The organism is Nocardiopsis sp. MG754419, from assembly GCF_018207095.1.
Classification (GTDB): domain Bacteria; phylum Actinomycetota; class Actinomycetes; order Streptosporangiales; family Streptosporangiaceae; genus Nocardiopsis.
The window spans coordinates 57,084-105,980 of the sequence record NZ_QOCZ01000001.1; the positions used below are offsets into that span (position 1 = coordinate 57,084).

Annotated in this window: 48 protein-coding genes, 1 CRISPR repeat array and 1 riboswitch (1 of these 50 cut by a window edge); of the genes, 31 read left to right on the top strand and 17 right to left on the bottom strand. The window is 71.2% G+C overall.

Annotation, left to right across the window (positions count from 1 at the left end):
• From casA to cas2e, 7 genes are all read left to right on the top strand, one after another.
• Window positions 1-1,087: the 3' portion of a type I-E CRISPR-associated protein Cse1/CasA gene (casA, locus tag DSY14_RS00255; protein ID WP_211714341.1), read on the top strand. The gene continues 671 nt to the left of window position 1, outside the view; 1,087 of the gene's 1,758 nt are visible here — the last part of the coding sequence; the start codon falls outside the window, past its left edge; its stop codon occupies window positions 1,085-1,087.
• A complete protein-coding gene (gene casB, locus DSY14_RS00260; protein WP_211714342.1) occupies window positions 1,084-1,698 on the top strand; it encodes a type I-E CRISPR-associated protein Cse2/CasB in 615 nt (204 codons plus the stop codon). The genes casA and casB overlap by 4 nt, the downstream gene beginning before the upstream one ends.
• Before the next feature lie 155 nt (window positions 1,699-1,853).
• Window positions 1,854-3,038, top strand: coding sequence for a type I-E CRISPR-associated protein Cas7/Cse4/CasC (cas7e, locus tag DSY14_RS00265; RefSeq protein WP_211714343.1), 1,185 nt, complete (start codon window positions 1,854-1,856; stop codon window positions 3,036-3,038).
• Window positions 3,035-3,790, top strand: coding sequence for a type I-E CRISPR-associated protein Cas5/CasD (gene cas5e / locus DSY14_RS00270; protein ID WP_307851085.1), 756 nt, complete (start codon window positions 3,035-3,037; stop codon window positions 3,788-3,790). The genes cas7e and cas5e overlap by 4 nt, the downstream gene beginning before the upstream one ends.
• Window positions 3,790-4,539, top strand: coding sequence for a type I-E CRISPR-associated protein Cas6/Cse3/CasE (gene cas6e / locus DSY14_RS00275; RefSeq protein ID WP_211714344.1), 750 nt, complete (start codon window positions 3,790-3,792; stop codon window positions 4,537-4,539). The genes cas5e and cas6e overlap by 1 nt, the downstream gene beginning before the upstream one ends.
• Window positions 4,539-5,474, top strand: coding sequence for a type I-E CRISPR-associated endonuclease Cas1e (gene cas1e, locus DSY14_RS00280; RefSeq protein WP_211714345.1), 936 nt, complete (start codon window positions 4,539-4,541; stop codon window positions 5,472-5,474). The genes cas6e and cas1e overlap by 1 nt, the downstream gene beginning before the upstream one ends.
• A complete protein-coding gene (cas2e, locus tag DSY14_RS00285) occupies window positions 5,471-5,815 on the top strand; it encodes a type I-E CRISPR-associated endoribonuclease Cas2e (RefSeq protein ID WP_211714346.1) in 345 nt (114 codons plus the stop codon). The genes cas1e and cas2e overlap by 4 nt, the downstream gene beginning before the upstream one ends.
• 90 nt (window positions 5,816-5,905) lie before the next feature.
• Window positions 5,906-6,544: direct repeats of the CRISPR family, unit length 29 nt; unit sequence CTGCTCCCCGCGCACGCGGGGATGGACCC.
• Window positions 6,545-6,566: 22 nt separating this feature from the next.
• On the opposite strand, the gene DSY14_RS00290 is transcribed toward cas2e, so the two are convergent.
• Window positions 6,567-7,262 (bottom strand): GPR1/FUN34/YaaH family transporter, encoded by a 696-nt coding sequence (locus DSY14_RS00290; RefSeq protein WP_211714347.1) that lies wholly within the window; start codon window positions 7,260-7,262, stop codon window positions 6,567-6,569.
• A gap of 208 nt (window positions 7,263-7,470) precedes the next feature.
• Here DSY14_RS00290 and DSY14_RS00295 point away from each other — a divergent pair, with 208 nt between their 5' ends.
• Together DSY14_RS00295 and DSY14_RS00300 are read left to right on the top strand one after the other, a co-directional pair.
• A complete protein-coding gene (locus tag DSY14_RS00295; protein ID WP_307851086.1) occupies window positions 7,471-8,298 on the top strand; it encodes an endo alpha-1,4 polygalactosaminidase in 828 nt (275 codons plus the stop codon).
• A gap of 87 nt (window positions 8,299-8,385) precedes the next feature.
• Window positions 8,386-8,847, top strand: a complete 462-nt coding sequence (locus DSY14_RS00300) for a PPOX class F420-dependent oxidoreductase (protein ID WP_211714349.1) — start codon at window positions 8,386-8,388, stop codon at window positions 8,845-8,847.
• A gap of 112 nt (window positions 8,848-8,959) precedes the next feature.
• On the opposite strand, the gene DSY14_RS00305 is transcribed toward DSY14_RS00300, so the two are convergent.
• The gene (locus tag DSY14_RS00305) at window positions 8,960-9,268 is read right to left on the bottom strand and encodes a DUF6506 family protein (RefSeq protein ID WP_211714350.1); all 309 of its coding nucleotides are present in this window, start codon (window positions 9,266-9,268) and stop codon (window positions 8,960-8,962) included.
• A 416-nt stretch (window positions 9,269-9,684) separates the two neighbouring features.
• Window positions 9,685-9,798, top strand: a riboswitch (SAM riboswitch).
• A gap of 76 nt (window positions 9,799-9,874) precedes the next feature.
• Here DSY14_RS00305 and DSY14_RS28595 point away from each other — a divergent pair.
• From DSY14_RS28595 to DSY14_RS00345, 8 genes are all read left to right on the top strand, one after another.
• Window positions 9,875-10,444, top strand: a complete 570-nt coding sequence (locus tag DSY14_RS28595) for a hypothetical protein (protein WP_249187093.1) — start codon at window positions 9,875-9,877, stop codon at window positions 10,442-10,444.
• Between the two features lie 31 nt (window positions 10,445-10,475).
• Window positions 10,476-11,492 (top strand): putative FMN-dependent luciferase-like monooxygenase, encoded by a 1,017-nt coding sequence (locus DSY14_RS00315; protein WP_307851087.1) that lies wholly within the window; start codon window positions 10,476-10,478, stop codon window positions 11,490-11,492.
• Window positions 11,493-11,837: 345 nt separating this feature from the next.
• Window positions 11,838-11,960 (top strand): hypothetical protein, encoded by a 123-nt coding sequence (locus DSY14_RS29145; protein WP_283091564.1) that lies wholly within the window; start codon window positions 11,838-11,840, stop codon window positions 11,958-11,960.
• A complete protein-coding gene (locus DSY14_RS00325) occupies window positions 11,957-12,595 on the top strand; it encodes a peroxidase-related enzyme (protein WP_211714351.1) in 639 nt (212 codons plus the stop codon). Before DSY14_RS29145 ends, DSY14_RS00325 begins: the two co-directional genes overlap by 4 nt.
• Window positions 12,592-13,233 (top strand): VOC family protein, encoded by a 642-nt coding sequence (locus tag DSY14_RS00330; RefSeq protein ID WP_211714352.1) that lies wholly within the window; start codon window positions 12,592-12,594, stop codon window positions 13,231-13,233. Before DSY14_RS00325 ends, DSY14_RS00330 begins: the two co-directional genes overlap by 4 nt.
• A gap of 338 nt (window positions 13,234-13,571) precedes the next feature.
• Window positions 13,572-14,822 (top strand): SDR family oxidoreductase, encoded by a 1,251-nt coding sequence (locus DSY14_RS00335; RefSeq protein ID WP_211714353.1) that lies wholly within the window; start codon window positions 13,572-13,574, stop codon window positions 14,820-14,822.
• Between the two features lie 104 nt (window positions 14,823-14,926).
• Window positions 14,927-15,115 carry a hypothetical protein gene (locus DSY14_RS00340; RefSeq protein WP_211714354.1) on the top strand — a complete coding sequence of 63 codons (189 nt, stop codon included), beginning with the start codon at window positions 14,927-14,929 and terminating at the stop codon, window positions 15,113-15,115.
• 201 nt (window positions 15,116-15,316) lie between these two features.
• On the top strand, window positions 15,317-16,396 hold the full coding sequence (locus DSY14_RS00345) for a glycoside hydrolase family 5 protein (RefSeq protein WP_211714355.1): 1,080 nt from the start codon (window positions 15,317-15,319) through the stop codon (window positions 16,394-16,396).
• Between the two features lie 81 nt (window positions 16,397-16,477).
• Here DSY14_RS00345 and DSY14_RS00350 read toward each other — a convergent pair whose 3' ends face one another.
• Window positions 16,478-18,961 carry an ATP-dependent Clp protease ATP-binding subunit gene (locus tag DSY14_RS00350; RefSeq protein ID WP_211714356.1) on the bottom strand — a complete coding sequence of 828 codons (2,484 nt, stop codon included), beginning with the start codon at window positions 18,959-18,961 and terminating at the stop codon, window positions 16,478-16,480.
• 577 nt (window positions 18,962-19,538) lie between these two features.
• Complete coding sequence (xylB, locus tag DSY14_RS00355) at window positions 19,539-20,930, bottom strand: xylulokinase (RefSeq protein WP_211714357.1); 1,392 nt, start codon at window positions 20,928-20,930, stop codon at window positions 19,539-19,541.
• Between the two features lie 168 nt (window positions 20,931-21,098).
• On the opposite strand from xylB, the gene DSY14_RS00360 reads away from it, so the two are divergent.
• Window positions 21,099-21,506 (top strand): hypothetical protein, encoded by a 408-nt coding sequence (locus DSY14_RS00360; protein ID WP_211714358.1) that lies wholly within the window; start codon window positions 21,099-21,101, stop codon window positions 21,504-21,506.
• Between the two features lie 180 nt (window positions 21,507-21,686).
• On the opposite strand, the gene DSY14_RS00365 is transcribed toward DSY14_RS00360, so the two are convergent.
• The 4 genes from DSY14_RS00365 to DSY14_RS00380 are packed head-to-tail and all read right to left on the bottom strand — an operon-like array spanning window position 21,687 to window position 25,276.
• Window positions 21,687-22,208: a flavin reductase family protein gene (locus DSY14_RS00365; protein WP_249187094.1), complete on the bottom strand. Its 522-nt coding sequence runs from the start codon at window positions 22,206-22,208 to the stop codon at window positions 21,687-21,689.
• Between the two features lie 29 nt (window positions 22,209-22,237).
• Window positions 22,238-22,783, bottom strand: coding sequence for an NAD(P)H-dependent oxidoreductase (locus DSY14_RS00370; protein WP_211714359.1), 546 nt, complete (start codon window positions 22,781-22,783; stop codon window positions 22,238-22,240).
• Window positions 22,784-22,799: 16 nt separating this feature from the next.
• Window positions 22,800-23,987, bottom strand: coding sequence for an LLM class flavin-dependent oxidoreductase (locus tag DSY14_RS00375; RefSeq protein ID WP_211714360.1), 1,188 nt, complete (start codon window positions 23,985-23,987; stop codon window positions 22,800-22,802).
• 20 nt (window positions 23,988-24,007) lie between these two features.
• Complete coding sequence (locus DSY14_RS00380) at window positions 24,008-25,276, bottom strand: SfnB family sulfur acquisition oxidoreductase (RefSeq protein WP_211714361.1); 1,269 nt, start codon at window positions 25,274-25,276, stop codon at window positions 24,008-24,010.
• An 825-nt stretch (window positions 25,277-26,101) separates the two neighbouring features.
• Between DSY14_RS00380 and DSY14_RS00385 the strand changes: the two genes are divergently transcribed.
• The 4 genes from DSY14_RS00385 (at window position 26,102) to DSY14_RS00400 (ending at window position 28,639) form a co-directional block, all read left to right on the top strand.
• Window positions 26,102-26,686, top strand: coding sequence for a cysteine dioxygenase family protein (locus DSY14_RS00385; protein WP_211714362.1), 585 nt, complete (start codon window positions 26,102-26,104; stop codon window positions 26,684-26,686).
• Window positions 26,683-27,084, top strand: coding sequence for a rhodanese-like domain-containing protein (locus tag DSY14_RS00390; protein ID WP_211714363.1), 402 nt, complete (start codon window positions 26,683-26,685; stop codon window positions 27,082-27,084). The genes DSY14_RS00385 and DSY14_RS00390 overlap by 4 nt, the downstream gene beginning before the upstream one ends.
• A 194-nt stretch (window positions 27,085-27,278) precedes the next feature.
• Window positions 27,279-27,428, top strand: coding sequence for a hypothetical protein (locus DSY14_RS00395; protein WP_211714364.1), 150 nt, complete (start codon window positions 27,279-27,281; stop codon window positions 27,426-27,428).
• The gene (locus DSY14_RS00400) at window positions 27,425-28,639 is read left to right on the top strand and encodes a YeiH family protein (protein ID WP_211714365.1); all 1,215 of its coding nucleotides are present in this window, start codon (window positions 27,425-27,427) and stop codon (window positions 28,637-28,639) included. The genes DSY14_RS00395 and DSY14_RS00400 overlap by 4 nt, the downstream gene beginning before the upstream one ends.
• A 468-nt stretch (window positions 28,640-29,107) precedes the next feature.
• On the opposite strand, the gene DSY14_RS00405 is transcribed toward DSY14_RS00400, so the two are convergent.
• The gene (locus tag DSY14_RS00405) at window positions 29,108-29,671 is read right to left on the bottom strand and encodes a winged helix-turn-helix domain-containing protein (protein ID WP_211714366.1); all 564 of its coding nucleotides are present in this window, start codon (window positions 29,669-29,671) and stop codon (window positions 29,108-29,110) included.
• Window positions 29,672-29,911: 240 nt separating this feature from the next.
• Between DSY14_RS00405 and DSY14_RS00410 the strand changes: the two genes are divergently transcribed.
• From DSY14_RS00410 to DSY14_RS00430, 5 genes are all read left to right on the top strand, one after another.
• Complete coding sequence (locus DSY14_RS00410; protein WP_211714367.1) at window positions 29,912-30,772, top strand: MetQ/NlpA family ABC transporter substrate-binding protein; 861 nt, start codon at window positions 29,912-29,914, stop codon at window positions 30,770-30,772.
• A 193-nt stretch (window positions 30,773-30,965) separates the two neighbouring features.
• Window positions 30,966-32,012 carry an ABC transporter substrate-binding protein gene (locus DSY14_RS00415; protein ID WP_211714368.1) on the top strand — a complete coding sequence of 349 codons (1,047 nt, stop codon included), beginning with the start codon at window positions 30,966-30,968 and terminating at the stop codon, window positions 32,010-32,012.
• Between the two features lie 447 nt (window positions 32,013-32,459).
• Complete coding sequence (locus DSY14_RS00420) at window positions 32,460-33,527, top strand: ABC transporter substrate-binding protein (RefSeq protein ID WP_211714369.1); 1,068 nt, start codon at window positions 32,460-32,462, stop codon at window positions 33,525-33,527.
• Window positions 33,524-34,294, top strand: coding sequence for an ABC transporter ATP-binding protein (locus DSY14_RS00425; RefSeq protein ID WP_211714370.1), 771 nt, complete (start codon window positions 33,524-33,526; stop codon window positions 34,292-34,294). Before DSY14_RS00420 ends, DSY14_RS00425 begins: the two co-directional genes overlap by 4 nt.
• A complete protein-coding gene (locus DSY14_RS00430) occupies window positions 34,287-35,159 on the top strand; it encodes an ABC transporter permease (protein WP_211714371.1) in 873 nt (290 codons plus the stop codon). The genes DSY14_RS00425 and DSY14_RS00430 overlap by 8 nt, the downstream gene beginning before the upstream one ends.
• Before the next feature lie 234 nt (window positions 35,160-35,393).
• Here the strand turns inward: DSY14_RS00430 and DSY14_RS00435 are convergent, their stop codons facing one another.
• The 4 genes from DSY14_RS00435 to DSY14_RS00450 all read right to left on the bottom strand — a co-directional run bounded on the left by DSY14_RS00435 (window position 35,394) and on the right by DSY14_RS00450 (window position 39,957).
• Entirely contained in the window at window positions 35,394-36,554 is a 1,161-nt protein-coding gene (locus DSY14_RS00435; protein ID WP_211714372.1) for an iron-containing alcohol dehydrogenase, read from the bottom strand.
• Window positions 36,555-36,779: 225 nt separating this feature from the next.
• The gene (locus DSY14_RS00440) at window positions 36,780-37,373 is read right to left on the bottom strand and encodes a Dps family protein (RefSeq protein WP_211714373.1); all 594 of its coding nucleotides are present in this window, start codon (window positions 37,371-37,373) and stop codon (window positions 36,780-36,782) included.
• A gap of 136 nt (window positions 37,374-37,509) precedes the next feature.
• The gene (locus DSY14_RS00445) at window positions 37,510-38,727 is read right to left on the bottom strand and encodes a cytochrome P450 (protein WP_211714374.1); all 1,218 of its coding nucleotides are present in this window, start codon (window positions 38,725-38,727) and stop codon (window positions 37,510-37,512) included.
• A gap of 72 nt (window positions 38,728-38,799) precedes the next feature.
• On the bottom strand, window positions 38,800-39,957 hold the full coding sequence (locus DSY14_RS00450) for a CdaR family transcriptional regulator (protein ID WP_211714375.1): 1,158 nt from the start codon (window positions 39,955-39,957) through the stop codon (window positions 38,800-38,802).
• A gap of 222 nt (window positions 39,958-40,179) precedes the next feature.
• On the opposite strand from DSY14_RS00450, the gene DSY14_RS00455 reads away from it, so the two are divergent.
• Window positions 40,180-41,004, top strand: a complete 825-nt coding sequence (locus DSY14_RS00455) for an aldo/keto reductase (RefSeq protein WP_211714376.1) — start codon at window positions 40,180-40,182, stop codon at window positions 41,002-41,004.
• A 33-nt stretch (window positions 41,005-41,037) separates the two neighbouring features.
• Here DSY14_RS00455 and DSY14_RS00460 read toward each other — a convergent pair whose 3' ends face one another.
• Entirely contained in the window at window positions 41,038-41,193 is a 156-nt protein-coding gene (locus DSY14_RS00460; RefSeq protein WP_211714377.1) for a hypothetical protein, read from the bottom strand.
• 80 nt (window positions 41,194-41,273) lie between these two features.
• On the opposite strand from DSY14_RS00460, the gene DSY14_RS00465 reads away from it, so the two are divergent.
• The gene (locus DSY14_RS00465) at window positions 41,274-41,810 is read left to right on the top strand and encodes a RidA family protein (protein ID WP_211714378.1); all 537 of its coding nucleotides are present in this window, start codon (window positions 41,274-41,276) and stop codon (window positions 41,808-41,810) included.
• A 6-nt stretch (window positions 41,811-41,816) separates the two neighbouring features.
• On the opposite strand, the gene DSY14_RS00470 is transcribed toward DSY14_RS00465, so the two are convergent.
• Window positions 41,817-42,728, bottom strand: coding sequence for a DMT family transporter (locus tag DSY14_RS00470; RefSeq protein ID WP_211714379.1), 912 nt, complete (start codon window positions 42,726-42,728; stop codon window positions 41,817-41,819).
• A gap of 67 nt (window positions 42,729-42,795) precedes the next feature.
• On the opposite strand from DSY14_RS00470, the gene DSY14_RS00475 reads away from it, so the two are divergent.
• Window positions 42,796-43,461, top strand: coding sequence for a TetR/AcrR family transcriptional regulator (locus DSY14_RS00475; protein WP_211714380.1), 666 nt, complete (start codon window positions 42,796-42,798; stop codon window positions 43,459-43,461).
• Between the two features lie 133 nt (window positions 43,462-43,594).
• On the opposite strand, the gene DSY14_RS00480 is transcribed toward DSY14_RS00475, so the two are convergent.
• Window positions 43,595-44,476: a sulfotransferase gene (locus DSY14_RS00480; RefSeq protein ID WP_211714388.1), complete on the bottom strand. Its 882-nt coding sequence runs from the start codon at window positions 44,474-44,476 to the stop codon at window positions 43,595-43,597.
• A 165-nt stretch (window positions 44,477-44,641) separates the two neighbouring features.
• On the opposite strand from DSY14_RS00480, the gene DSY14_RS00485 reads away from it, so the two are divergent.
• The gene (locus DSY14_RS00485) at window positions 44,642-45,439 is read left to right on the top strand and encodes a Sir2 family NAD-dependent protein deacetylase (RefSeq protein ID WP_211714381.1); all 798 of its coding nucleotides are present in this window, start codon (window positions 44,642-44,644) and stop codon (window positions 45,437-45,439) included.
• Between the two features lie 194 nt (window positions 45,440-45,633).
• Here the strand turns inward: DSY14_RS00485 and DSY14_RS00490 are convergent, their stop codons facing one another.
• Entirely contained in the window at window positions 45,634-48,825 is a 3,192-nt protein-coding gene (locus DSY14_RS00490; RefSeq protein WP_249187095.1) for an NACHT domain-containing NTPase, read from the bottom strand.
• Between the last annotated feature and the right edge of the window lie 72 nt (window positions 48,826-48,897).

Here is a 48,897-nt window from a genome sequence, read left to right on the forward strand (position 1 = left end):
CAACCTCATCGCTTTCGACACCAAGAACTTCGACACCGACGCCGGCCCCGAACCGGACCGCCCCGCCTGGGTTCACCCGCCCGCCACCGCCGCGCCGCTGTCGGGGGCCGCAGCCGGGTCCCGTCCCTACGGCGTGCGCGACCTGTACACCTGGCAGACGCGCCGTGTGCGTCTGCAGCACGACGCGGAAGGCGTCCACGGTGTTCTGCTCGCCTACGGTGACCCGTTGTCTCCGCGCAACATGCAGCTGCGCGAACCCATGTCCGCCTGGCGGCGCAGCCCCGCCCAGGAGAAGAAGCTGCGCGAGGCCACGGTCTACCTGCCCCGAGACCACGACCCGGCCCGGGCGGCGTGGCGGGGGTTGGGGGCCCTGGTCACCGGTCGGGTCCGGGGAGGCGACCAGCGTCAGGAGGCGGCCGAGTACGTGCGCCCCCGCATCGTGGACTGGATCGCCCGCCTGACCGTCCATCGCTACCTGCCGCGCGGTCACCTCCTGCGGGTACGGCTGGCCGGGGCCGTCTACGGCACACAGCAGTCGGTCGTCGACGAGATCGTGGACGACTCCGTGGCGATGCCCATGATCCTGCTGCACCAGGAGCACGAGGAACTCGCTCGGGAAGCCGTCGACGCGGTCACCGACGCCGAGGACGCCGTGACCGCCCTGGGAGACCTGGCCACCGGTCTGGCACAGGCGGCGGGCGCCGACGGCGACGGGCCCAGAGGCACCGCTCGTGACCGCGGATTCGGTGAACTGGATGAGCCCTTCCGCGACTGGCTGCGCCGCCTGGCCCAGGGTGGGGGAGAGGACACCGGCACCGGTCTCCCCCTGGACGACCCGCGTTACCCGCGGGAGCAACGTCGCACCTGGCAGTTCACCGTTCGCTCCATCGTCTCCCGGCTCGCCGACGAGCTCATCGCGTCCGCGAGCGAGGCCTCCTGGGAAGGGCGGGTCCTGGAGACCAAGAGCGGTGCGTTCTGGCTCAACACCTCCAGCGTCGACCTGCGTTTCCGTCGGGCACTGCGCACAGCCCTGCCCCTGACCATCCCCGACACCGACTCCGACAACGGCACGGAGGAACAACAGTGACCACAGCGAGCAGCACCGCCTACGTGCACGAACTCAGGGAGGTCGGTCAGGCGGTCGACGAGCGCATCCGTCGACTCCAGGCCGGGTACCTCCAGGACCATCCCGACGCGGTCGCCACCCTGGCCAAACTGCGTCGCGGCGCGGGCAAGGTCATCGAGGACGCGCCGGAACTGGTCGGAATCACCATCGACCACCGTTTCTACGAGACCTTCGACGTCAACGATCGGCGCACACCGGACGCCGAGGCCGCCGTGCACGAGGCCCTCACGCTCTACGCCCTGCACCAGCAGTCCAAGCGGGACACGGGCATGCACCGGCGGGGAAGGGACTTCGGTGGAGCCGTTCGCCGGCTCATGCCGTCCGGGGACATCGACGAACCCCTGCGCAAGCGGTTCGTCCAGGCCCAGACGGCGAGCGGTCCCGTGGTGCGGATCGACCGATTGCGGGGCATCGTCCAGCTCCTGCGCGGTCAGGACATCCCCCTCGACTACGGGCTGCTCGCCGACCAACTCCACGACACCCGCACCCGAGCGGGCGCCGAGAGGGTGCGCCGTGCCTGGGGACGCGGTTTCCAGGCCTACCGGCCCACCAGGCCCGGAGCGGCGGAGTAACCCGACCAGACCGGAACCGCTCCCACCGAGTGACCCGTGCCGGTCTTGGACACCGGACCCGCCGCACCACCCGGGGCCGCGTCACACGGCCCCGCACCTGCCCGCTTCAGCTCCACATCACGCACGCATCGCTTCGACCAGACGAGGACACCCCCATGAGCCGCACCATTCTCGACGTGCACGTGTTGCAGACCGTGCCGCCCAGCAACCTCAACCGTGACGACACCGGCGCCCCCAAGACCGCCCTCTTCGGCGGCGCGCGCCGTTCCCGTGTCTCCAGCCAGGCGTGGAAGCGCGCCACCCGGCTGGCCTTCGACGCCCTGCTCGCCCCCCAGGAACTGGGGACCCGTACCAAGCGCGTGGCCGAACTGATCGCCACACGCATCCGGGAAATCGACACCTCTATCGAGGAGCCGGAGGCGCTCACCCTCGCGGCCGAGACCGTCCAGGTCGCCACCGGCTCCAGGGTCGAGCCGCCCAAGCGCAAGGTCGACGCCGCCAAGAAGAACGGCGAGCCCTCGCCCGCACCCGAGTCGGCCTACCTCATGTTCCTCAGCGCCCGACAGCGCGACGCGCTCGCCCGGATCGCCGTCGACGGCAAGGACGACATCAAGGCCTTCCTCAAGGACAAGGACAACAAGGCGCGCGCCAAGTCCGCCGCCGACACCCTGCACTCGGTGGACATCGCTCTGTTCGGGCGGATGGTCGCCGACGGGGCCGACGTCAACGTGGACGCCGCGGCCCAGGTCGCGCACGCCATCAGTGTCCACACGGTGGAGAACGAGTCGGACTACTTCACCGCGGTCGACGACAGGAACCCGGAGGAGGAGACCGGTGCCGGGATGATCGGCACCGTCGAGTTCAACTCCGCCACCCTCTACCGGTACGCGGCGGTCGACGTCGACCTGCTCCGCAAGAACCTGGGGGAGGGGCTGCGCGAGGACGAGCCCGTCACCGAGCCGCTCCGCCGAGCGGTCGAGGCCTTCGTTCGTGGTTTCGTCGAATCGCTGCCCACCGGAAAGATCAACACCTTCGGCAACCACACCCTGCCCGACGCGGTCATCGTCAAGCTGCGCGGCGCACGACCGATCAGCTTCGTGGGGGCCTTCGAGGAGCCGGTCGACGCCCGGGACGGTCACGTCGCCCAGGCGAGTGCGCGCCTGGCCGAGTACGTTCCGCAGATCGAACGGGCCTTCGGGGCCGCCGATGACGTCGACACCTGGGTGGTGCGGGTGGGGGAGCGCACCGCCAAGTTGTCCGGGTTGGGCGCCGACGTGACCCTCCCCGAACTCGTCGAGCAGGTCGGTGCCGCCGTCGCGCAGCGTCAGGACCCCCGGTGAGCGGCTCCGTCCCCGCGACGACCGCAACGCTCACCCTGCCCTTGGTGTTCGCCGGCCCGCTCCAGTCCTGGGGTTCGGCCTCGCGCTTCTCCCGACGCGGCACGGAGAACGCGCCCACCAAGAGCGGGGTGATCGGGCTGCTCGCCGCCGCTCTCGGTCGCGATCGTACGGCCGACCTGGCCGATCTGGCCGCGCTGCGGTTCGGGGTGCGTGTGGACCAGCCCGGAACCCGGGTGCGGGACTACCAGACCGCCCACCACCTGGTCACCGACGTGTCCATGCCGGTGTCCGAGCGCTTCTACCTGTCCGACGCGGTGTTCGTGGCGGCGGTGGAAGGCGACCCCGAGCTGGTCGGTGAGTTGTACGGCGCGGTGCGTGCACCGGTCTACCTGCCCTACCTCGGTCGACGCTCCTGCCCGCCCTCGCGCCCGGTCGACCTGGGCGCACCGGTGGCCGGTTCCGTGGAGGACACGCTGCGGGACCAGCCGTGGCAGGCCTCGCCCTGGTACCGGCGGCGGCGTGGTCGGACAGCGTCGCCTCGGGTCGAGCTGACCACGCTCGTGGACGCCGCGCCCGGCGACGGCGGAGCCGATGCCGCGCGCGACCTGCCGCTCAGCTTCGACCCTCGTCACCGGCGTTACGGCATGCGCACGGTACGGCCGGACTCGGTGACGGTCATCGACCCCGGCGCGCACGCGCACCGCGCGGCGGCACCCGCCCACGACCCCCTGTCCGCGCTGGGAGACGACTGATGTACCTCACCCGATTCCGTGTCAACACCCACCGGTCCGGTGCGCGCAAACTCCTGTCCTCACCCCAGGCCATGCACGCCGCCGTGTTGGGCGGCTTCCCCGACCTGCTGCCCAGCGCCGCCGAGAGCGACACCGGGGCCGGTGGATCCGGCGGACCCCGGGTGCTCTGGCGGGTGGACCGCAACGCCACGGCGGAGGTGTTCCTCTACGTCGTGAGCCCTGAACGGCCCGAACTCACGCACCTCGTCGAACAGGCGGGGTGGCCCCACGCGGACGAGGGGTCGGGGTGGCGTAGCCACGACTACGCCGGCTTCCTCGATCGGATCGAAGCGGGACAGAACTGGTCGTTCCGATTGACGGCCAACCCCGTGCACAGCATCCGACGCAAGGACGGGGAGCCGACCAAGCCGACCGCACACGTCACCCCACGCCACCAGGTGGGATGGCTGCTCAAGAAACAGGAGCGGTGCGGTTTCGAGGTGCTGCGCGCCACGGACCCGGACCCGGCCATGCCCGAGGTGGACGGCTACGACGTCCTGGTGCGCGAGCGCGACAGTGCGGGTTTCGACAAGGCCGATCCTCGTCCGGAGCGCAAGGGCCGACGCATGAGGGTGCCCGTGGTCACCGCCACGTTCGACGGCAGGCTGACCGTCACCGATCCCGAAGCGCTGCGCCGTGCGTTGACGTCCGGTATCGGCCGCGCCAAGGCCTACGGCTGTGGACTGCTGACCTTGGCGCCGGTGACCTGATGGCCACGGCGGGGAAACGGGGTGCCCTGACTCCGAGTCAGCTCACCAGGGTCGGTGATCGGAGCTCGTTCGTCTATCTCGAACGGTGCGTGATCCATCGCGAGGACAACGCCATCACCGCCGAGGACGGGGAGGGCGTTCGGCACATCCCGTCCGCGACGATCGGAGTTCTGCTTCTCGGGCCGGGCACCAGGGTCACCCATCAGGCGATGTCCCTCTTGGGCGACAGCGGAACCGGCGTGGTGTGGGTCGGCGAACACGGGGTGCGCTACTACTCGGGCGGGCGCGCCCTGACCCGATCCTCGACGTTGGTCGAAGCCCAGGCCAAGGCCTGGGCCAACATGAGGACCCGGCTCAACGTGGCTCGGGAGATGTACCTCACGCGCTTTCCCGGTGAAGACGTCGAGGGGCGCAACCGGAGGGAGCTGCTCGGTCTGGAGGGCGACCGGGTCAAGGAGTGTTACCGGAAACAGGCCGCCCGCACCGGCGTGGAATGGCGGGGGCGGAAGTTCACCCCGGGCGACTTCGCGGCGGGCGACCCGCCCAATCAGGCCGTCACCGCGGCCGCGCAATGCTTCTACGGCATCGCGCAATCCGTGGTCGCCGCACTCGGGTGTACCCCGGGTTTGGGGTTCGTCCACTCGGGTCACGAGCAGTCCTTCGTGCTGGACGTGGCCGATCTGTACAAGGTCGAGGTGGCGATTCCGGTGGCCTTCGACGTGGTCGCGGAGAGCGATGAGGACGTGGGTGCCAGGACCCGCAGGGCACTCCGTGATCGCGTCCATGAACGCGGTCTCCTCGACAGGTGCGTGGCCGACATCAAGCGTCTGCTGCTTCCCCGCGGGGCGGACGTGGAGGAGACGGACCGTGTCGGTCTTCAGACCGACCGCGGGCCGGACATCGAGTCCGGCCGGAACCTCGGGGTGATCTGGTGACCGTCATCATCCTCACGAACTGCCCCTCGGGCTTGCGCGGTCTGCTCACGAGGTGGTTGTTGCAGATCGCGCCGACGGTGTTCATCGGCAAGCCCTCCGCTCGGGTGCGCCAGGTTCTGTGGGACGAGGTGCACGAGTACGCGGGCAATGGCAGGGCGCTTCTCGTGTACACGACCAATAGTGAACAGGGGTTCGCCTTCGAGACGTTTGAGCACACGTGGAGACCGGTGGACCACGAGGGGATGACGCTCATCGAGCGCCCCAAGAATCAGGAGAAGGCGATCGCCACCCCCAAGAAGGGGTGGAGCAAGGCCTCGAAACGCCGCCGTTTCGCCAAGTAGGAAGCTCTGGGAAGTTTGTAACTTATGTCCAATTCGCAACAATGTGCAGATTCGGCCCTGTTCCGCGGATAACGTCGCAGGTCAGCGAGACTGCTCCCCGCGCACGCGGGGATGGACCCAGGTCCAGGTCCTGTGGGGACAGGTGCCAGGTCTGCTCCCCGCGCACGCGGGGATGGACCCACCACCAGCTACGACGAGGCGGCGGCGCTGATCTGCTCCCCGCGCACGCGGGGATGGACCCTCGCGGAGCGCAGGAATGCGGTTGAGCGATTCCTGCTCCCCGCGCACGCGGGGATGGACCCGAAGAACGCCCCCGGACGGTGTTGCACCACCGCTGCTCCCCGCGCACGCGGGGATGGACCCAGCACCGCCCGCACGTTCGCCGGGTACTACCGCTGCTCCCCGCGCACGCGGGGATGGACCCACCGACGACGCCCCCGACCTGGACGGCGTCATCTGCTCCCCGCGCACGCGGGGATGGACCCGCCGCCAAGGTCGCCATCACCAGACGGCCACCCTGCTCCCCGCGCACGCGGGGATGGACCCGAAGCCACCGAAGGGCCGCTGCACATCGAGGTCTGCTCCCCGCGCACGCGGGGATGGACCCCGGGACTTGATCAGGTTCCAGAGCGTCTGCCCCTGCTCCCCGCGCACGCGGGGATGGACCCTCCTCGGTGTCTTCGGCGTTCGCGATCTCGTTCTGCTCCCCGCGCACGCGGGGTTGAGGCCACAATCGTCACCGCCCAGAGGGTCAGAGTTGGGCGCGGACGCCGGTCTCGCGGGCCAGGCCGGTGATCTGGTCGCCGATGTCGTGGCGGGTGGCCAGGCGCCCGTCACCGCGACGCAGCAGCGGCAGCACCGAGTGCCCTCGGGCGTCCTCCAACTCCAGCGCCAGGGCGGTGTACAGCGCCAGCAGTGCCAGCACCAGCCCGGCCACCCCGGAGACCGTCTCCATCATGCTCGAACCGGTCAGTTCCGCCATCCCGGTGAGGGAGAACCGCAGGCCGCTCCCGACCATCACGAACGCCACGACGAGCTTCTGTGTAGCCCCGGCGATCGGCACCAGCACCGCGATGCCCGCGACGATGAGCAGCACCCCGAGGGCGGCGCTCTGGGTCTGTGGATCGACGGTCAGCTTGACCGTGCCGAACAGGGCCCAGGTGCACCCGAGCACCCCCATGCTGGTGCTGGCGACCGGATCCCTCGCCAGGATCCCGAAGATGGAGGCGAGCGCCATCAGGGGAACGGTGATGATCAGCGCGGCCATGGCCACGATCACCGTCTCGTCCTCGGGGATGATGCCGAGTTGCAGCGCGCTGAACCCGGTGGTCGCGATGGCCACTCCGAGGAAACCCAGGGGCAGCGGTGAGCCCATGGGTCGCAGCATGATGCGGACCATCGAGTGATGGTCCGTCCGCGTCTTCTCGTTGCTGCGATCCTCGTTCATGAAGCCTCCTTGATCTGGATATTCCTCCCCTTTGCCCGACTCATCGGCGCCTAACCGGACCGTGCGGAGACCGAGGGAGTGCCCGACCTGGACCGGGTCCGGCCGGTGCTCGGAGGGTGTTTGACTGGCAGTGGACAGGGGCCGGGTGTCACCGGTCCTTCCGCTGGTCGTGGGGTCCGTTCTGCCTGGAGGGATGGAGGAGGCCGTCGTGGGTCCTCGAATCGGAGTCGTGGTCGGGAGCGGGTTGGTGGTGACGGCCCTGCTCGCCGCGTGCGCACCCGGCGCCGGGAACGCGGAGGGACTTCCTCCCGAGGGCGGGTTCGACTACCAACTGGGCGGCGCCTATCCGCCGCCCGACGGGGTCGAGATCGTCGTGCGCGACTCCTCGGTGGAGCCCGAGCCCGACCTGTACTCCGTCTGCTACGTCAACGGTTTCCAGACCCAGCCGGGCGACCTCGGGTTCTGGGAGGAGCGTGCCCCCGACGTGCTCCTGCGAGACGAGGGCGGGGACCCGGTCGCGGACCCCGGCTGGCCCGACGAGTACCTGCTCGACACCTCGACCGAGGAACTTCGTGAGCGGATCGCGGCTCTGCTCGACGACACCATCGCGCAGTGCGCCGAGGCCGGTTACGACGCGGTCGAGTTCGACAACCTGGACGCGTACCTGCGCTCGTATTCTGCTCTGACCAGCGATGACAATCTCGCGTTGGCGACGCTGCTGGTGGCCTCGGCGCACGACCGGGGCATGGCGGCGGCCCAGAAGAACACCGTGGAGGAGGCCGAACGCGGTAAGGACGAGGTCGGCTTCGACTTCGCCATCACCGAGTCCTGCGCGGCGTGGTCGGAGTGCGGGGGCTACACCCGGGTGTACGGGGAGGAGAACGTGCTCGCCATCGAGTACCCGGAGGACCTGGACGAGGTCGATACCGACTTCGACGCGGCGTGCGCCGTCACCGACACCCCTGCGAGGACGATCCTGCGCGACCTCGCTCTGGTGGCGGAGTCCGAACCCGGGTACGTGTACGCGACCTGTTGAGCCGGACACGGCCCAGCGCGCGGGCGTGCCGGAGCGGGGCGGGGTACCGTGGTCGGGCCTCAATCACACGTCGGGAAGTGCGTAGACATGGCCCCCAAGATCGCCACCAACACCAAGGTCGACCGCGACGGACTGCTGGAGTTCCTCCGCCCCCGGCACCGGGCGCTCCTCCTCACCCGCAAGGCCGACGGCTCCCCGCAGGCCTCGCCCGTGACCTGCGGGGTGGATGAAGAAGGACGCGTCGTGGTGTCCACCTACCCCGAGCGCGCCAAGGCCCGGAACGCCGGGAGGGACGCCCGGGTCAGTGTCGTCGTCCTCTCGGAGGACTTCGACGGCCCCTGGGTCCAGGTGGACGGCAGTGCCGAGGTCATCGACGGGGAGGACGCCGTCGAGCCGTTGGTCGAGTACTTCCGGGTGATCGCGGGCGAGCACCCGGACTGGGACGAGTACCGGGAGGCGATGCGCCGGCAGGGCAAGGCCCTGATCCGGGTCACCCCCGAGAGGTGGGGGCCGATCGCCACCGGTGGTTTCCCCGCCGACAAGGCCTGAGCGTCCTTCGGCGCGCCACGGGTGTGCACGTGTCCGGGCGTCGAGGGTTCCCGTCTCTCCGCGGCCGCCCGAACCCGGGCCGCCGGCAAGCCGAGGCTCTGAGGAGCGCGATCTAACCGGCGGCCTCGGCGAAGGCGGCGGCCGACACCACCGAGTCCGCTCCGAAGGCGACCTGCCCCACCGCCACCTCGGGCGGCACGGCGGCGCGCACCGCGGCCACCGCTGCGGCGCCGAAGCCGCCACAGAGTTCGACGAGTTTCACGCCCTCGGTCGCCGCGAGTTCCGCGGCGACCGAGGGTGCTTTGTCGGTGCCCGGTACCGGTACCAGTAGTGTGCGTTGGCCCGCCCGGTCGATGACGGTGCGGTCGGCGATGGGGTCGGTTCCGGGGTGTTCGAAAACGTAGGCCCAGGTGAGGCTCATGGCAGTCTCCTCGTCTCGTGTCCCCCGAACCTAGGACCTCAAGCGGACTTCAGGTCAAGTCTGGTGGTGTCCGCTCTCGTCCATGGTCGTGGAACGAGGGTCGGTGCGCCGTTCGGACTGTGCCGCCCTGCCCTGTCCCGCCCTGTCCTGGCGGGGCCAACGCCGGGGCGACGTCCGGTGCGTGCGCCACCCGAGGTCCTGGTCGGCCCGCGTGCGGGGTCGGCGACGACGGGTGGTCGCCCCGGAGTGCCCGGCGGGCGGGGGACCCCCGCCCCGAGTGGCACCGACCACCTCCGGGTGCAGGTCCGTGCGTGCACCCGCGCCCCGGTCGTCGGTCGTGTCACCGTGTCGGCGGTGGTCCGGATCACCTCGATCCTCTAAGGCGAGTTTTCCTACCTGCATGCTATTTTTTGTCCGGTCAAGAGTTCCCGCCGTCTGGCTCGGCAGGCGGGGCAGCAACCCTCGTACGGCGGTGGGGTGCTCCCGAGCAAGACCAGGCGCCCGAGGCCCCACGGGCGCAAGTGCTCTGCGGCGCGGCGCGGGTCCACCGCGTGGACCCGCGTGCCCACGGCCCCTCCCCGGCCGTCGGTTCCCGAGAGGAAGAACGTGTCCCAGTCTCCGACCCCGCCGGGCCTCCTGCCCGTGTCCGGTCCCGCCGTCGCCGCCGTCCTCGACCTCTACGCCCCGCAGACCAACGGTGTCGACAACGGCCCCAGCCTGCGCTTTCGCAACGAGATCCTGTCCGAACCGGAGGCCCGGCGCACGCTGGTGGCGGGGATCGACCGCCAGGAGGTCGTCGACACGATCTACATCGACCACCACCGCCTGGCCACGTCCTTCCTCAGCACCACCGCCGGAGGCCACGTCGACCGGTCCGCGCACCTGGAGTACGACCCCGACCACGCCGAGGAGCTTCTGGACGTCACCATCCAGGCCTGGATCCTCGACCTGCTGGAGGACCTCCAGGAAGAACTCGGCCCGACCCACCTGTTCATCTCACACGACCTCGCGGTCGTACGGCGCCTCTCGCACACCCTCTCGGTGATGCGCGAGGGCAGGGTGGGGGAGTCGGGACTCACCGAGGAGATCTTCGCCGCACCGCGGCACACCTGCACGCGAGGCCTGATCGAGGCCGTCCCCGGTCGTCGCGAACCCGTGCCGCTCACCCTGCCCTGACCGCCCCGCATCCCATCAAGGAGTACGGAAAGTGACCACAGTGCCCAAACAGCTCGGATTCTTCACGCGTGTGCTGGACGCGGCGCCCCCGGCGGAGCGCTACCGGCTGGCCATCGAACAGATCCGGCACGCCGAGGCCCACGGCTACGACAGTGCGTGGGTCGCCCAGCACCACTTCGACGGCGACGAGGGCGGGCTGCCGTCCCCGTTGGTGTTCCTGGCCCGGGCGGCGGCCGACACCGAGCGCATCCGCCTCGGCACCGGAGTGGTCACCCTCCCCCTGGAGGACCCGGTCCGGGTGGCCGAGGACGCCGCCGTCCTTGACCTGCTCGGGGACGGCCGACTGGAGTTGGGGCTGAGCTCCGGCGGCACCCCCACGACGTTTCCGAGCTTCGGGGTGGAGTTCGAGGAACGGCGTGAGGCGTTCGCCCGCAAACACGAGACGCTCCTCGCGGCGCTGTCCGGCGCGCCCTTCGACCACACCGGCAACCGTCTCCACCCGGCCCGTCCCGAACTCCTGGACCGGTTGTGGCTGGCCACCTTCTCCGCGCCGCTCGCCGTGACCGCGGGCCGCCACGGTCACGGGCTGATGCTTTCGCGCACCCAGCCCCGTCCCGCCCAGGCCCCGGACACGGCCCTGTGGGACATCCAGAACCCTCTCATCGACACCTATCTGGAACACCTGGAGCCGGGGACCGCCCCGCGGATCAGCGTGGCCCGCACCCTGTTCGTGGCCGACGACCGCGACGAGGCGCTGCGCCTGGCCGAACGCGGCTACCGCACCACCCGCTTCGCCCGGGCCACCCTGGGGGACGACGTCGACCGGCTGCCCGTGACCGAACTCCTGACCCGACTCGACGCGCACGTGGGAACCCCGGAGGACGTCCTGGAGTCGCTCTCCCAGGACACGGCCCTGCCGCGCGCCACCCACCTGTCCTTCCAGGTCCACTCGGTGGACCCGCCGCACGAGCACGTGCTGCGCTCCATCGAACTCGTCGCCGAGCGGGTGGCCCCCGAACTCGGCTGGACCCCGGCCGCCAGCGCCTGACCGCGTCGACCGCGCGGTGCCACGGGTCCCCTTGCCCCGGGGCCCGAGCACCGGGTCCCCACCGCGCGGTGCCACCGGCCCCGACCCATCCCGACGCCCACCGACCCAAACCCCGCGACCAAGGAGGCACCCCGGCGGACGACCTCGTCGACCGTCTCCTCGACGTCGCCCCCGCAGACCCGCAGACCCGCAGACCCGCAGACCCGCCGGACCTGGTGCGGGCCGCGATCCGCGGTCCCGGCGCCCGAACGCGCCCTGCTCGGCGCGGCGACCGCCGTCGCGCCGGACCACGCCCACCTGCTGATCCTGCGCCCACGTGAGGCCGCACCGGACGACCTGAGCGTCTTGGCCGACGTCGGCTGGTTCACCACCGCCATCGTCACCCTGTCCCGGCTCGTCTCCTTCCCGGCCTTCCAGGTCCGGCCGGTCCACGGCCTGGAGGTCCTGTCCCGAACGGAGGCCGCGTGAACACCCCACCCGTGAACGCACCGTCCGCGTCGCACCGTCCCGACCACTTCACCCGGGCCGGGGAGCCCCGGCTCGCGCCGCTCACCGAGCACGAGCCGACCTCGCGCCATCGTGAGGCGCTCGTCGAGGAGTCCCGCGCGCGGACGCCCTACTTCGCGCTGCCGGTCCGCGACCCGGACGCCCTGCAGGCACGGACCCGCGCCGACTTCGACATCTTCCACAACACCGACGACGGGCTGCCCCGGGCCGAACGCGAACTCGCCTCCACCGCCGTGTCCCGCTTCAACGGCCGCGTGTTCCGCGGGTCGGTGCACGCGCGACTCGCCGCCCGCCCGGCGACCCGGCGCGAGGACGTCGACCGTCTGTTGGCCGAGGGGGTGGGGACCGACACCGGCCACCTCCGGTGGAACGCCGTCGTGCGCGCCGCCGTGGCCCTGTCGGCCACTCCCGTGGAGTTCGACGCCGAGCACGTGGCGGAGCCGCGGTCCCTCGGCGCGACGGACGCCGACATCGTCGACATCGTCGACAGCGCGGCCTTCTTCACCTGGGCCAACCGCCTCATACTCTCCTTGGGTGAGCCGGTACACCCGCACACGCTCCGCGCGTCCCGCGCCGGGCAGGAAGGAGACCGATGAGTTTCCCGAGCAACCTCGACCACCTCGTCTACGCCGTACCGGACCTGGAGGCGGCCGTGCCCGCCTTCGCCGAACGCACCGGCGTCACGCCGGTGCCCGGTGGACGGCACCCCGTGGGTTCGGCCAACGCCCTGGTCGCCCTCACCGTAGGGTCCGAACGTGCCCCGTACTACCTGGAGATCGTCGGCCCCGACCCCGCCCGCACCGAGCCGGTGCGGGTCTTCGGCCTGGCCGATCTGGACCACCCCCACCTGGCCACCTTCGCGGTCCGCGTCGATGACGACCTGACCACGGTGGTGGAACGAGCCCGCGCGGTGGGCCACGACCCCGGGGACGTCGAGCCCTGGTCCCGGGCCACGCCGGACGGCGATGTCCTGCGCTGGCACCTGGCCAAACGCGAACCGAAGGCCTACCCCGCGCCGGTGCCCTTCCTCATCGACTGGGGGAGCACCCCGCAACCCGGCCTGGGCGACCTGCCCACGCTGGAACTGGTGTCCCTGCGCGCCGTACACCCGGATCCGGCCTCGCTCGCCCCGGCCCTGGCGGCGTTCGGCGTCGATCTGGAGGTCTCGACCGGCCCCGTGCCGTCGCTGGAGGCCGTTCTGCGCGGCCCACAGGGGGAGTTCGTCCTACGCTGATGGGCCGCCGCTCCGTGCCGTTGGTCGGTGCTCCGGGAGCCTTGGGGAACGCGGTTCACACGGCCCGGGACGACGAGGTCCCTCCCCCCGTCCACGGTCCGTTCCCCGACGCCGTCCCGCGCGTCCTGCGCTCCCCGCGGATCGCGCGGGCGGTCCGGCGACGGCGGCATCCGGACCAACGCCCGCACCCGGGTTTTCCCATCTCTTGCCGGCCATCGTTTTCGGTCGACGTAGGCCGGGTAACCGTACCCCCACATGCCTCAACCATCACGAACCCATGGAACAGGGGAGCACATGCCGCAGGCCCACCACCGCACACGCGACGAACGGGGGCACCGATGCGCGGCCTGAAGACGTCTCTGGCCCTGGCCGGAGCACACTGGGCCTGGAAACGGCACCGCCGCGGGTCCGCTCCACCTCCCTCGACCACCCGGCGCAACGCCGAATTCCTCGCCTTGGGCGCGGCCGCCGCCGCGCTCGGCGTGGGGGCCTCGGCCCTGTCCGAGCACCGCCGGGCACGCCGCATGAGCGGCAAGGTCGCGCTCGTCACCGGTGGCTCGCGCGGACTCGGTCTCCAACTGGCCCGGGAGTTCGGCGCCTCCGGGGCCTCGGTGGTCATCTGCGCCCGAGGCCGCGAGGACCTGGACCGGGCGGTCGCCGAACTCACCGGACGCGGCGTCGAGGCCCACGGGGTGGTCTGCGACGTCACCGACCCCGAGGAGATCGAGGCGCTGCTGGACGCCGCCGTCACGCGGTTCGGCCGCCTGGACGTGGTCGTCAACAGCGCCGGGACCATGCGGGTGGGCCCGCAGGAGACCCACTCCGACGCGGACTTCGCCCAGGCCATGGACATCATGTTCTGGGGGCCCTTCCACCTGTCCCGCGCCGCTGTGGAACGCATGCGGGCGGCGGGCGGCGGCACCCTGGTCAACGTCACCTCGATCGGGGCCTACCTGTCGGTGCCTCACATGCTGCCGTACTCGGTGGCCAAGCACGCCTGGGCGGCCCTGTCCGAGGGCCTGGCCGCCGAGACCGGGGGCACCGGGGTGCGGGTCACCACGGTGGCGCCCGGGCTCATGCGCACCGGTTCGCACAAGGGCGTGGTCTTCTCGGGAGACCCCGAACGGGAGTACGCCTGGTTCGCCCTGGCCGCCGGGCTTCCCCTGCTCAGTGTGAGCGCCGAGCACGCCGCACGGAGCATCGTGCACGCCGCCGCGACCGGCCGCGGCTTCCTGGTCGTCTCCCCGGTGGCCCGGCTGGGCATGGCGATGCACGGTGTGGCCCCGGGCCTCACCCAGCGGATCATGCGTCTGGCGGGCCGCGCGCTGCCCACGGCCCTCGATCCCGCGGAGGAGCGCTCCGGGGCGGAGGCGGCCGACTCCCGCGTCGGACGCCTGGTCGACACCGTCACCGTGCTCAACGAACGCGCCGGACGCCGGATGAACCAGCGCCCGGCCTCGGAAGGGGAGCGGACCCACGGTGGGGGCCGGTCCACCGGCTCCGGCGAGGCCGTCGACGCCGCTCGGGACCCCGACCTGTCGGGTGCGCGGGTCCCCGAGGACGAGGGTGGGCCGCCCCCGGAGCGGTAGGCGGGGAGCGACCACGCGGCCGTTCCTCACATGGATCTCATGTCGCCCGGGCAACACCCACCACGACCCCCACAGAAGGCGGTCGCAGGAGAGGAGAGAGTCGGATGTCCGTTCACACGAAGCAGCAGTCCCTGCGTCAGCCCGATCCGATGCCACCGGACCCGTTCCCGCCGGCGCCCATGCCGCCCGAACCGGTTCCCCCGGAGCCGAGCCCGGATCCGCTGCCCGAACCGGGGCCGCCCGGTCCCATCCCGGACCCGCCGGGCCCCGAACCCGCACCGGAACCCGCCTGAGAGAGGGAACCGCTGATCAAGGACCCGTCGTGGGGCGCACCGGAACCGGTGCGCCCCACGGGGCTGTTCGGGTCCTGGTGGCTACTCTCGGTCACCCCCCTTGACGTGTGCGCGACCACTGCCTAGCTTCATCGGGAAACAATCCTTCCGGATCCGCGGCGACCCCTGCCGTGACCGATCCGCTCCCCGTCGGAGGACACCTTGGCGCGTTACCGCACCACCCCCGGTCACCCCTACCGGACCCTCTCCCTGGCCACCGTGGGAGCGCTCCTCCTCGGTGCCGCCCTGTTCGGCACCGGCTCACCCGAGACGGCCGCACCCGTCTCCGCCACCACCGACACCGCCTCCACCGCCATCGACCAGCACGGACGACTGGCCGTCTGCGGCATCAAGCTCTGCGACGAGAACGGCGAACAGGTCCAGCTCACCGGGATGAGCTCGCACGGGTTGCAGTGGTACGACCACTGCCTCACCGACGGTTCCCTGGACGCCCTGGCCGACGACTGGAACGCCGACGTCCTGCGCGTGTCCATGTACATCCAGGAGGGCGGCTACGAGACCGACCCGCGTGGATTCACCGACCGGGTGCACGAACTCATCGAGGAGGGCACCGAGCGGGGCCTGTACGTCATCGTGGACTGGCACATGCTCACCCCCGGCGACCCGAACCACAACACCGACCTCGCGCTCGACTTCTTCTCCGAGATCGCCTCGGTCCACGCCGACAAGGACAACCTGCTCTACGAGATCGCCAACGAACCCAACGGGGTCTCCTGGGACGCGATCAAGAGCTACTCGGAGGAGGTCATCCCGGTGATCCGGGAGGCCGACCCCGAGGCGCTCGTGCTGGTCGGCACCCGCGCCTGGTCCTCGTTGGGCGTGTCGGAGAGCGCGGACCACACCGAGATCCTCGCCGACCCGGTGGACGCCGACAACATCATGTACGTCTACCACTTCTACGCCGCCTCCCACGGGGGCGTGCACTACGACGTCTTCGAGCAGGCCGTCCAGGAGCTGCCCCTGTTCGTCACCGAGTTCGGTACCCAGGAGCACACCGGTGACGGCCCCGACGACTTCGCGTCCGCCCAGCGCTACCTCGACCTCATGGCCCAGGAGCAGATCAGCTGGGTGAACTGGAACTTCTCCGACGACTTCCGCTCCGGCGCGGTCTTCGAGCCCGGCACCTGCGACGCGGGCGGCCCCTGGACCGGTACCGACGGGCTCAAGCCCGCGGGGGAGTGGATCCGCGACCAGATCCGTACCAGCGGCCTGTCCGGCTGACCCGACGTGACGACGGGCCCCGGGGAGGCGTCCTCCCCGGGCCCGTCCGTGCCGCCGGCACCGGTCGGCGTGCGATGCGTCCTACTCGGTGGCGATGGTGAGCTCGTCGGCGGCGTCCACGTCCACCACGGTCCGGTCGCCCGCGGCGATCTGCCGGTCCAGCACCATCCTGGACAGCCGGTTGCCCACGTTGCGCTGGATGGTCCGGGCCAGGGGCCGCGCTCCGAACTCGGGCTGGTATCCGCGTCGGGCCAGCCACCGCACCGCCTCGTCGGTGAAGCGGATCGTGATGTCCTGCGCCCGCAGGCGCTCCTCGGTCCGGGCCAGCATCAGGCGGGTGATCCGAGCGATCTCCTCCTCGCCCAATTGCTGGAAGACGATGACCTCGTCGATACGGTTGAGGAACTCGGGTCGGAACTCCTCACGGAGCCGGCGCATGACCCGGCGTTCGGTGTCGGGATCCATCTGCCCGTCCGTGGTGAACCCCATCGGGCCGCCGCCGGTGATCACCTCCGACCCCAGGTTGCTCGTCATGATGATCACGGTGTTGCGAAAGTCCACGGTCCGGCCCTGACCGTCGGTCAGACGACCGTCGTCCAACACCTGCAACAGCAGGTTGAACACGTCCGGGTGGGCCTTCTCCACCTCGTCGAGCAGCAGCACCGAGTAGGGGTGGCGTCGCACCGCCTCGGTGAGCTGACCGGCCTCCTCGTACCCCACGAACCCGGGAGGGGCACCGGTGAGCCGGGCGGCGGTGTGCCGCTCCTGGAACTCGCTCATGTCGAGCCGGACCATGGAGTCGTCGGAACCGAACAGTGCCTCCGCCAGCGCCCTGGCCAGCTCCGTCTTGCCCACGCCGGTCGGGCCCAGGAACAGGAAGCCGCCCACCGGGCGGTCCGGGTCGCCCAGGCCCGCGCGGTTGCGGCGGATGGCCTCCGACACCGCGACGACCGCCTCGTTCTGGCCGATCACCCGGTCGTGCAGCACCTCTTCCAGGTTGACCAGACGGTCCCGTTCCTCCTGGGTCAGCTGGGCCACCGGGATGCCGGTGCTGCGCGAGACCACCTCGGCGATGTCGGCCGGACCCACCTCGGGAACGGCCGAGCCGGTCCCGCGTGCCTGGTGCACGCCGCTCTTGGCGGCGTTGATCTCGTCGCGCAGCCGGGAGGCCTTCTCGTAGTCCTCCTCCTGGACCGCGCGTTCCTTCTGCTCCTCCAGCTCCTTGAGCCGTTTCTCCATCTCGCGCAGCGCCGAACTGGAGGTCTTGAGCCGCAGACGGACCCGGGCACCGGCCTGGTCGACGAGGTCGATCGCCTTGTCGGGCAGGAACCGGTCGGTGACGTAACGGTCGGACAGCTCGGCCGCGGCCACCAGGCTCTCGTCGTCGAACCGGACCTGGTGGTGGGCCTCGTAGCGGTCGCTCAACCCGCGCAGGATGTCGACGGTGTCCTCCACCGACGGTTCGGGCACCTGGATGGGCTGGAACCGACGCTCCAGCGCGGCGTCCTTCTCGATGTTCCTGCGGTACTCGTCCACCGTCGTGGCACCGATGATGTGCAGTTCACCGCGGGCCAACGCGGGCTTGAGCATGTTCCCGGCGCTGGTCGACCCCTCCGAGGCGCCCGCACCGACGATCGTGTGGATCTCGTCGATGAAGATGAGCAGCTCCTCGGAGTGGGCGCGGATCTCGTCGACGATGCCGTTGAGCCGCTCCTCGAAGTCGCCCCGGTAACGCGTGCCCGCCACGATCCCGGACAGGTCCAGCTGGACCAGACGCCGTCCGCGCAGGGCGTCGGGCACGTCGTCGTCGAAGATCCGCTGGGCGATGCCCTCGACGATCGCGGTCTTGCCCACACCGGGGTCACCGATGAGCACGGGGTTGTTCTTGCGTCGCCTGGCCAGCACCTCGATGCACTGTTCGACCTCGTCGTCGCGGCCCACCACCGGGTCCAGACGACCCTCGCGGGCGAGCGCGGTCATGTCGGTGCCGAACTCGTCCAGGGTCGGCGTCGGCGACGGTTCGGCCTCCGCCTGTTCACCGGAGGGCGCGGGCCCGGCGGCCTTTTGCAGCGACTCCGGGGTGACCCCCTGGTCGCGCAGCAGCTGTCCGACCGGGTGGTCGAGGTTGAGCGCCAACGCGAACAGGATGTGCTCGGGAAGGATCGCGGGGCTTCGGGTGGCCCGGGAGATCTGTAGGGCGTCGAGGAGGGCGCGCTTGGCCGAGGGGGTCAGTCGTGCCGAACCGCGTACCGCGCGGGGGGCCTGCGCGACCGCCTGCTCGATCACGTCCTCCAACGGTCGCGCGTCCGCGTCGGTGCGCTCCACGAGCTTGCGCGTGGGCGCGTAGCGCAACAGGCCCCAGAGCAGGTGGACGGAGTCGACGTCGGAGCCCCCGTTCTCCAGGGCGCGTCGGGCCGCGGCGTCGGCGACCTGTTGGGCGTCGGGGCTCATCAACTTCGACAGGTCGACGCGTCGGACGGGCCCGCGGGCGCCGAGGAACCTGGCCAGGAACTCGTCGAAGGAGCCGGGTTCGCCGCCCGGACCTTCGGGATTGTCGTGTGTCATCTCGTCTCGTCCCCCGTGTGGTGACCGGCCGGAGTCATGGCGTGATCACCCTATGTGGTTGAGTGCAATTCGGTCGGTAACGACCAGCCGGATGGGGCCGTCCGCGATCTCTGTTCCCACACTCCCCAGGACCCCCGGGGTCCACACGTGTCGGGAGCCGTGGTGCGGCCCATCCCCGCCCTTTTCGCTCCGAGCCGAGCCGCCCCCGGCGCACTCTCGCCCGTTCCGGTGTCGTCCGTCCGGGTGGCGGTTCGGGTCGCACTGCCGTGGGGTCCACGGTGCGCAGGCCCGCCCTGATGGTGGACCGCGTCCGGGACGCCGGTGGGAGTCACCCCCGCGCGGGGGGGGAGGCGGGGCGAAGAGCTAAGGGGACGCGCGGACTCCGGCCCTCTGTTCCCGGCCGCTCCCTCGCTCGTGGTCGGCGCCGACCGACCCTGGGCGGGTCCGCGCCGATGGCGCGGCGCACCGACCACGACCACGATCCCGTTCGGACCCACACGCGCAGGGAGGGAACGGCCGTTCCGTCGTGGTGACGGGGACGGCCGTTCCCTCCCGCTCCTGCGTGGCGGAAGCGCTTCTACACCCCGTGCACGGCGTGGCGGAAGTGCGCGTAGCGCTCGCGCAGGTCCGTGCCGATCTCAACGCCGTGGACGGGCTCCTCCTCGGGGGCGCCCAGGGTCCATGTGGGCGGACGCTCCTCGCCGGACAGGGCCCAGGCGGCCTGGCGGGCCGCGCCCAGGGCGACGTATTCGGCGGCCGGCGGCACCAGTACGGGGGCTCCCAGAACGAGAGGGGCGATGGCGCGGACCGCGGCCGAACGCGCGCCGCCCCCCACCAGCAGGACCCGCTCGGTCGGCACACCCTGATCGGCGAGAGCGGCCAGGCCGTCGGCGAGCCCGCACAGCATCCCTTCCACGGCCGCGCGGGCGATGTTGGCGGGGGTCATGTTGTCGCGGCGCAGTCCGTGCAGCGACCCGGTGGCCTCGGGGAGCTCGGGGGTGCGTTCACCGTCCAGGTAGGGCAGGAGCACGACCCCCTCGGCCCCCGGGCGCGCCCCCAGGGCGAGGTGGTCGAGCCCGGCCAGGTCGGTCCCCAGCATGGCGGCGGCCGAGCTCAGGACGCGTGCGGCGTTGAGGGTGCAGACCAGGGGCAGGTGGCCGCCGGTGGCGTCGGCGAACCCGCAGACCGTTCCGGTGGGGTCGTGACTGGGCCGGTCGTGGGCGGCGAACACGGTGCCGCTGGTGCCCAGGGACACCACCACGTCACCGGGGCGCACCCCCAGGCCGAGGGCGGCGCCCATGTTGTCGCCGGTGCCGGGGGCGATGAGGGCGCCTTCGGGGGTGTGGCCCACGCCCTCGGTGGGCGCCGCCACACGGGGCACCTCCAGCTCACGGCCGAACCCGCGCACCAGCAGGTCGGTGCGGTAGCCGTTCTCCGACGGCGACCAGTAGCCGGTGCCGGAGGCGTCGCCGCGGTCGGTGGTGGGTGCCTGGCGGGCCCCGGAGAGGCGCCAGGTGAGCCAGTCGTGGGGGAGCATGACTCCGTGCGCGCGTGCGGCGAGGTCAGGTTCGTGCTCGGCGAACCAGCGCAGTTTGGTGATGGTGAAGCTGGCCACCGGCACGTTGCCGACGGCGTCCGCCCAGGCCTTCGGGCCGCCCAGTTCATCGACGAGGTCGTGCGCGGCCTCGGCGGAGCGGCCGTCGTTCCAGAGCAGTGAGGGGCGTACGACCTCCCCGGCCTCGTCGACCACGACCATGCCGTGCTGCTGACCGGCCACGGACACCGCCGAGACGTCGTCGAGCAGCCCGGAGGAGGCGGTGGTGAGGGCGCTCCACCAGTGGCGGGGGTGGGTCTCGGTGCCGTCGGGGTGCGGTGCGCGTCCCTCGCGCACCACCTTCCCGGTCGCGCTGTCGCAGACCACGACCTTGCAGGACTGTGTCGAGCTGTCGATTCCGGCGACGAGTGCCATGTTCGCTCCGTGTGGGTGGTGGGGTCCTGGCCGAGCCTGGCCGGGCTCATTCTCCCACCCTGGTGACCCCTCTCACAGCCCGGGGTGCGTCTGCCCTCCGCCCTTGCCCACGCATAGTCGGATCAATAAAATTGAGCCGACACAACTCAAGCCAGGAGGAGTGGTCCGATGCACGTCACGGACGTCTTCGCGGAGGCCCAGGAGACCCTATGGGCCCGGCTCACCGCGAATCCGGTCATCCGGGTCGACAGTGGTCGACGCGGCGCCGACCTCGTGTTCGAGGTCGAACTCGCACCGGGCGTCGATCCGCACGAGATCCTCGTGCTGCACGAGGAACGCGCGCTCGTGCTGGTCCGCGCCGCAGACCGGTCGGTCCTGCACCGGATCCCCTTGGACACCCCGGTGGGCCGCCCCGTCCGGTGGGACCACCCCTCGGGCCTGCTCGTCACCGCGCGGCCGTCCGGTCCCGCTCCGGTCGCGCTCACCCCCGCGCTGCGACCACCGTCCCGCACGGCCCGTCTCCGCGCCGCCTTGGCCCGCTGCGGCGACCGACTGCGCGGCCTGTTCGTCGGCTGATCGGCTCTCCGTCGCCCTCCCAGGGCACCGGCCCTGGCCACCGTCGCGTTCTTCGGTGCGCGTGGAACCGCGACGGACCGAACGGTACGGTTCCCGAGGTCTGTGGCGGACAGGACGAGGGCGCCCCCGATCACTCGCGGGCGCCCTTCTTCCCGGGCGAAGGGAAGTCCGTGGGTTCGATCAGACCAGTGGGGCCACCGAGGAGAAGGTGCCCCGGTGGTACACCAGTGGCGGCCGAGGGTCCTCCAGGACCACCGTGTGCGTCACCTGACCGACGACCAGCCAGTGGTCACCGATGAGCCGGGTGTCGAACCGCTCGCACACCAGGTGCGCGGAGGCGCCGTCCAGCAGCGGCACCTCGGCCGGTCCGAACCGCCACGAGGTCGGCGGGGCGAATCGGTCCACGCCGGTGCGCGCGAACCGGGACGCCAGTTCCGCCTGGCCCTCACTCAGCAACTGCACCCCGAACTCGCCGGCCCGACGCAGGGTCGGCCAGGTGGACGAGGAATCGGCGACGTAGAACGACACCAGTGGCGGGTTCAGGCTCACGCTGGTGAACGACGTGGCGGTCAGCCCCACCGGGCGTCCCTCGACATGGGCGGTGATCACGACGACGCCCGCCGGATGATGGCGCATCGTCGCGCGGAACCGGTCGGACTCGGCCGGGGCCCGGGTACGGTCGGCGGTCTCCGTGACGCTCAACGGACTCTCCCTGATGGGTCGGAAAGCGGTCAGACGGGTGTGGTGCGGTGGTGCGCGGTCGCTCGCAGGGACGCGGCCGACCGTTCCGCCCACGGGCCCAGGACCTCGTCCAGGGCCGTCGGCGGCGTACCGCCGGAGGGGATGGCCTCCTGCAACAGGGCCAACCCGGAGGTGGGCACCGTGGCGCCCAGTTCCAGCAACAGCGGTCTCAGGTGCACGTCCACCGCGAGGGTGTGCGCGGGCGAGCCCATCACCAGGACCGGCACCGCGGTCACCCCGTCCAGACCACCGGTGGGCAGGAGGTCCAGGAAGACCTTCAGCAGTCCGGTGTAGGTGGCCTTGTAGGTGGGACTGGCGACGACCAACAGGTCGCTCGCGCGGACCCGCTCCAGTGCCGACCGCACGTCCGGCGGCGGGCCGGGTGTGAGCAACAGCGGCCGCAGTTCCGCCAGGTCCAGCAGGTCGGGTTCGTCGGACAGTCCGGCGGCGACGGTGGCGTGTCGGGCCACGGCCGTCGCGGCGGTGGCGGTGCGTGAGCGCGGCCGGGGGTTGCCGACCAGGGCGGTGGTGGTCATGGTGGGGACCTTCGGATCAGGACGGTGCGACGGCGGTGTCGGTGGCCGCCGGGGCGGGTGAGGTGAACGGGACACTGGTGACCGAGGAGGTCACCGGGCCGTCCGGGTGGCTCCACAGCCCTCGTTCGGCCAGGAGAGGCAGGACGCCCTCGCCGAACCAGTACGCCTCCTCCAGGTGCGGGTAGCCCGACAGCACGAACTCGGTGACGCCGGCCTCGTGGAACTCCTCGATCAGACGCGCGACCTGCTCATGGCTGCCGACCAGGGCGGTGCCCGCACCGCCCCGGGCCAGCCCCACGCCCGCCCACAGGTTCGGGTGGATCTCCAGGTCGGCGGTGCTGCCGCCGTGCAGGTCCAGCATGCGGCGCTGGCCCTCGGACTCGCTGCGCCGCAGGCTCCTCTGCACTTCGGCGATGGTCTCGGGGGAGAGGTCCTCGATCAGGCGCCGGGCCTGGGCCCAGGCCTCCTCCTCGGTGTCACGGCTGATCACGTGCAACCGGATCCCGTATTCCAGGGACCGACCGCGCTCGGCCGCCAAGGAGCGCACGCGCGCGATCTTGTCGGCCACCGCGGCCGGGGGTTCCCCCCAGGTCAGATAGGTGTCGACGCGGGAGGCGGCGACCTCCAGCGCGGCGGGGGAGGATCCACCGAAGTACACCGGTGGACGCGGCACCGGCGTCCGTTGCAGGGCTGCCCCCTCCACCCTCACGTGCTCACCGGCGAAGTCGACGGTCTCGCCCCGCCACAGCCCGTCGACCACGCGCAGGAACTCGTCGGTGCGACGGTACCGCGCGTCCTTGTCCAGGAAGTCGCCGTGTTGGCGTTGTTCGGCGGACTCGCCGCCGGTCACCACGTTGAGCAGCAACCGCCCCTCGCTCAGCCGCTGGTAGGTGCTCGCCATCTGCGCGGCCAGGGTGGGACTGAGCAGCCCCGGGCGGAAGGCCACCAGGAACTTCAGTCGTCGGGTCGCGCCGACCAGCATCGCGGTGGTCAGCCAGGCGTCCTCGCACCACGCGCCGGTGGGGGTGAGCGCTCCCTCGAACCCGAGGCGCTCGGCGGCCAGGGCGATCTGGGAGAGATACTCCACCGACGGTTCGCGGGTCCGCCAGGCGGCGAAGGACACGACGTCCGCGCCGTGTCCGCCGCCGACGACGCCTCTGCCGTCCCCCTGGGTGGGGAGGAACCAGTGGAAGGTCAAGGGCATGGGTGTTCCCGTCCTTCGGGTCAGATCTGACCGTGCCGCGGGGGACGGCGACGGTTGAGGGAGAAGTCGCCGATGTGCTGGACCTTCCAGCGCACCGGGTCGTGGACGGTGTGGGTGCGGGTGTCCCGCCAGTACCGGTGCAGGTTGGCGGGGTCCGCGGTGGCGCGTGTGCCCGCCACCTCGAACAGGTCGGAGGAGACCTCGACCGCGACGCGCCCGCCGACGACCTTCGCGGCGGCCACCGCGATCGAGGCCTCGGCGGTGGCGTCGACCGCCTCCGCGGACTCCGCACCCTCGCCGGTGAGGACCGCGTCGGCCGCGTCCACACGGCCGGCGGCGGTGTTCAACAGGGCCTCGGCCGAGCGCACCCGGACCTCCAGTTCACCGAACCGCTGCACCAGCAGCGGATCCTCGGCGGCGGTGTCCACACCGCTCTCGAACCAGGGGCGGCTCTTGGTGCGCACGAACTCCGCGGCCTCCTCCAGGGCCCCGCGTGCCGCGCCGACGTCGATGGCGGTGTGCAGCAGCTGCGCCAGGGCCCCGTAGGTCGTGGGTTCGGTGAAGGTCAGGTACTGGGGCAGGACCAGGTGCGCGGGCACGTCCACCCCGGCCAGGTGAACCGTCCCGCTCGCCGTGGTGCGCTGGCCCATACCGACCCAGTCGTCCTCGACGCGGACGCCCGGGTGGTCGGCCGGCACGAACGCGATGTGCGGCCGCGGTCCCTCCGCGGTGTCCGCGGGGGCGACCACCGCGAGCCAGTCGGCGAACAGCGAACCGGTGGCGTAGTACTTGGTGCCGTTCACGGTGTACCGGCCACCGTCGCGGTCGATCCGGGTGGCGTGGGTGTGCGCCGTCCGGCCCGACCGTTCGGCCTGGGCGTTGCTCACCAGGGAGCCGGTGAGCACGTCGCCGAAGACCTGTTCCCGGGCCGGGGCCCCGCCGCGCAACCGCAGGGCGTTGAGGAACGCGAAGTGCGGTTGCAGCACCTGGGCCAGGCTGAGGTCGGCGGTGCCGAGCAGGCGGAGCACCTCGGTGACGGTGCTCGCGGGCACCCCGGCCCCGCCCAGGTCGCGCGGGACGGTGATGCCGAGCAGGCCGGCTCGGGAGAGCGAGCGGATCTGTGCGTGGGGCAGACAGCGTTCACGGTCGCGCGCGGCCGCGCCCTCCGCGATCGTGGGCAGGAGCTCCCGCGCGACCCGGATCGCCTCGGCGCCGCCGGTGAGGACACGAGCGGGGGTGTCGTCGTCCGCGGTGGCCTCGTGGGCGGGACCGGTGATCGTCTCGGACAAGGGGAACCTCCTGGGCTGGGGCGCGGCCGACCCGCACCGGTAATCCGGAATACCTACTGGAATTACCTGAAATACAAGCACGGGTCGGCCACGGACGGTCGTCGTCACCCGACCGTCGGCGTGGCGCGGTCAGGTGGACCGGGAGGGTTCGGGGGCCGCACCCGGCAACGCGTATCTGCCCACCTCGCGGCGCTCGTACGCCACCGGATCCGAGGGCGCTCGCGTGCGCGCGTGGCGCCGTGGCCGTCGTGCGCGCCGCGGGGGAGGGAGGGTGTCGTGTGCGGGGCTCGTCGGACCGGACGGGTGGCGTGCGGTCATCGAGGTCGGCCTTTCGCGAGTGGGTCGCGGTGAGATGTCCGGGCCGAGGCTCATCGGCCGCTCCGCGCATGGCGGCCACCTCGGCCCGGAACAAGAACGGCCTCGCTCTGCTGTTCCGTCCGACGGGGTGGCCCGGACGGTCCGTGGGTGGGGCCGCTCCACGCCGCCCGGCTCCGCGATCCCGACCGGCGTGGCCACCACCATGATCCCTGTAACCCGATTTTGTCAACCAAGAAAGTAGGGAATGCGAATGGTGTGACGCGTGGTGTCGATGAGTGTGGTGATGGTCGATGGGGGGTGGTGCTTTGTGGGGTGGGCGTGCAGTATGTGACACGCGATGGAGGCCACTACCGACTAAACCTGTAGGGAATATGGTTTACTGGTGTCATGGCAGTCAGCGCATCCGAACACCATCGCCCCTGGCGGCGGGCGCTCACCTTCGACGAGCACTGTCAGTGACCCCGTCTCCGGGCCGCCACTGACACGATCGAGAAGGCAAGAAGGACCATGACCGTCAACGACATCGCCGCACACGCCCAGAGCCTGAGCGCCCCGGCCGGCACCGTCGCGCCGACCCCGCTCACCCTGGACCGCCTGTCCGAGCTGACCGCAACGGTCGCCGAGGAGGTCCGCCAGGGGCTGCACGAGTTCCACTTCGACGCCGAGGACCGGTGGTCGGTCCGGCTGCACGCCGACGACTACACCGACGTCTGGCTCATCTCCTGGACGCCCGACCAGTCCACGCGGCTCCACGATCACGCGGGCTCCCTGGGCGCCCTCACCGTGGTCACCGGTGAACTGGTCGAGTGGTACTGGGAGGCCGGGCTGCGTGAGCGCACCCTCCCCGCGCGCGAGGGTGGCCGCTTCCCCCTCGGCCACGTGCACGACGTCATCAACACCTCGGACCGTCCGGCCGTGAGCGTCCACGCCTACTCGCCGCCGCTGACCGCCATGCACTACTACGAGGTCACCGACCAGGACGCGCTGCGCCGCACCGGCAGCATCCTCACCACCGACCCCGAGCCGGACGTTCCCACCCTGGACTCCGTCCCCTCCACCGAGGAGGCCGTCACGGGAGAGGGTCGGCGATGAGCGAGCGTCCGACCAGCGCCGTCCAACGACTCCTCGACGCCAAGCGCGTGCACCTGGAGCGCCTCGACCCGCTCCAGGCCCGGCGGGCCCAGAGCGAGGGCGCCCTGTTGGTCGACACCCGTCCGGCCGTCAATCGCGACGGTGAGGGCGAGATCCCCGGGGCCCTCGTGATCGACCGCAACGTCCTGGAATGGCGGCTGGATCCCAGTAGCCCCGACCGTGTGCCCGAAGCCGACTCCGCCGAGCGGCGCGTCGTGCTGTTCTGTAACGAGGGCTACGCCTCCAGCCTGGCCGCGGTCCAGCTCCAGGAATTGGGTCTGCCGCACGCCACCGACCTGGTCGGGGGCTTCCGTGCCTGGCGGGCCGCCGGTCTTCCGGTGACCGAGCCGCGCGGCTGACGCCGGCCGTCACCGGGCCGCGTTCGCGTTCGTGCCCGGTCCCCGCGGTGGTGTGATGCACCACGCGACAAGGGCCGGCGCCACGCGCGTTCTTTATCTATACTAAATCAGTAGGTTTACTAGAAATTAGCCGATCGTGCCACGTTCGGCCGTATCCCCCGAGGGCGCCCGAGCGCCCGGAAACCGAGAAGGACATGAGCGAGACACCCTCCACCCCCACACCCGACGAGGCTCCTGCGCGGACCGGGTTCCGGCTCAGCGAGGACTGGGCCGCCACCCTCACCGGACTCGTCCTGCTCGGCCTGGCCCTGGTCGGCGTCATCCCCGCGGGGCTGATCCCATGAGCGCCGCGACCCCCGGCGACCGCGACCCCGCCGTCGAGTCCACCGAGCCCACCGAAACCGGGACCCCCGAAGCCCCCGCCGCCACTGCGGGTGGCGCGGGCGCCGCGTCCGGGACCGAGGGCTCCGGGTCCGCCCTGCCGGGCTGGACCGTACTGGGCCTGGTCATCGTCCTCGGCCTCGCCGCCACCACCCGTTTCCTCGAATCCTGGGTGCCCGACATCGCCGAGGGCACCGGCCTGGCCGGGTTCGCCGAGGCGGTCGAGTACCCCGTCTACGCGATCCTCCTGGGACTGCTGGGCAACCTCGTTCTGAGCCTGGTCGGTCTGCGCGATCGGCTGGCCTCGGCCTTCAAGACCGAGTTCTTCATCAAGACCGGCCTGGTCCTGCTGGGCTCGACCGTCCTGTTCGACGTCATCATCCACGCCGCCGGACCCGCGGTCCTCCAGGCCCTGTTCCTGGTGACCTCGGTGTTCCTGTTCGCGTGGTGGCTCGGGGGCAGGCTCGGTCTGGACGACCGGCTACGCGCCCTGCTGGCCTCCTCGGTGTCGATCTGCGGTGTGAGCGCCGCGATCGCCGCAGCCGGGGCGGTCCAGGCCAAGAAGGAACAGCTGGCCTACACCGCCAGCCTGGTCATCCTGTTCGCCGTGCCCTCGATCTTCCTGCTGCCCTGGTTGGTCGAGGTGTTCGGGCTGAACAACGCCCAGGCGGGTGCCTGGATCGGCGGCAACATCGACACCACCGCCGCGGTCGCGGCCTCGGGTGCGATCGTGGGCGAGGAGGCCCTGCAGATCGCCTCCATCGTCAAGTCCACCCAGAACGTCCTCATGGGCGTGGTGGCGGTGGCGCTCACCGCCTACTTCGCCTTCAAGGTCGCCCCCGCGGGCGGCGAGGGCGGCGCCGACCGGCCGGGTCTGCGCACCCTGTGGGACCGTTTCCCCAAGTTCGTGCTGGGCTTCCTCGTCGCCTCGGTCGTGGCGACCCTGTGGGCCAACGGCACGGGCGACGAAGGTCAGGCGGGCCTGGACACCGCCAAGGCACTGCGGGACTGGTTCCTCATCGCCGCCTTCACGAGCATCGGCCTGGAGTTCAAGCTGAGCTCGTTGCGTGAGGCCGGATGGCGCCCGATCGGCGTGTTCGCCGCCGCCACCGTGTTCAACCTGGTGGTCGGTCTGCTGCTGGCGGTGGTGCTCTTCCGCGACTTCGTCTTCTAGGTCCGACGGTCCAAGGCCCCCTGCGCGGGGGAGCGGGCGCGGTGTGCCGAACGGGTACGCCGCGCCCGGCGGCGTGGCGAGGCCGACCCCGCGGGTGTCCCTTCTCGGTCTGACGGCCCACGGTGGCGGAGCTGCGCCTCCGGGGCCGCCGCGTGGGAGCTCGCCTCCGGTCCCGTGCTCTCGGTCGGGTCGGCCGGCCACGCCCGCCGGCGGCCCGCGTCGCGTCAGGGGCGGGCCGGCTTCGGGCGCCCCGACCCGGGGAGGACCGGGCCCGGCCCACACCCGTCGACCCGTGCCGTAGCGGGACGGTGCGTCCCGCGGTGCCGCTCCGCGTCACGCCGGCGGTGCTCCGGCGCGCCACGAGGGCACACGGCGAGGGGCCGACCCGTGGGGTCGGCCCTTGGGCGCCCTGATCGGGTGCCTCACGCGAGGACGGGCCGCCGCGGGCGCTCGCGGCGGCCCGACCGGTCAGTCCCCCCGCTCCGGGACCGACATCGGATGCTCCGGGGGCGAGGAGCGAGGGCCGTGGTAGATGTAGCCCACCTTGCGCACCGTGGCGATGTGCTCCCCGGCGGGCCCGAGCTTGCGGCGCAGTCGATGGATGTGCACGTCGATGGTGCGCGAATGCAGTTCCCGACTCACACCCCAGACCCGTTCGAGCAGCTCGGACCGGGTGACCGCGCGACCGGGGGAGGCGGTCAGGCAGTCCAGGAGCTCGTACTCCTGATAGGTGAGTTCGACCTCGCGGCCCTCGGCCCAGACCCGACGGGCGTCCCGGTCCAGCAGCAGGTTCCCGCCGGTCACCTCCGGTACGGGGCGGGACCTGGCGTGCGGTTCGTCCACGACGACCCCGTAGACCAGCATGTAGCGACCGCTCTCGGGCAGTGGCAGAACACCGAGGAGCGAGTGGTCGCCCTCGGGCGGACCGGTGTTCGCAGGGCGGTCCTCAGGGGTGGGGAGGGCGGCCAGGGAGGGCCGCGTGCGGGTGGCGCGACCGTCGGTTCCGGGGGTTGCGGTGTGTGCACTGAGCATGACTCCATGATGCGCCGTATTTCCTTTAATATCTACCGGAGTAATAGGTAATTCGGTCCGCTGTGGCCAAGGCCACGTTTCACGCAAGGCAAAACGGATTATTCCTACCAATAAGGTGGACTAGTCTCTGATCAGCTCGTCGGCGCCCCACCAGGGCGTCCGGCCGCACCGCTGTCGGGTGGGCCCCACCTCGGGCTCCCCGGCGCGATCCTCCGACCCACGATCCCGAAGGAGTGCCTCATGCGCACGACCTCGACGCTCATCGGCGCCGCCGCCCTGATTCTCGCCGTCGCCGCCTGCGGTGCCCCCAGTGAGCAGAACTCCGAGGCCTCCGAGGACGGCCAGGGGCCGCTCCGCGTCGGCGTCAGCCCCGTGCCGCACGGCGACATCCTCGCCTTCATCGAGGAGAACCTCGCCGAGGAGGCCGGGCTGGAGCTCGACATCGTGGAGATCGCCGACTACAACACGCCCAACGCGCAGCTGGTCGAGGGCGACCTGGACGCCAACTACTTCCAGCACCGCTCGTTCCTCAACGAGTGGGTCGAGAACGGTCCCGACGCGGACCTGAACTATGTCACGGACGTCCACATCGAGCGACTGGGGCTGTACTCCGAGACGGTCGACGGCCTGGACGACCTGCCCGACGGCGCCGAGATCGCGGTTCCCAACGACCCGGCCAACCTCAACCGCGCCCTGGGCATCCTCGAGGCCGAGGGTCTGATCACCGTCGACCCGGAGGCGGGCGAGACCGCGACCGAGAACGACATCACCGACAACCCGAACGACCTGACGGTCCTGCCGCTGGAGGCCGCCCAGCTTCCGCGTTCGGTCTCCGACGTCGACGCCGCCGTCGTCAACGGCAACTACGCCATCGAGGCCGACCTGACCGAGGAGTCCAACCTCCTGGCCTGGGAGCCCGAGGGCGACGACTACGTCCAGAAGTACGCCAACGGTCTGGTGGCGCTGGAGGAGAACGTCGACGACGAGCGCGTGCAGCTGCTGGCCGAACTGCTCCACGACGAGCAGGTCCTGGAGTACATCCAGGAGACCTGGCAGGGCGTCGTGCTGGCGGTCGACGCCGACGGCCAGCCGGTCGAGTAGGGACGATCGCGGCGGTGCGCCGCCGCGTCGTTCAGGGCGGTGGGGTTCTTCGACCCCGCCGCCCTTTCGTGTGTCCGGAGTCCGGTCGTGGGAGTGTCCCAGGTCACAACGGGGACGTTCGCCAAGTCTTCCACAAAACCTACTTATTAAGTAGAGTTTTCCTGTTCGTCCCACCGACCGAAGAGGACCCCCAATGAGCATGCGTACGTCCGCGCTGTCGACCGCCGCCGCGGCACTGGCGATCGGGTTGGTCGCGACCGCCTGTGGGGGATCCGGCGGAGGCGAGGGCGACGCCGACACCCTCAACCTCGGCTACTTCCCCAACATCACCCACGTGCCCGCCCTGGTCGGGGTGGAGAACGGCATCTTCGCCGAGGCCCTCGGTGACGTCGAACTCTCCACCCAGACGTTCAACGCCGGTCCGGACGCGATCAACGCGCTCTTCTCCGGTGAGGTGGACGCGACCTTCATCGGGCCCAACCCGGCCATCAACGGCTGGTCCCAGTCGGGTGGCACGGCGCTGCACATCATCGCGGGTTCCACCTCGCAGGGCGCCGGTCTGGTCGTGCGCGAGGGCATCGACAGCGTCGAGGACCTGCCCGGCCACACCCTCTCCACGCCCCAGCTGGGCAACACGCAGGACGTGGCGCTGCGCTGGTTCGTCGAGGAGCAGGGATGGGAGGTCGACACCGAGGGCGGTGGCGAGCTGTCGATCCTGCCCCAGGACAACGCCGAGATCATCGACACCTTCGCGCTCGGCGAGATCGACGGGGCCTGGGTGCCCGAACCCCACCTGAGTCGGCTGGTCCTGGACCACGACGCCGAACTGCTCGTCGACGAGAAGGACCTGTGGCCCGAGACCGACGGCGAGTTCGTGACCACCCACCTGATCGTCAACGCCGACTTCCTGGAGGCCGAACCCGATGTCGTCGAGGATCTTCTGCGCGGCCACATCGAGACGGTCGACTGGATCAACGACCACTCCGATGAGGCCCAGGAGGCCGCCATCGCCCACCTGGAGTCCCTGACCGGTGGCGACCTCAACCCCGAGGTGATCGCGTCGGCCCTCGACAACGTCACGTTCACCGTCGACCCGGTCGCGCCCTCCCTGCGGGGCGGCGCGGAACACGCGGAGGCGGTCGGTCTGCTCGACCCGGTGGACCTGGAGGGGATCTACGAACTGGATCTGCTCAACGGTCTCCTCGCGGAGGAGGGTCGCGACGAGGTCGAGGGCTTCTGAGTCCGGTCTCGCGGGGCCGGGTCCCTCGCCCGGCCCCGGCCCGTGCGCTGCCTTGAGCATCCGCGTCGGGGCCTTCCCGGAGTCGGCGGTCGGGGCTCCGACACCCGAGAGCGAGCACGTCCGCTCCGGCGTGTGAGCTCCGGTAGGGGCGGTGGGTACGCCACCCACCGCCCCTCACGCATGGTGATCCGGGCCACATTCTGTGAGTGTTCGCGGGTCGTGCCCCGATCGCCGGGGACGCGCAGGGTGATCGACGCCCCCGGTCGCCCGCGCCGGTCGGGCGCGGATGAGCTGCGGCGTCCCACCGAATGAGACTCACCCCGCGTGGTCGCCCTCCCCGTTCCGCCTGGTCGCCCGGTCGGACGAGCGGAGGGTCGCGCTTCCACAAAACCTACTTCTTAAGTAGAGTTTCACCCGTCCCACCTCAGACACCGAAGGACCCCTGACATGCGTGTTCCCCCGATCCCGCTGAGATCCTCCGCGGCCGCCCTGGCCGTGGGCCTGGTCGCGACCGCGTGTGCGGGCGAGGGGAACGGCCCGGCCTCCGGCGCCGACGGCCTCACCCTCGGCTACTTCCCGAACATCACCCACGCTCCCGCCCTGATCGGCGTCGAGAACGGGATCTACGAGGAGGCGCTCGGTGACGTCGCCTTCGACACCCAGACCTTCCACAACGGACCCGACGCGGTCAATGCGCTCTTCTCGGGCGAGGTCGACGCGGCCTTCCTCGGGCCCAACCCGGCCGTCAACGGCTGGTCCCAGTCCGAGGGGGAGGCGCTGCACGTCATCGCCGGCGCCGCCACCCAGGGCACCGGCCTCGTGGTCCGCGACCACATCGAGACCGTGGAGGACCTGCCCGGACACACCTTCTCCACCCCGATGCTCGGGGGCACCCAGGACGTGGCACTGCGCTGGTTCGCCCAGGAACAGGGGTGGGAGGTCGACACCGCCGGCGGCGGCGACCTGTCGATCATTCCGCAGGACAACCCGGACACCGTCGACGCCTTCGCGCTCGGCGAGATCGACGGCGCCTGGCTGCCCGAGCCGCACCTGAGCCGGATCCTCGACCAGGACGACGCGCACCTGCTCATCGACGAGCCGGACCTGTGGGAGGAGACCGACGGCCACTACGTCACCACGCTCCTCATCGTCAACGCCGACTTCCTGGAGGAGTACCCCGAGACCGTACGGGACCTGCTGCGCGGCCACGTCGAATCCGTCGACCGGATCGACGCCGACCCCGACGAGGCCGCCGAGACCTCCCGCGCACATCTGGAGGCGCTCACCGGCGGTGCACTCGACCCCGAGCTCACCGCGGTGGCCTTCGAGAACGTCACCTTCACCGTCGACCCGGCCGCGCACTCACTGGTCACCCAGTCCGAGCAGGCCGAGGCGATCGACCTGCTGGAACCCGTCGACCTCAACGGAATCTTCGCCCTCGACCCGCTCAACGACGTCCTGGCCGAGGCCGGGCACGAGCCGGTCGAGGGCCTGCAAGGGGAAGGGCAGTCATGACCACCACCACCGAGCCTCTCACCGGCACCAACGCCGTGGAGATCGATGACATCTCCAAGGTGTTCGGGCGCGGCCGTGGCGCCGTCACCGCCATCGACGGGATGTCCGTCCACGTCCGGGAGGGGGAGTTCCTGGCCATCCTGGGCGCCTCCGGCTGCGGCAAGAGCACCCTGCTGTCCCTGGTCGCGGGGCTGGAACAGCCCACCACCGGCACCGTCAGCGTGGGCGACCACCGCGTGGCCATGATGTTCCAGGAGGCGGCGCTCTTCCCCTGGCTCACCGTCGGCGCCAACATCGAGATCCCCATGAAGGTCAACAGGGTGCCCAAGGCCGAGCGCAGGAAGCGTGTGGCCGAGCTCCTGGACCTGGTGCGCCTCACCGGCTTCGAGCGCAAGCGCCCGCACGAGCTCTCCGGCGGGATGCGCCAGCGCGTGGCCCTGGCGCGTGCCCTGGCGCAGGACGCCGACGTCCTGCTCATGGACGAACCCTTCGGCGCGCTGGACGCGATGACCCGGGACATCCTCCACGACGAGCTGGAGCGGATCTGGCGGGAGAAGTCCCTGACCATCATGTTCGTCACCCACAACGTTCGTGAGGCGGTGCGTCTGGGTGACGCGGTCGTCCTGCTGTCCAGCCGTCCCGGGCGGGTGATCTCGGAGTTCGAGGTGGAGGGCGAACGCCCCCGCCGCATCGACTCCGCGCAGATCGCCGAACAGGCCGCCACCATCACCGACCGACTTCGCGAGGAGGTCTCGCGCCATGCCTGAGACCCGGACCGGCGACAACGCCGTCCAAGGACTGGACGCCCTCGAACTCCAGCCCAAGCGCGGCACCGCCGAGCGGAGTCCGGGCGAGATCGCCCGCGCGGTGTGGGCGGGCACCTGGCCCAAGCTCGCCGCGGTCGTGTTGGTGCTGCTGGCCTGGCAGGCCGTGGTGTGGAGCGGTTGGCGCTCGGAGTGGGTCTTCCCCGGGCCGGACCGTGTACTGCCCACGCTCTTCAACGAGATCACCACCCCCGAGTTCTGGGAGGCCGTGCGGGTCACCATGCGGAGGGCCTTCATCGGCTTCGCCCTGGCCCTCGCGGTGGGTGTGGTCATCGGCCTGGCGGTGTCGCAGTTCAAGCCCCTGCGGGTGGCGATCGGCTCGCTCATCACCGGCCTGCAGACCATGCCGTCCATCGTGTGGTTCCCGTTCGCGATGCTGCTCTACGGCATCAGCGAGTCCGCGATCATGTTCGTCATCATCCTGGGCGCCGCGCCCTCGATCGCGGGCGGTCTGACCTCGGGTATCGACTACGTGCCGCCGTCGCTGCTGCGCGCGGGCAAGGTGATGGGACTCCAGGGTGTGCAGCGGTACCGCCTGCTCATCATCCCCGCGGCGTTGCCGATGTTCGTCACCGGCCTCAAGCAGGGCTGGGCGTTCGCCTGGCGGTCCCTGATGGCCGGTGAGCTGCTGGTCATCATCAACCAGCAGAACTCGATCGGATGGGCACTGAGTCAGGCACGTCAGCTCAACGACGCCGAACGCCTGCTCAGCTACATCATCATCGTGCTGGCGATCGGCATCATGATCGACCTGTTCTTCAACTGGGCGGATCGTTCGCTGCGTCGCCGGTGGGGCATCACCCAGTAACGGGAACGGGCGTGGTGGGGGTCGTGCGCGTCGGCGCACGGCCCCCACCGTCGTCCCGGTGGTCCGTGCTCGGCGGGGGAGGACGTCACCGTCCCCCGCGCGTCCACACCGGCCACCGACCACCGGGCACCGGGCACGGGGGCGCGACGGCGACACCGGAGCACGCCGCATGGAGACGATCCCTCGGAGAACCCCCCGAGGCAGGAGAGGTGTTCGGACGTGCCCGCCCGGAACTCAGCCGTAGGCCGCGTGGTAGAGCTCCACGATCTCGTCGAGGTCGGGCACCCGCGGGTTGTGCGCGGGCGACCCCGACGCCAGTGCCTGCGCCGCCATCAGGGGCGCCGACTCCCACCATCGCTCGGCGTCGATTCCGTGCGCGCGGGGCGTGGGCACCTCCAGGTCCTCGTTGAGCAGTCGCAGCTCCCACACCAGCGCCCCGGTCGCCTCGCCGTCCGAGCTGCCCGGGGCGGCCATCCCCATCGCCCGGGCACAGTCCGCGTAGCGCCCCGGAGCCGCGACCACCGAGAACTCCGTGACGGTCGGCAACAGCATCGCGTTGGACAGACCGTGCGCCACCTCGAATCGCGCGCCGATCGGCCGGCTCATCCCGTGGACGAGGGCGACACTGGAGTTGGAGAAGGCCATCCCCGCCTGGGTGGCGCCCACCATCACCGCCTCCCGGGCGTCGCGGTCGCCGGGATCGGCGTACGCCGTGCGCAGGTGGGCGAAGATGCCGCGCATCGCCTCCCGGGCCAGGCCGTCCGAGATGGGGTTGGCCCGCACGCTCACGTACGCCTCGATCGCGTGGGTCAGGGCGTGCACACCACTGTCCGCGGTGAGCCGGGCCGGCATGTCCAGGGTGAGCTCGACGTCCACGAGCGCCGCCCGCGGCAGCATCGCCAGCCCCGCGCACAGCATCTTCTCGTCGGTCTCCACATCCGTGATGATGCTGTACCGGGTCGACTCCGACCCGCTGCCGGCGGTGGTCGGGACCGCCACCACGGGCAGGGCCGGCGTGTCGGTGACCACCGGCGCCTTGTAGTCGCGTATCCGGCCGCCGTGCGCACCGAGCAGGGCGACGGCCTTGGCCGTGTCGATGGGGCTGCCGCCGCCCACCCCCACCACCGAGTCGAAGTCGCCCTCCCGTAGCGCCTCCACACCCGCCTCGACCACCTCCGTGGTGGGATCGGGCACGGTCCCGGCGAACACCCCGGGTGAGAGGCCGGCCTCCTCCAGACGGCGCACCATCTCCTGGAAGAAGGGGCGTGAGGAGACGAACGGGTCGGTCACCAGCAGGGGGCGGGACAGATCGAGGGAGTTCAGGACCTCGGCCAGCTCGGCCGAGGCGCCCGCGCCCACACGCAGGATGCGGGGCAGGGCGAGGGAAGCGGTCACGTCGGGTACCTCCGGGGGGACGGGAGTACGGGCATCGTGGCCCGCCGGGTGGACCGAGGGGACACGCGTCAACGTCCCGGTACCTACCCTGTCGTCCGGTTCGACTCCCGTACGCGCACGAACGTTTCCGGACCGGGACCTCCGCGGGCGCGACGTCGGCCCCGAACACGACGCAGGGGGCCGGGCCCCGTCACGGCGCCCGACCCCCTGCGGGGAGCGGTGCGGTCAACCGTGCACCAGTGGGGTGTCCACCAGGTGCTCGGCCACGAACCAGGCCTCCAGCTCGTTGGTGCGGATCACGTCCGACACCAGTACGTCGTTGCTGCCGTCGTCGCCCTGCTCCTGCACACGGGCGGCCGCGTCGTGGCAGTCCTCCAGGATGGTCTCGTGCGCCTCCAACAGGCGGGAGAGCATCGCCGGAACCTCCTCGACCCCGTTCGGTGGTCGGGGCACGTTGGTGATCTCCGCGACGTGACGCGGGTCGCCGGCGGCCACACCGCCGAGGGTCTGGATGCGCTCGGCCAGGGTGTCGATCAGTGCCAGTTGCTCGTCGGCGTGCTTGTCCATGAGCAGGTGCAGCTGGTAGAAGGTGTGGCCGCGCATCAGCCAGTGGTGCTTCTTGTAGAGGTCGTGCAGGATCCGGGTGTCGCAGAGCACCTGGTTGAGCCGCTGACACGAGTACATCCGGGTGTCGTACGACAGACCGACCGGAAGTTGACGGACGGTCCCGAACTGCTGGATCTCCTCACCCCTTTGGTGGAGCCACGGCTGGCTGCTGCGCGGCCTGGGTGCGTTCGTGCGCTGATCGGCGGACGTCACGACTGGATTCCCCCTCGCAAGGTCGGTGGCGGAGCGCGTGTCGACGTACTCCGCCTGCCAGTCTCGAACACCGACCGTTGTCGGCAGAGAAAACGCACCCCATGCCGGGGCAAGACTTTGCCCTGATCGGGACGGTTCAGCCGGCGGTGTCCCGGTCGAAGGCGACCGGCAGGGCGAACAGCCCGTGCATGATCATGCTCGGCCACCACCGGAGCGCGGACTCGGGCACCGCCGCCCGCAGCCCGGGCAGTCGGTCCAGGACCGCGCCGACGGCCACCCGCGCCTCCATCCGGGCCAGCTGCGCGCCGATGCAGAAGTGCGCCCCGTGGCCGAACGACAGGTGCGAGGCGCCCCGGTCGGGCACGAAGGCGTCCGGCTGCTCGTAGCGTTCGGCGTCGCGTCCGGCGGCCAGCAGGGACACCAGGACCGGCTCACCCGCTTCCAGGCGCACTCCGCCCACGGTGGTGGGGTGGGCGGGAAAGCGCCAGGTGGCGTTCTGCAGTGGACTCTCCAGACGCAACGACTCCTCGATCGCCGGACCGAGCAGAGAGCGGTCGGCCCGGATCCGCTCCCGCTGTTCGGGGTGGCGCAGCAGGGTCAGCAGCGTGTTCCCGATGAGCGCGACGGTGGTCTCGTGTCCGGCCACCAACAGCAGGAACGCGGTGGAGGTCACCTCGTCGCGGGTCAGGTCGCCGTCCCGGTGCGCCCGCACCAGGTCGCCGAGCAGGTCGTCGTGGGGTGCGGCCAGCCGTGCGTCCACCAGCGAACCCAGGTAGGCGTCGAACCAGTCGGTGGTCTCGGCGATCGCCTCGATCTCCTCGAAGGACGCCGAGTCGATCACCGCCGCCCGGCGGTGGAACTCGGGACGGTCGGCCTCGGGCACCCCGAGGATGTCGCAGATGATCGCGATCGGCAGTGGATAGGCGAGATCGCGGACCAGGTCCGGGTCGGGCGAGGCCACCAGCGCGTCGATCAGGGCGGAGGTGACCCGCTCGGCGCTCGCCTCCAGTTCCCGCACACGGCGGGGCGTGAACGCACCGCCCGCCACCCGCCGCAGCCGCGTGTGGTCGGGGGCGTCCACGTTCACCATGCTGCGCCGCAGGCTGTCCCGATGGTCGTAGGGCAGCCCCAACCCGGCGGCAAACCAGGTCGCGTCGCCGAGCAACGGGTCCTTGCGCATGTCGGGGTCGGCGAGCACCGCTCGGGCGTCCTCGTGGCGGGTCACCACCCAGGCCCACGCCCCACCGGGCAGGTCCACCCGGTGCACCGGCTCGTGTTCGCGCAGCCACCGGTAGGCGGGGTGCGGATCGGCCTCGAACGCGGGACCGTGCAGGGGTGGGGGAGTGGCGGTCATCGGTGGCCTTCCTCGGGGGTCCTGGTGCCGCACCGTTCCTACCCACCGGTCCCGGCCCGCATCCCGGACCGGTCAGGGCGCGATGGCGCAGGCGGTCTCCAACACGAAGCGCGGCCAGGGGCGGTGCGGATCGTGCCCGGTCAGCTCGCGGACCCGACGCAGACGGTAGCGCAGCGTCTGGGCGTGCACGTGCAGCGACTCCGCGGCGGTGGTGGCCGCGCCCGTGTGGAAGTAGGCGCCGAGGGCCTCCAACAGGTGCCGGTGCTCGGGGCGCAGCAGCGGCCCGAGCACCGTCCGGCGCACCGTGGCCGGGGCGATCCCGCCGCCGTTGAGCAGGGCGAGCACACAGGCGTCGGACTCGCGCAGCAGTCCGTCCCCGCCCAGGGCGTGCGGTGGCGCGGTCTCCAGGGCACCGTCCGCCAGCCGGTAGGCCGACGCCATGTCGCTCGACCCGCGTGGCTCCAGCACGCACCCCGGCCAGCCCCGTTCCACCGAGGCCCGGGTGGCGTGCGCGGCGTCCTCGGCCGAGGCCAGCACCACCACACGTCCCGCACGCGTGGTCACCAGTGGATCCGCGCCCGACGCTCCGGCCAGCAGTTCCCGACCGGCCGCGACCGTCGCCGCCGCCTCGTCGGTGGGCCGGACCACCACCAGCACGGCCGGGTCGGGCGGAACGATGCCGAGGGTGCGGGCCCGGTCCCGGACGGTCGCGCGAGAGGACTGCCGCCCGACGAGCAGATCGTCGAGCAGGGCGCGGCGGGCCCGTTCCCGGTCGGCGTCGAGCCGATCGGCCGCCTCGATGTGTCCTCGGGACAGACTCTCCGAGATCTGGTCGAGCGAGGTCAGCCAGAGTTCGCTCAGAGCGAACACGTCGTCGGTGTCGAGCCGACCATCGGCCCGTTCCCGAATGATCCGGACGGCGGCGGCCGAGCCCACCCGGTGCGCGCGCACCACCGCGTCGAGGGAACGACCGTCGGCGGCGCGCGCCCGGCCGATGCCCCGCAGCCGTTCCACGTCCTCCTCCGGCAGGCGCTCGGCCCCGCGCACCCACAGTTCCATCGAACGGGCGACCAACCACGACGCGATCGCCCGGACCTCCGCCAGCTGCGACGCGTGCAGCGCACGGTAGGCGGGGACCTCCGCGTAGATCTCGGTCACGATCCGCTCCACCAGCGCGGCACGGTCCCGCTCCAGACCCGCGCTGACCCGCAGCCGCGCCTCGTGTCCCATACGTCCCCCTCCCGGGTCCGGGGCGCGCAGACTATCGCTCCCACGGGCCCGCCCCGGCGTGCCCGGTCGGGTAAAAGCGCGCACAACAGCGGCGCAGCCTCAGATGCTCGCCCCGGACGACGTGGCAGTATGCGCACAAGTGGCCGGGCAGGCCGCGCAGGCGAGGGACGAGGACCACGCACGAAGCGACGGATCCGAGGGGTCCGACGGGGGAAGAGGACGATGACGGTTCCCGGCATCACACTGAACAACGGGCTTCGCATGCCGCAGTTGGGGTTCGGCGTGTGGCAGGTACCCGACGACGCCGTGACCGACGCGGTACTGGAGGCGTTGAACGTCGGGTACCGCAGCATCGACACCGCGGCCGCCTACGGCAACGAGACGGGGGTGGGGCAGGCCCTGCGCCGGTCGGGACTGGAACGCGACGAGGTGTTCGTCACCACCAAGCTCGCCAACCCCGACCAGGGGTACGACTCCACCCTGCGCGCCTTCGACGACAGCGCCGAGCGCCTGGGCGTGGAGGTGGTGGACCTCTACCTCATGCACTGGCCGCTGCCCCGACGCGACCTGTACGTGTCCACCTGGAAGGCGATGGAACGCCTCTACGCCGAGGGCCGCACGCGCGCCATCGGCGTGTGCAACTTCCAGCGCCCGCACCTGGAGCGGGTCCTGGACGAGGGCGGCATCGCCCCCATGGTCAACCAGATCGAACTGCACCCACTGCTCGTCCAGGAAGAGTTGCGCGCCTTCGACGCCGAGAACGGCATCGCCACCGAGGCGTGGAGCCCGTTGGGGTCGGGGCGCCTGCTGGACCATCCGCTCGTCGAGGACATCGCTCGGACGCACGAACGCACCACCGCGCAGATCCTGCTGCGGTGGCACGTCCACCTGGGCAACGTGGTGATCCCGAAGTCGGTGACGCCCGAGCGCATCCGCTCCAACTTCGAGGTGTTCGACTTCACGTTGTCGGAGGAGGAGGTGGGGCGCATCACCGCCCTCGACGAGGGGCGGCGGTTCGGCCCCGATCCCGACACCTTCGAGGGCTGAGGGCGTGGGGGAGGCCGGGTGCCCGCTCCGGGGTCAGCGCAGCTCGCGCACCTTGCGGGCCCCGGCCAGTACGGCCTCGGTGCCGTGGCGGCGGGTGCGCGCGACGTAGACGGCACCGCCGACGAAGATCGAGACGAAGATCCCGAGCACGGCGATCAGGGCCAGGACGGACAGCACAGAAGAGATCATGCGCTCATCGTAACCGCACGCCGGACGACCAGCACAAGGGGCACCGCGCGTGAGCGCCCGTCGAACTGGAAAGGCAACAGATGGAAAGCACACCGCACAAGATCGTCAACCCGTTGAGCCTGTCCGACCCGATCGGGTACGCGCACGCGCTCGTCGTCACGTCCGGGCGCACCGTGTACGTGGGCGGACAGAACTCCCGGCGCACGGACGGCGTCATCACCGGTGACTCCCTGGTGCAGCAGTTCGACCAGGCGCTGGCCAACATGGTGGAGGCGCTGCGCGCGGCCCGAGCCGAACCGGTCCACGTCGTGAGCATGCGCGTGTACACCACCTCCGTCAACGTCTATCGGGTGAACCTCAAGACGTTGGGATCGGTCTACCGTCGGCACATGGGCCGTCACTACCCGCCGATGTCGGTCGTGGGCGTCACCGAACTGTTGGCCGCCGGCGCCCAGGTGGAGCTGGAGGGCCTGGCCGTGGTGCCCGACGACACCGACAGCGAGGCGCGGGAGGAACAGGCGGCCCGGAACCTGGTGCAGGAGGTCGACGACGCCTTCGCGGTGCCTCGGGCGGAGGGCACGGGCCCGGGTGGGTCCCCCGATCGGTCCCGCGCCTGAGGGCCCTCAGCCGGTGCGGACCAGCCACACGGCCGCCAGGCACACGGCGAGCCCGACCAGGGCGCCCGCGCCGATCGGGTCACCGAACATCAGCCAGGTCCACAGCATCGTGGTGGGCGGCGTGAGGTAGAGCAGCGCCGAGACCCGGGCCACGCCGCTGCGCGCCAGGTTCACCCAGTACAGCCCGTACCCGCCCAGCGTGGACAGCAGCACCACCCACACCACCGCGACCCAGAACCCCGGTTCCACGGGTGGGGCGAGGGTGCCGGTCATCGAGGCCAAGCCGACGAACAGCGCGGCGCTCACCGAGCACTGCACGGCCAACGCCTCGACGAGGTCCCCGCCGGGTCGGGTGCGGCGCTCCAGGAGTGTCGCCGCCACCTGGGAGAACATGCCGCCCAACGGCAGCAGGTACGCCCACCACGGGGCGGTGCCGGCGCCGAGCAGGTCGCTGCCGACCACCAGACCCACGCCGCCCAGCCCGACGACCAGTCCCAGGGCCTGACGTCGGCCTACGGTCTCGCCCAGCAGGGGCACGGCCAGGGCCGTGGCCACCATCGGCTGCAACGCGGCGATCAACGCGTTCGTGCCGGCCGACACCCCGTGTTCGGCGGCGGCCACCACACCGTAGAGGTAGCCGGCCTGGGCCAACGCGCCCACGAGGGCGTGCAGGGCCAGGTCCCGGCGGCGCATCCGTGCCCCTCGCCACAGACACCACGCCACGAGGGCCACGGCCACGACCAGGAACCGCCAGGCCAGCACAGTCGTACCGGGCGCGTACCGGGTGCCGAGCTCGGCGCCGACGAAGCCCGAACTCCACATCACCACGAGTCCCACCGCCAGGAGCGGTGCGACCAGGTCACGGGGGCGGGACGGGCTACGGGGCGGGCTCTGGGGTCCGGTCTCGGTGAGGTGCATGCCGCAGAGGTAAACACACCGGTCGGTATACTCACAATATAGTCAGCGGCCCGACGAAGGAGACTCCGTGCACACCACCGAACGACGCCCGCTCACGCCCGCCGCGCGCCGGGTCCTGAACGTGGCCTCCGAACTCTTCTACAGCCGGGGCATCAACACCGTCGGCATGGAACTGGTGGCCGAAGAGGCCGGGGTGACCAAGAAGACAATCTACGACCGCTTCGGATCGAAGCAGCGGCTGGTCGTGGCCTACCTGCGGGCTCGCGACGAACACTGGCGCGACTTCCTCACGTCCCGGTTGGAACCCCACCCCTCGCCCGAGGCCGGGATCGTCGCCACCTTCGACGCGCTGGCGGAGTGGATGGACCGGGAGAACGAACGCGGCTGCGCCATGGTCAACGCCTACGCCGAACTGTCCGACCCCGAACACCCCGGTCGTGCGGTGGCCGAGGAACAGAAGCACTGGTTGCGGGGCCTCTACCGGGACCTGGTCCGAAGCGCCGGCGCCTCCGACGCCGAGGCCCTGGCCGACACGCTCACGATGCTGCACGAAGGAGCGGTGGTCGCCCGCAACGTCACCGGGATCACCGAGGCCGCGCACACCGCGGGGACGGCCGCCCGTGCCCTGCTCCGCCTGCACGGCGTCCACGGGTCGGACGAGGGCCCCTCCTCGGCCCGTCGAGACCGGGGATCCGCCCCGGGAGGAGGCTCGACGCAGACCGGTCCCGCCTAGATCCCGCGCGTCACATCACCGCGGGTGTTCCCGCGCGCGGTCGCCGGCGGTGCGTGCTCTCTGGAGTCAGGGGAGGCCCCGAAGGGCCCCGGCGATCACCGAGGCCCCGAACGGCGCTTCCCGGCGCCCGACCTCAGAGATAACCGAGACGGGCGAGCTCGTTGCGGGCCACCTCGTGCACGTCGCCGTGGTCGCGCCGGGAGAGGCGCTCCTTCCACGAGCCCACCCCCCACGAACCATCGCTGAGCAGCTCGCTGGCCGAGACCCGCGCGCCGGTGAACTCGCGCAACCGTTCCGCGGTGGCCACCTCGCCGCCGTGCACGTCCTCGTACCGCAACGTCAACAGCTGTTCGGGGCCGATCTCCTGGCGCAACCGGGCCGACATGCGCACCGCACCGCGCCAACGCATCGCGCACTTGGCCGCCGTCGAACCCTCGGTGAACCGCTCCAGGTCCGGTTCCTCCTCCAACCCGAAGAAGTGGTTGGGGAACTCGTGTTCGAGCTTCATGAAACTGGGCTTGAGCCAGGCCAGCGACCGCTCGTCCTCCATCATGTCGGCGATGACGTCGCGGCCGTCCCTGATGATCTGCACGAACAGGGCGTCGGGGAAGGCCGCGTGCAGGGCGCTGGCGCAGTAGAGCAGGTCGGGGCTGGCGTCGCCGTAGCGGTGTGCGTCCCCGCTGTGCTCGCACGGCTCCGCGGCGGCGTTGGCCGGGACACGGGCCCCCGGACCCGGGCACCTCGGACAGGTGAGGGGGGTGAGCTGCCAGGCCTCCGCGTAGGCCTCACGGAGCAGGCTCGCGGTGCCCGAGACCTTCTCCAGTGCCAGCGAGGGGCGCCTGGCCACGGCGTACACCGCGTTGAGCACTCCGGAGGAACCGGCCCCCACATGGAAGCCGGGGGCACGGGCCAGAGCACGGGCGAGCACCGGGACGCCCGAGTGCGGTGCGCCCAGCACGAACACCGGGCGCTGGACCTTGGTCCCGTTGACCACGAGAATGTAGGACTGCTTCATGATTGTGTGCATTTTTGCACTCTTTGCCCCTCTCGTGTACATCGGACGTACCATGTGGCCGCCCGCCCCACACGTTCCCGAGGGTACGATGCGCGCCCCCGCCTGGTCCGGAGTACACGGGCGGGCCGTGCGAAACGGGTCCCGCGAGCGCTGTAACAATGGGGTATGGCCTCGCTGACCGACGACACCGCGCGCTTCGCCGACCCCGAGGGGTTCGAGCACGCGGCCGAACTCCTCACCTCCGCGCGACGTATCACCGTCCTCACCGGAGCGGGGGTGTCCACCGACTCCGGGATCCCCGACTACCGCGGCCCCCACGGGCTGTGGACCACCGACCCCAACGCGCAGGCGATGTCGGACATCGACAGCTACATGGGCGACATCGACGTCCGCCGTCAGGTCTGGCTCGCCCGTCGCGCCCACCGCGTCTGGGAGGCCGAACCCAACGCCGCCCACCGGGCCCTGGCCGATCTGGCCGCCTCGGGCCGGCTGCGCGCGCTCATCACCCAGAACATCGACGGTCTGCACCAGCGCGCGGGGGTACCGGACGACCAGGTCATCGAGGTCCACGGGACGATGCTCCGCGTGATGTGCACGGCGTGCGGTCTGCGCACCCCCAGCGCGGCGGTGCTCGCCCGCCTGGACGAGGAGTCCGACCCCCGCTGCGTGGAGTGCGGGGGCATCCAGAAGTCCGACACCATCTCCTTCGGCCAGCGCCTGGACCCCGAGGTGATCGAGGACGCCGCCGGGGCGGCGCGGGAGTGCGACGTGTTCCTGGCCATCGGCACCTCACTGACCGTGCACCCGGTCGCGGGCCTGTGCGACGTCGCCATGATGTCCCGTGCCACCCTGGGCGTCATCAACGCCGAACCCACGCCCTACGACGACTACGCCGGCGCGGTCCTGCACGACCCCATCGGCCGGGTCGTTCCGGCGTTGGTCGCCAGGGTGCTGGCGGGATAGTCGCTCTGCACGGAGCCCGCGCCCCCGCCCGTGGACGTGCCCGGCCCCCCTTCGACGCGGGAGGCGGGAGGGTCCCCGAGCCGGACCGTGACCGGCCACCGAGTCCACGCACCGCGCTGGCACGCCGTCCGGCCGAAGGTACACCGGCCGGACCCGGCGAAGACCGCCCACGGTCGTGGCGCGGCCCCCGGCGCTCAGTGACCGGCGGAGCCGTCCGGGGGCTCGGCGAGTGCGCTCCGAGCCAGGGGCGCCGAGTGGTCGATCACCGACCAGGGGTGGTCGGGGTCGTCGTCTCCGAGGAGCGGGAGAAGTCCGTTCCTGAGTCGTTGGAACGACTCCCAGAGCTCCGGCGGGGTGTCCACGCCCCTGCGCACGCCGCGCAGAGCCTTCTGGATCATCGTGCGCAGCGCCCGGTGCGTGTCCGAGCCGAGGTGCCGGGGCCAGGAACGCAGGTCCTCCAGCGCCTGACGCAGGACGGTGAGCACCACCCCGTCCACCTCGGTGCGGAACACGAGCCGCCCGTAACTGTGCAGCCGTTCCTCGGCCTGCTCCGCCGGGAGCCGGTCGATCGGCTCCAGGCGCAGCCGCAGCACCTCGTGGGTCTCGACCCACGACTTCTGGTCACCGCTCACGTACCAGGTACCGAGGTCCTCGGAGACGTACCGCAGGTAGGGGGTCAGGAGCAGGGCCAGCCGGGAGGCGGTTCCGTTCGCGCGCAACGCCGTGGTCCGCAGGAGACGGGAGATCACCGTCGCGTAGGGGACGGTCACCTCGTAGGGGTCGAGGGTCGTGGGGTCGGCCGACACGTCCGCGCGGAGCTCGAAGCCCACGCACTCACCGACGTTGACGGGCTCCCCTCGTTCGCGGCTCAGCACGGTGTGGGGCCGCTCGCCCTTCCAGTAGCCGAGGTGGCGCATGCGCAAGAGGTCGACCAACCCGAACCACTGGGAAGAGGGCAGGGAGCGCCACAACGACACCGTGCGCCGCCAGGCGTGCCAGGGCTCGTCGGCGTCCGGGTGGAGACCCGTCAACGGGATGGGCTCTTCGGCGACCAGGATCAGCAGGGTCACCAGGTTCGCGGTGTACCGGGCCTCCCGTGAGGTGACGGGCAGCCGCACCGGCGCGTATCCGACGAAGGAACGGTGGGGCGCGGGGAAGGGGGCCTCCCGGAACAGCTCCAGCAGGAGCTCCTGGAGCTCCTCGCCCAGACCCGGATCCTCCTCCACACGCCGCGCGAGCAACTCCTCCAGGAAGGACACCACCCTGTCCCGCCCCGCGAAGGCGGCGAAGGAGGCCAGGGCGTAGAGTTCGCCGTCGTCCAGGTGGAAGGACCGGCTCCGACGCCGGGACGCACGGGCGCGGTCCTCGACCAACTCGTCGAGGGCGGCGACCACCATACGGGCCACCAGGTACTCGCCGAAGGTGGCGTGCAGGAACTCGAAGGCGCTGCGGGTGCCGTCGGTGGTGCGCGATCGCGCCTCGTGCACGAAGAAGAACCGACCGAGCACCTGATGGGCGGGGGCGATCCGCCCGTGCAGGTCGGTGTGCTCCGGAACCAGGGCCGCCTCGGGCATGAGGACGGCGAGGTCCTCGTCCAGTTCCTCGGCGTGTACGCTCTGCCGGCCGCGGGTGAACATCGCCAGCGCCGCCACCTCCAAGCGCCGCAGCTCGTCCTCGATCGCTCGCTCCAGATCCCGGTCCCCGAGCCCGGGGCTGTGCTTGTCGACCTCGCGCCGGGCGAACATCGTCAGCAGCCGCTCGTAGAGCTCACCGTGGGAGAGCGTGTCCGAGGCCCGGAGCAGGGCGTTGTCGTGGGTGTCGTAGATGAGCAGCATGAGCAGCAACAGCGGTTGCTCCGCGAGGTCGCCGTACCGGAGCAGCATGGCGGGTTCCAGCCCGGACAGTCCCCGCTCGTGGAGGGCGTGCTCGTTCGCCGCGTTCCACACCCGCAGCATCGCCCCGATCCGTGCCTCGTCGAAGGGCTCCAGGCGCAGGACCGTCGTCTGCGTGGGGAACCGGGTCCGATCGGCCACCAGAGTGCGACTGGTGACGATGACGACCACGGGTCGGCCCATGGCCTCCTGTTGTCGCTGGAACTCCTGGACGCGTTCCAGGTAGTCGGAGCGGTCCACCCCCGTGGCCTGGAGGAGTTCGTCGAACCCGTCCAGGATGATCACCGGTAGCGCGCCGTCGGCGTCGTCGGCCAGGTCCCGCCAAGAGACGGAGGTGTGCAGGTCGGCCTGCAACCCCTCCTCGATCTGGACGTACAGGGGCGCGTTGGGGCTGACGGACCGCAGTTCCACGCGGATGGGCAGGAAGTCCTCGGCGGGCAACCGGGCGGCGATCATCTCGGTGAACTTGGACTTGCCCGCGCCGGGATGACCGAGGACGACGATCGGGTGTTCCGTCGAGCGAGGGTGGGTGATGAGGGACGCCGTGATCGACGGGAGGTCGTCCTCGACGGGCACGTCCCGCCACCAGTCGTCGTGCGCCGGAGTGCTGCCCGTCCGTGTCGTGGTGACCCGACCTCGCGGCGCGATGTAGGCCTCGCGCAGGGAGGGGAAGACGAGCCCGGCCGGGGCGTCGTCCGAGCGCAGCACCGGTCGCTCCAACACCGCCTGGTACGCGGCGGCGAGCTCCTCACGGCGACGGGACATCGGACGTCCGGAGCCGATCCGGGCGAGCTGCTCGTGGAGGTCGACCAGGCCGGTACCGATCTCTCGACGGGTCCGCTCGTGGTCGGCTCGGTGCATCCACATGCCGAACTCGGGGATGTCCGCGCCCAGGCGGAGCACGTTCTCCTCGAAGCGTGCGCGCACGCGGCGCGACAGCTCCCTCTGCATGCCCGTGATCAGGGGGTGGTCCTCAGTGAGACCGTGCCGTTCGGCCACGGCCAGACCACAGACGAAGGTGCCGAACGCACCGAGAGCGCCCGTCTGCAGCAGTGGCCACTCCACCGAGGGCCCGTCCGCTGCGGGCCGGGTGAGGGAGGGCAGTGGGGGAGCCCCCGTGGCTCCGAGCAACCGGCGGCCCAACACCGCGTACTGCTCCTCGGAGGTGATCTCCAGGTCGTCGAGACCGAAGGGCATCCCGACCTCGTCGAACGCCTCGTCCGCGGCCTCGAAGAACGACGTGATCACGAGGATCCGGTACGCCGCCTCGATCTTCTCCGTCCGGGACCGCCGGCTCTCGCCCTTCAACCTGCCGCGCATGCCCTCCAGCGCCCGGCGTCCTCGGCTCACGAGGGCGCCCCGCATCCCGAACAGGTCCGGGACGCCGACCAGTCCCAGGCCCCCGTCGGTGAGCCGCTCCGCCAGATCCAGGACCTCCGAGTCGTGTGCGCCGAGGATGCGCAGCGCGTCTTCGTAATCGAGTCGTTTCGCCATCGCGGGGGCGGCCTTTCCGAGTTCGAGGGGTGGAACGCGGCGGACCCGGTACCGGGGGTACCGAGTCCGCCG

What these genes read in the sequence shown, in the direction of transcription:
- cas7e (WP_211714343.1), top strand. Translation starts at nt 1,854, where the DNA reads ATGAGCCGCACCATTCTCGACGTGCACGTGTTGCAGACCGTGCCGCCC.
- cas6e (WP_211714344.1), top strand. Translation starts at nt 3,790, where the DNA reads ATGTACCTCACCCGATTCCGTGTCAACACCCACCGGTCCGGTGCGCGC.
- cas1e (WP_211714345.1), top strand. Translation starts at nt 4,539, where the DNA reads ATGGCCACGGCGGGGAAACGGGGTGCCCTGACTCCGAGTCAGCTCACC.
- DSY14_RS00290 (WP_211714347.1), bottom strand. Translation starts at nt 7,262, where the DNA reads ATGAACGAGGATCGCAGCAACGAGAAGACGCGGACGGACCATCACTCG.
- DSY14_RS00300 (WP_211714349.1), top strand. Translation starts at nt 8,386, where the DNA reads ATGGCCCCCAAGATCGCCACCAACACCAAGGTCGACCGCGACGGACTG.
- DSY14_RS00305 (WP_211714350.1), bottom strand. Translation starts at nt 9,268, where the DNA reads ATGAGCCTCACCTGGGCCTACGTTTTCGAACACCCCGGAACCGACCCC.
- DSY14_RS00330 (WP_211714352.1), top strand. Translation starts at nt 12,592, where the DNA reads ATGAGTTTCCCGAGCAACCTCGACCACCTCGTCTACGCCGTACCGGAC.
- DSY14_RS00335 (WP_211714353.1), top strand. Translation starts at nt 13,572, where the DNA reads ATGCGCGGCCTGAAGACGTCTCTGGCCCTGGCCGGAGCACACTGGGCC.
- DSY14_RS00340 (WP_211714354.1), top strand. Translation starts at nt 14,927, where the DNA reads ATGTCCGTTCACACGAAGCAGCAGTCCCTGCGTCAGCCCGATCCGATG.
- DSY14_RS00350 (WP_211714356.1), bottom strand. Translation starts at nt 18,961, where the DNA reads ATGACACACGACAATCCCGAAGGTCCGGGCGGCGAACCCGGCTCCTTC.
- xylB (WP_211714357.1), bottom strand. Translation starts at nt 20,930, where the DNA reads ATGGCACTCGTCGCCGGAATCGACAGCTCGACACAGTCCTGCAAGGTC.
- DSY14_RS00360 (WP_211714358.1), top strand. Translation starts at nt 21,099, where the DNA reads ATGCACGTCACGGACGTCTTCGCGGAGGCCCAGGAGACCCTATGGGCC.
- DSY14_RS00370 (WP_211714359.1), bottom strand. Translation starts at nt 22,783, where the DNA reads ATGACCACCACCGCCCTGGTCGGCAACCCCCGGCCGCGCTCACGCACC.
- DSY14_RS00375 (WP_211714360.1), bottom strand. Translation starts at nt 23,987, where the DNA reads ATGCCCTTGACCTTCCACTGGTTCCTCCCCACCCAGGGGGACGGCAGA.
- DSY14_RS00385 (WP_211714362.1), top strand. Translation starts at nt 26,102, where the DNA reads ATGACCGTCAACGACATCGCCGCACACGCCCAGAGCCTGAGCGCCCCG.
- DSY14_RS00390 (WP_211714363.1), top strand. Translation starts at nt 26,683, where the DNA reads ATGAGCGAGCGTCCGACCAGCGCCGTCCAACGACTCCTCGACGCCAAG.
- DSY14_RS00395 (WP_211714364.1), top strand. Translation starts at nt 27,279, where the DNA reads ATGAGCGAGACACCCTCCACCCCCACACCCGACGAGGCTCCTGCGCGG.
- DSY14_RS00400 (WP_211714365.1), top strand. Translation starts at nt 27,425, where the DNA reads ATGAGCGCCGCGACCCCCGGCGACCGCGACCCCGCCGTCGAGTCCACC.
- DSY14_RS00405 (WP_211714366.1), bottom strand. Translation starts at nt 29,671, where the DNA reads ATGCTCAGTGCACACACCGCAACCCCCGGAACCGACGGTCGCGCCACC.
- DSY14_RS00410 (WP_211714367.1), top strand. Translation starts at nt 29,912, where the DNA reads ATGCGCACGACCTCGACGCTCATCGGCGCCGCCGCCCTGATTCTCGCC.
- DSY14_RS00415 (WP_211714368.1), top strand. Translation starts at nt 30,966, where the DNA reads ATGAGCATGCGTACGTCCGCGCTGTCGACCGCCGCCGCGGCACTGGCG.
- DSY14_RS00420 (WP_211714369.1), top strand. Translation starts at nt 32,460, where the DNA reads ATGCGTGTTCCCCCGATCCCGCTGAGATCCTCCGCGGCCGCCCTGGCC.
- DSY14_RS00425 (WP_211714370.1), top strand. Translation starts at nt 33,524, where the DNA reads ATGACCACCACCACCGAGCCTCTCACCGGCACCAACGCCGTGGAGATC.
- DSY14_RS00430 (WP_211714371.1), top strand. Translation starts at nt 34,287, where the DNA reads ATGCCTGAGACCCGGACCGGCGACAACGCCGTCCAAGGACTGGACGCC.
- DSY14_RS00445 (WP_211714374.1), bottom strand. Translation starts at nt 38,727, where the DNA reads ATGACCGCCACTCCCCCACCCCTGCACGGTCCCGCGTTCGAGGCCGAT.
- DSY14_RS00450 (WP_211714375.1), bottom strand. Translation starts at nt 39,957, where the DNA reads ATGGGACACGAGGCGCGGCTGCGGGTCAGCGCGGGTCTGGAGCGGGAC.
- DSY14_RS00455 (WP_211714376.1), top strand. Translation starts at nt 40,180, where the DNA reads ATGACGGTTCCCGGCATCACACTGAACAACGGGCTTCGCATGCCGCAG.
- DSY14_RS00460 (WP_211714377.1), bottom strand. Translation starts at nt 41,193, where the DNA reads ATGATCTCTTCTGTGCTGTCCGTCCTGGCCCTGATCGCCGTGCTCGGG.
- DSY14_RS00465 (WP_211714378.1), top strand. Translation starts at nt 41,274, where the DNA reads ATGGAAAGCACACCGCACAAGATCGTCAACCCGTTGAGCCTGTCCGAC.
- DSY14_RS00470 (WP_211714379.1), bottom strand. Translation starts at nt 42,728, where the DNA reads ATGCACCTCACCGAGACCGGACCCCAGAGCCCGCCCCGTAGCCCGTCC.
- DSY14_RS00480 (WP_211714388.1), bottom strand. Translation starts at nt 44,476, where the DNA reads ATGAAGCAGTCCTACATTCTCGTGGTCAACGGGACCAAGGTCCAGCGC.
- DSY14_RS00485 (WP_211714381.1), top strand. Translation starts at nt 44,642, where the DNA reads ATGGCCTCGCTGACCGACGACACCGCGCGCTTCGCCGACCCCGAGGGG.
- DSY14_RS00490 (WP_249187095.1), bottom strand. Translation starts at nt 48,825, where the DNA reads ATGGCGAAACGACTCGATTACGAAGACGCGCTGCGCATCCTCGGCGCA.